Raw genomic sequence first — 56,281 nt, forward strand, 5'->3', positions numbered from 1 at the left:
GACCGCGAGCTTTCTCGCCAAGACCCTCTATGTCGACTGGCGCGTCGGCGCCCGTCACTTCCTGGCACATCTGGTGGACGGCGACATCGCCAACAATCAGCTGAACTGGCAGTGGGTGGCCGGCACCGGCACCGACACCCGTCCCAACCGGGTGCTCAACCCGGTGGCCCAGGGCAGGCGCTTCGACCCGGACGGTGCGTATGTGCGCCGCTGGGTGCCCGAGCTCGCCGGCGCGGAGGGCCGCGCGGTCCATGAGCCATGGCTCATGGCGGGGCCGGACCGGGCCCGCTGCGACTATCCGGAACCGCTGGTCGAACTCTCCGAGGGCCTGGCCCGCTTCCGGCACGCCCGCGAGCGGGGCTGAGCCACCTCACTTCGCCAGCGCGCCGCGGACGACACTCCGCCCCGAGTGCGCCGGATCGCCGTTGTACGCCTGTACCGACACATCGATCACCGGATGAGCCGACAGATCGACACCTTCCGGTACGGGCAGGGTCGCCGAACCCGACCGGCCGAGTACTCCCAGCGCGATCATCCGCCGGGCCGGCCGGTCCATCAGCCAGACCGCGAAGTACCCCCGGGTGGCGGGAAGCGCGCTGACCCTGATCCGTACGCCCCGCTCACCACCCGGACGGCGCTGCAACTGCGCCGTACCCGCGGCCCGCGCGCCGCCGAGCGGGGCGAGCGCGGCGACCGGGGGCGCCGCGGCGGCGGGCGCGGGGCGCGGATCCGGGGCCGGCCACCACCGGCCGGCGGCGGCCCCGGACACCGCGCCGAGGAGGAGACAGCCGGCCGCGAGCACCGCCGCCGGGCGGGTCAGCCGGGTGCGCCGCCGGCCGGGCGCGCGGGCGGGCGGCGGGCAGGAGCCGGGCGGGGGAGCGGGGGCCGGTCCGCCGAAACCGAGCTGTGCGGCGATGGCGGGCCAGAGATGGTCCGGGGGCGCGGAGGGCAGATCGGCGGTGCCGGTCTCCCGCGCCATACGGGTGACCCGGCGCAGCTCGTCCAGTTCCCGGCGGCAGACGGCGCACTCGGCGAGATGCCCGAGCAGGGGTACGGGATCACGGAGCGGGGTGTGTCGGAGGGCCAGCTCGGCGATGGTCCGGGGGTCCAGATGCTCGGCCACGGCGCTCCTCTCCCGCTCGGGGCGGTTCGGGTCGGGCATGCGCCTGCCCGGACCGCCCGTCGCCCGGCGGCGAGACGCATGTCCCGGTGCGTTCGGGGGTACGCGCACGGCACGTGCCCGGGCGGGTACACCGCTCGTGCCCGCCCGGGCGCGCCGCGTCGCTAACTCTGCTGCCGGCCCTCGGAGATCCGCCGCCGCAGCCGGTGCAGACCCCGGCGGGCATGGCTCTTCACCGTGCCCAGCGGGATTCCGGTCCGCTCCGCGATCTGTGTCTGTGTCAGATCGCCGTAGAAGGCCAGACAGAGCACCTCCCGCTGCGGGCGCGGCAGCCTGCTGAGCTCATCGGCGATCAGCACCCGGTCCAGCGAGTCCTCCGGCGACGGTGCGGTGTCCCGGCCGGGGCCGCCCGCCGGGGACCGTCCCGCGGCAGCCGCCGCCAGCTCGCCGCGCCGGGTGCGGGCGGCGAGCGCGTCCACCGTCTTGCGCCGGGTGATGCCCACCAGCCACGCGCCGAGCGGTCCGCGCTCCGGCCGGAACCCGGCGCGGCCCCGCCAGGCGGCGAGAAAGACCTGCTGGGTCACGTCCTCGGCCTCCCGGGCGTCGCCCAGTGTGCGGGCGGCGAGGGTGTGCACGAGCGGGCTCCAGCGCTGGTAGATCGCCGCGAAGCTCCGCTCGTCGCCGCGCAGCAGCCCGGCTGCCAGCCGCTCCGACTCCAGCGACTCCTCCACCGGCGGATGGAGCAGCCCGGCCGGTCCGGACAGTGCTGCGGTGCTCATGCTGTCGCTCCTTCCGCCGGATGCGGCCGGCTGGTGCGTCTGACGAGGTCCGGCGCCGCGCGGCGCCGCCCGCCCCGGTGCCGTGCGGTGGGCCCCGGCCGGGGGCGGCCAGTCTCGGACCGGCGGAACCGCGCGTTCAACATGCGTCGTTTGTGCGTCGTATGCTGCGCGGATGAACAGCGCAGCCGAATCCGGGCGGGACGGCGGAGCCGCGTCCGTCCGCGGAGCCGATGCGGCCGGCCGGGACGGCGGGGCCGGTCTGACCACCGGGGCGGTCGCCCGCCGGCTGGGTGTCGCGCCCACCACCCTGCGCTCCTGGGACCGGCGGTACGGCATCGGGCCGGCCGCCCGGGAGGGCGGCAGGCACCGCCGCTGGACCGGTGCGGACATCGCCGTACTGGAACGGATGTGCGCGCTGACCAGTACCGGTCTGCCGCCGTCCGAGGCGGCCCGGCTCGCCCGCGGCGGCCCGGCGGCCCCGGAGCGGCCGGCCCGCCGCGCCGGTGCGCGGACCGGTCTCCGGCTCGGCAGTGTGCGCACCGAGTGCCGGGGACTGGCGCGCGCCGCGCTCAGGCTGGACGCCCGAGCGGTGGACGCCCTGCTCGCGGCGGCCATCGCGGACCACGGACTGGTCACCGCGTGGAACGAGATCATCGTGCCCACCCTGCTGGCCGTCGGCCGCAAGTGGGAGAGCTCGGGTGAACGCTACGTCGAGGTGGAGCATCTGCTCTCCTGGCATGTCTCCTGCGCGTTGCGCCGTTGCGCCGTCGCTCCGCCCGGGGGCGGGGAGAAGGACCGCCCGCCCGCGCTCCTCGCCTGTGTCCCCGGTGAGGGTCACACCCTTCCGCTGGAAGCGCTCGCCGCCGCGCTGACCGAGCGGAATCTTCCGGTCCGGATGTTTGGGGCGGCCCTTCCCGCCGAGGCCCTGGACGGGGCGGTGCGCCGCACCGGTCCGGCCGCGGTGGTGCTCTGGGCACAGTCCCGCGCCACCGCCGGCCATGCGCTGGCGCGGCATGTCGCGGGCATCACCTGGGGAGTGCGCGGTGCGCGCGGCCGTCCCCTGGTGCTGACGGCCGGCCCCGGCTGGGCGGGCCCCCGCGTGCCCGGCACCATCCGGCCGGTGGGTCTGGCCGATGCCCTGGACGCCCTGGAGGCCGTACTGACCGGTGCCGGCGTCCCGGCGGCGCGGAACGGCACGGACTGACCGCACGGGCCCGGCGCCGGCCCCCCGGGGACACGGTGCCGGCCCCCTGAGGGCATTCGCACGCACCCATAGGGGCGAAGCGGCGACCGACCCCCGGCCGAACGGGCAGGCATCAGTCGCATCCGGGCGGCGCGCTGCGGCGGAAGAGTCACTGTCCAGCGCATTCGCCACAGCCCACGAAGGAGGCGTGCCCGTGCTCGGTACGCAGGTGACGCAGCAAGCGGCGGACGCCCGCTCCCGGTGTTCGCCGACCGCCGCGCCGGGACCCGGCACGGACGGGGATGTCACCGCCGCCGTCGAGCGCGTACTCGAACGGGTGCTCCGGGAACGCGTGGCCGAGGCCGCCCGGGTGGATCCGGACTTCGCCCGCGATGTCGCCCAGCGGCTCATGGACTTCGTCCTGCGCGACGGAAAACGGCTGCGGGCCGGATTCCTCTGGTGGGGCCGGCGCGCGGCCGGCGGCCCCGAGGACGGCCCCGGGGCCGAGGCGGCACTGCGCCTCGGCGCCGCGCTCGAACTCATCCAGGGCTGCGCCCTCGTCCACGACGACGTCATGGACGAATCCCCGCTGCGCCGGGGCGCCCCGGCCGTCCACGCCGACTTCGCCCGCCGCCACGAGTCGGCCGGGATGCGCGGATCGAGCCGCGCCTTCGGCACCGCCGCCGCCGTGCTCACCGGCGATCTCGCCCTCTCCTGGGCCGACGACCTCATGACCGCCGGCGCGCTCGCCGCCGAGGAGGGCCCCCGGGTCCACCGCGAGTGGCAGGCCATGCGCACGGAACTCGTCGCGGGCCAGTACCTCGACCTCCACGCGCAGGCGGCGCGCACCACCGCCGTCGCCGGCGCCGTCCGCATCGCCCGGCTCAAGAGCGCCCTCTACACGGTCGAACGCCCGCTCGCCCTCGGCGCCGCGCTCGCCGGCGCCGACGAGGCCACCACCTCGGCCCTGCGCGCGGCCGGCCGCTGTGCCGGGATCGCGTTCCAGCTCCGGGACGACATCCTCGGGGCCTTCGGGGACCCCGCCCGTACCGGCAAACCCTCCGGGGACGACCTGACCGAGGGCAAACTCACCTGTCTGCGCGCCCTCGCCCTCCAGCTCGCCCGGTCCTCCGGGGACGGGGACGCCGTCGACGCCCTGGAGGGGAGCGGGCCGCCCGACCCCGACCGGCTGCGCGCCGCCATCGAGCGCACCGGAGCCCGTGCCGTCGTCGAGGACCGGATCGGCCGCCTGGTGGAGACCGGCATCGGCCATCTCGCCCCCATACGCTGCGAACCCCGCGTCCTCCGCGATCTGGGACTGCTGATCCGCCGGGCGGCGGACGTCCCGGCCCCGGACGGAGGCGCGGCATGAGGACCGTCCCCGGGAACACCGACCATGTGATCGTCGTCGGGGCCGGACTCTCCGGCCTCGCCGCCGCACTCCACCTCCTCGGCTCCGGCCGCCGGGTCACCGTCGTCGAACGCGCGGCGGAGCCCGGCGGCCGGGCCGGCCGGAGCACACTCGGCGGCTTCGCCGTCGACACCGGCCCGACCGTGCTCACCATGCCCCACCTCGCCGACGAGGCATTCGCCGCCGTGGGCGACTCACTGGCCCGCCGGGTCGAACTCATCGAACTGCACCCCGCCTACCGCGCCCACTTCGCCGACGGCTCCCAACTGGACGTGCACACCGGTGCGGAGGCCATGGAGGAGGAGATCCGCCGCTTCGCCGGACCGGCCGAGGCCGCCGGCTACCGGCGGCTGCGCGACTGGCTGGAAGCGCTCTACCGGGCCCAGATGGGGCGCTTCATCGACGCCAACTTCGACTCGCCGCTCCAGCTCCTCCACCCCGATCTGGCCCGCCTCGCCGCGCTGGGCGGCCTCGGCCGGATGGACCGCCGGATCGGCCGGTTCCTCCGCGACCCCCGGCTGCGCCGGGTCTTCACCTTCCAGGCCCTGTACGCCGGGGTCCCGCCGGCCCGCGCGCTGGCCGCGTACGCCGTCATCGCCTATATGGACACCGTCGCCGGCGTGTACTTCCCGCGCGGCGGCATGCACGCCCTGCCGCGTGCCATGGCCGACGCCGCGGCGGACGCCGGTGCCGTGCTCCACTACGACAGCGAGGTCACCGGGCTGCGCCGCGCCGGGGACCGGATCACGGCCGTCCGGCTGGCCAACGGCGAGGAACTGCCCTGCGACGCGGTGGTGCTGACCCCGGATCTGCCCATCGTCCACCGGCTGCTGGGCCGCGCACCCCGCCGGCCGGTACGGCTGCGGCACGCGCCATCGGCGGTGATCCTGCATGCCGGCACCGACCGCACCTGGCCCCATCTCGCCCACCACAACCTCTCCTTCGGCACGGCCTGGGAGGACACCTTCACCGAACTCACCCGGACCGGGCGGCTCATGAGCGACCCCTCACTGCTGATCACCCGGCCCACCGCGCACGATCCCTCCCTCGCCCCCGACGGCCGCCATCTGCACTATGTCCTCGCGCCCTGCCCCAACACCGACACCGGGCCACCGGTACGCGAGTGGCACGATCTCGCCCCGCGCTACCGCGACAGCCTCGTCGCCGAGCTGGAGCGCCGGGGACTCGACGGATTCGGGGCCTCCATCGAGGAGGAACACCTGGTCACCCCCATCGACTGGGCCAGGCAGGGCCATGCGGCGGGCACTCCCTTCTCCGCCGCCCACACCTTCGCCCAGACCGGCCCCTTCCGCCCCCGCAATCTGGTGCGCGGCGTCGACAACGCCGTACTCGCCGGCTGTGGCACCACACCGGGCGTGGGCGTCCCCACCGTGCTCATCTCCGGAAAGCTGGCCGCCGCCCGGATCACCGGGCGGCTGCTGCCCAGCCCCCTCACCTCGGCCCTCCCCGGCGCCGCCGCCGGGCCGGCCGCGGAAGCGCGGCGCCGATGACCCGCCGGGAACTCGACGCCGCGGGCATCACCGACCCCGCGCTGCGCGCCGCGTACACCCACTGCCGGCGCCTCAACGCCCGCCACGGGAAGACCTACTTCCTGGCCGCCCGGCTCCTCCCGGTCGAGCGCAGGCCCGCCGTCCACGCCCTCTACGGCTTCGCCCGCTGGGCCGACGACATCGTGGACGACCTCGGCAGCGGACTCGGCCCCGCCGAGCGGGACCGGGCCCTCGCGAGCCTGGAGCGCAAACTCACCGCCGGGCTGCGGGACGGCGGCGGCGAGGAGCCGGTGGTAATGGCGCTCGCCGACACCGCCCGCACCCATGCCATTCCGCACGGGCTCTTCACCGACTTCATGGCGGCGATGCGCGACGATCTGCACATCACCCGCTATCCGCGGTACGCGGACCTGCGGCGCTACATGCACGGTTCGGCGGCCGTCATCGGCCTCCAGATGCTGCCCGTGCTCGGCACCGTCGTCCCCCGGGAGGAGGCGGCCCCGCACGCCGCCGCCCTCGGGGTGGCCTTCCAGCTCACCAACTTCCTGCGCGACGTGGGCGAGGACCTCGACCGGGGCCGGGTCTACCTCCCCGAGGATCTGCTCGCCGCCCACGGCGTCGACCGCGAACTCCTCCACTGGAGCCGGGACTCCGGCCGGCGCGACCCGCGGATCCGGTCGGCCCTGGTCGCCGCCGCCGAGTTCACCCGGGGCGTCTACCGGGAGGCGGAACCCGGCATCGCCATGCTCCGGGCCCGCGTCCGGCCCTGCATCCGGACGGCGTTCACGCTGTACGGGGAGATCCTCGACGCCATCGCGGCGGACGGCTACCGGGTGCTGCACCGGCGCGCGGCCGTACCGCGCCGGCGCAGGGCGGCCGTCGCGGCGGCCGGCGCCGCCGCCATCGCCGCGGCCCGCTTCCGGCGCACCCCGGACCGGGAACCGCCCGCCGGCGCCGTCCCCACCTGCGCCGCGGTCGCCCTCACCGCGTCCGAACAGGCCGTCATGGGCGGGGGAGCGGGGTGGCGACGGTGAGAAATCCGCCCCGGCGCCCCCGCCGTCCGCTGCCTTTGCGGCTGACCGGCCGCACCCCCTGGGAAAGGCAGGCACCGACCTGGCGCGAGGCCCGGCCGGCCCTCATCGACGCCGCCCTCAAGCGGGCCGGTGCCCGGCCGTCCGGGAACTGGTACGTCATCGGTTCATCCCGTTCCGTCCGGGCCGGCGCGGACCGTCCCGCCGGCCGTTCCGTCGGCGGGGTGGAGGTCATCGTCTGGCGCGCCCCGTCCGGGGAGCTGAGGGCCGGCCCCGGGGCCTGTCCGCATCTCGGCGCACCCCTGAGGGACAGCCCGGTCCGCTGCGGAACCGTGGTCTGCCACTGGCACGGACTCGCCCTGAACGGCGCCCCGTTCGCCGGCTGGGAGCCCTTCCCGGTGCACGACGACGGTGTCCTCGTCTGGGTCCGCCTCGACTCCCTCGGCCGGGAGGAGCCGCTGGACCGGCCGGTGGTGCCCGCCCGCCCGGCGGGCACGTCGGTGGAGGCCGTCTTCAGCGCGGTCGGCCGCTGCGAGCCGGAGGACATCGTGGCCAACCGGCTGGATCCCTGGCACGGGGCCTGGTTCCACCCCTACTCGTTCGTCGATCTGACGGTCACCGGCGCGCCCGCCGACGGGACCGCCGGCGGTCCGGACGGCGGCGACTCCTTCGCCGTCGATGTCTCCTTCAGGGTCGCGGGCCGGCTGGTGGTGCCGGTGCGCGCCGTGTTCACCGCACCCGAACCGCGCACCGTGGTCATGCACATCACCGAGGGCGAGGGCGTGACCTCCGTCGTCGAGACCCATGCCACCCCGCTCGCCCCGGACCGGACCGGCGTACCCCGCACCATGGTCACCGAGGCGGTGGTGGCCACCTCCGACCGCCCGGGATTCGCCCTCGCCGGACTCGCCGCTCCCGCACTCCGCCCGATGATGCGATGGGCCGCCGGGCGGCTGTGGCGCGACGACCTCGCCTACGCGGAACGCCGTTGGCGGCTGCGGGACACCGGCCGCTTCCCCGGCTGAGACGCGCGCTCCCTCCGGCGCGGGCCCGGGGCGCCACGGGGCCCGCGCCGGAGGTCTGTCGCGGCTGCCCCTGCCCGGCTCCGGTGACCGCGTGGAGGTCCCGGGAGCTGCCGGGAGCATGCGCGTGCCCGCGATCCGGTGGTGTCACGGTCCCGCGCGCGGGTGCACGGCGGCGAGCGGCCGGAGCGGGAACATCCGCCCGGCCGCGGAGCGGACCGACCTCCCGCGGCGGATCCGTTCCGCCCCGGGCGCGGGGTGCGGGGTGCTGGGTCGGGGAGGGCACCGTGATCCGCTCTCCCGCGCGGGGGACGGCTGTGCCGGAGGTCCGGGTGTACGGGGGCGTCGGTGGCGGGCAGCGCGGCGGGGGGCGCGCCGCCCGGGCAGTCGGGCGGGCAGTCGGGCGGGAGTGGCGCCGGTTTGTCCGTGCGCGGGGCGGCTGTGCCGGGCGGTCCGGGTGTACGGGGCCCCGGCGCTGGGCAGCCCGCCGGCGACGATCCCGGGCCGGGCCCGGCGCGGCGGCGAACAGCCCGGGTGTTCGACGGTGCCCGCGCCGGCGAACCGTTCCGCACGACCCCGCTCCCCCTCGCCGGGAACCGCCCGCCCGGCGAGGGGGAGCGGTCATGAGCCCGCGACCGCCGGGCGGACCCGGCGGCGTCAGCGCCCCGCGGCCAGCGCCGCCAGCCCGCGCAGCGCCCGCGACCTGCCCGCCCGGGGCACCGTCCACAGCGGATGGCCCCGTACCCCCCACCGCCGCAGCAGCGCGTTCGCCGCAAGGAAGCCGGTGGTCGCCGCGCGCTCCATGAGTGCCACCGGAAGGCCGGTCCGCACCAGATCCCCGGCCATCATCAGCGCCGGATGAGGGGTGCGCACGGCCGGCCGGGCCGCGTACCCGCCGACGGGGAAGAGCGGGCAGTCCGCCCGCCACTCGTGCCGGGCGTCGACGATCCGGGCGCCCCGGGTCTCCGGGTACACCTCGTACAGCCGCTCCAGCAGCCGGGCCTGCACCGCCGCCCGCCCGGCGAGCCCCGCCCCGGACCCGTCCACGTTCTCCCGCACCGCGTAGCCGTGCAGCTCGACCACGGATCCGCCGGTCCGCGCCGCCCAGCGGGCCGCCTCGCCCTCCCAGCGGTCCAGCACGCTCACATTGTCCAGACCGTCGAAACCGCTGGTGCCCAGAAAGCCCGCCCGGTCGCCCCGGACCGGGCGGTCCAGCCAGAGCCGGGAGACCACGAACGGCGGTGCGGTGCGCAGCCCGGCGATGCCCGCCCGCCACGCCTCGTCCCCCACCTCCGGCGACGCCGCGCCGATCCGCCGCAGCCCGCCCGTGTCCAGCGCCAGCACCACCGCGTCGTACCGCTCCACCGCCCCGTCCGAGAGCACCAGCAGGCTCTCCCCGGGACCGGGCCGCAGCCCGTCCACGGCGGTACCGGTGCGCACCTCGGTGCCCAGCCCGCGCAGATACTTCTCCAGCGGATCCCACAGCGCCTGCGGAAACGGCTCACCCGGCACGTCGAAGAGCAGCCCCTCCGACGAACCGAGGAAGTAGATGTGGAACATCAGCAGCAGCTCGGCCGCCGAGAGTTCCCGCGGATCGGCGAAGAAACTCCGGGAGAAGACCTCGAACGCCAGATGGAGAGCGGTCTCCGGAAACCGGATCGAGCGCAGGAAGTCCCAGGCGCTGACGTCGTCGAAGCGTTCGTACACCTCGGGTACGCGCACATCGAGCAGCGGCAGCGCCGCGCGCGGGTCCATCCCGGCCAGATCGCGCCAGCCGAAGGAGGGGCTCAGGGCGACGAATCCCAGCGCGCTCCACGGCGGGGTGCGCGGCACCGGGGCGAAGCTGTCGGTGAGTCCGTCGCGGTGACGCAGCGGATAGTCCGGCAGCGGGGTGAGCCGGGTCAGGCCCGGATCGGTGCGCCGCAGCAGTCCGCGCAGGTTGTAGTACTGGCGGAAGAAGGCGTGGAACCCCCGGCTCATGGTGACCGGGGACCCGTCGGCCAGCAGGGTCGGCCCGCCCGACAGCCGCCCGCCGAGCGCGGATTCGCGTTCGTACAGCGTCACACGCACCCCGCGCTCGGCGAGAGCGGTGGCGGCGGCCAGTCCGGCGATCCCGCCGCCGACGACGGCCGCCGACGGCCCGGGAGCGGCGCAGCGGTCGCGGCCGGGCGAGGGCAGCAGCACCTCGGCCCTGCGGTCCCGGCCCCGGCGCGGGGCGGAGCCGTTCCGCCGGGCGGGGCTCACCTCGCCTCCGGGCCGTCGCCCGCGGGACCGCGCAGGGCCAGGAAGGTCTGTACGATGCCGGTCCGCCAGCCCGGCATCGGCAGCGTGCGGACATCGCGGAAGCCCGCCCGGCCGATCCGCGCGGCGAACTCCGGCGCGGTGTCGAAGGACCGCACACTGCGCCAGAGATAGCGGTGCAGATCGCGGTCCCCGGTGACCGTGCCCGCCGGAATGATCACACCCCGGCAGACCGCGTCCCACAGTGCGCGGGCCGGTGCCGAGCCGCCGAGGCTGTACTCGTGGACGGCGAGCCTGCCGCCGGGCACCAGCAGCCCCCGCACCGTGCCGAGCACCGCGTCCGGGTCGGTCACATTGCGGAACAGATAGGCGGCGAGGACCGCGTCGTATCCGTCCTCGCCGGTCACACCGGCATCGGCCAGCTTCTCGACGGGGGAGTGGACGAACCGCACCCATGGCGGCCACGGCTTGGCCGCCGCCCGCTCCAGCATCCCGGCGGAGGCGTCGACGGCGGTGATGTCGGCGTACGGCGCGGCCCGCAGCAGCTCCCTGGTCGAGGCGCCGGTGCCGCAGCCCAGATCGAGCAGGCGCAGCCCGGCCCCGCTGCCCGGCAGCCGCAGCCGGCGCACCGAACGCCGCAGATCGGCACGGTAGCCGGGGTGGAGCGCGGTCAGCCGGTCATAGCCGCGGGCGGCCCGGTCGAAGGCATCGGCGAGATCCTGGTCCCGCAGCAGTGTCATTCGGCACTCCTCGGTCGCCGGCCGGCGCGCCGGTCCGGTCGTGGTCCGGTGTTGAGTCCAACCCTCGGCCCGGTCATCCGGGCCCCCCGCGCGCCCCGGCCGTCCGCCGGAGGAAGGGGAGTTCCAGCGCGGTGCGGAGCATGGGCCGTACGGGGGTGGCGAAGCCGATCCGGATGTCCTCCAGCGCTCCGGTGCCGCCGTCGAGAAAGCGCAGCACCCGCTCCGGCGGCAGCCGCCGGAAGAGCCCGGTGAAGAACTCCGGGGCGTCGACCCGGCCGGTGTCCAGGGCACGGAGCAGTACGGCGTCCATGGCCAGCGCACGCCGGGAGTGCGCCGCCGGTACGGCTCCGGCCTCTCCCCGGCGCAGTGACCGGGCCACCGCTCCCGCCTGCCGCTGCGCGGCGGCGAAGGTGTAGCCGGTGGCGGGCCGGGTGGCCCCGCCCGCCGTGCCGATCCGGAAGGCCGCGCGGCCGGTCCGCCGGCTGAACCGCCCGTCGGTCATCGGGATGACGCCCTGCTCACTCGCCCGGACGGTGAAGTCCCCGAGCCCCAGCACCTCCGCCGTGTACTGCCGCAGGGCCGCCTCGTACGCCTCGCGCGACAGCGGCTCACGGGAGAACTCGGTGTACTCCACCAGGGCGTCGTGCGGGCTCAGCGGCAGCACATAGCCGAACGCCGCCCCGTGCGCGGGCTGCGGCACCCGGAAGTCCATGAACTCGACCGTGTCCGGGTCGAAGACGGGTGCCCCGGTGCGGACGAACCAGCCCCGGAAGTGCTGGAGCAGCCGGGTGCGGGCGGCCGGCGGCGCGGCCGGCGGGCGGGAGTCGTAGACCCGGCGCCCGCGCACGGTCAGCGCCCGTCCGCCACCGGTGACGCAGCGGACCTCCGCGCCGTCCGGGGTGTCCCGCACCTCGTGCGCGACCGCCCTGATCCGGCGGAATCCGGGGTGCCCGGCCAGCCGCTCGGCGACCAGCCGTTCGAAATCGCCGGAGGGCAGCATCTTGTACCGCAGGGGCCCGAGGCCGCACTCCACCGGCTCCCCGCCGGGCCCGCGCACCCGCAGCCGCCGCCAGGACGCCACCACCGCGCTGTCGTACGGGCCCTCGCCGTCCTCCCAGAAGCACCAGGTGCGGGCGGAGGGCCGGAGCGGGCCGTCGGGGGCGTCGATCAGCAGAACACCGAGGGGGTCGCGGCCGGGGGCCGCCAGCGCGTGAGCCAGCGAGAGCCCGGCCGCGCCACCGCCGATGATCACCACATCGGCGGTCAGGGCTGCGCTGCTCCTCACGGCTCTCCTCCACTGCTGCGCCGTCCGGCGCCTCCGCGCCGGCCGGTGCCGAGTCTGCCCCGCCGCGCCCGGCCGGGCGCTCAATCCCCGGCCCCCCGCGTGGCGTGCGCCCTCCCGGCCACCGATCCGCCGGTACCGCTTCCGTGCCCGGCCTGTCGGGGGGATTCCCCCCGGGGGACGGTTTCGGATGCACCCGTGCCGCCCGGGTACGGGCGGCCACCGGCGCCGGCGCTCCCGGGTACGGGTGGCGGTGGCCCCTGGTCGGGAGGGCGGGCGGCGGTGGCCGGGACCCCGGCCGGACCAGGGGGAAGCACGCCGGTGCTCCTGCCCGCCGCGGCGCGCGGCCCCCGCGCATGGCGCGTTCGGCCGCCCGGGGAGTGTGTCCCCGGGACCCGGCCGGCGGGCGCTGTCGGTGACTGCGGCCTCGGACGGCCCCGGGGGAGCCCACCGGCGCCCCGCCCGCCGCGCACGGCCCGGCGCGTCCGGCGCCCCAGGGACGGGCAGGCGTCCTCCGCTGTGGTGCGACGACTCCGCGTCCCGCGCGTTCGGCGGGCCTCAGGAGGGGCCGGGCCCGCTGTCGGCACCCGGCGGCCGGGCGAGGTGTCTTCGCCGGGCGCCGCCGCCCGGCCCCGGGCGGGCGCTCCTTCCGCTGGTGGCCCGGTCGGGGGAGAGCACACCCACGCTCCCGCCCGCCGCGCGCGGGCCCGCGTGGTCCATTGGCACTGCCGGTGTCCAACGGAAATCCTCCGGACAGCACCAATGGACCAGTCATCCGGGCGCCGCTTGAGCCAGTGGGTGATCGGATGCTCTGATGGAGGCATCAATGGCGCTGCGGACGGACTCCGCGGCGCCTTCTCTGTGTCCATGTGCCGTCTCTCCGCGCGCCGGACCGGAGCCACGGGGAACCCATGCGAAGCGAAGGCGGGCAGGCAGTGCTGAAGACGGTGTTCGTCGCCCCCGACCCGGGACGGCTGCGGCTGCGGAACGCCGCGCGGGCCGTCCTCGGCGTCGGGCTCGCCGTCGTGCTCTGCGGACTCACCGGCCACCCGCTGACCGCCGTCATCTCCGGCGGTCTCGCCGCCCTCCTCGCCCTCTTCACGGTCACCGACGCCACCGTCCGCGCCCAGGCCGTCAGCACCGCGCTGCTGCCCGTCGCCGGCTTTCCGGTGCTCGCGCTCGCCGCCGTGCTCCAGGACCAGCCGCTCGCCCGCGACCTGGCGTTCCTCGCCGTCGCCGGAGTGGGCGTGCTGGCCCGCCGCTGGGGCCCGCGCGGCCACACCCTCGGTGTCTTCGCCTTCATGACCTTCTTCGCGGCCCAGTTCCTGCGCACGGTCCCCGCCGATCTGCCCGGTCTCTACTCCGCCGTCGCCCTGGCGCTCCTCGCCTCGTCCGCGGTCCGGTTCGGTCTCTGGTGCCATGAGCGGAGGGTCCCGCCGCCCGCCGTGCCCGTGCTCCCCGGCGGCCGGGGTCTCGCGCGCACCACCACCCGGCAGGCGATCCAGGTCACCGCGGCGGGGGCGTTCGCCCTCGTCATCGGGCAGTCCCTCTCCGGCGAGCGCTGGTACTGGGCGGTCGGCGCGGCGTGGTGGATCTTCGTCAACACCACCTCGCGCGGCGAGACCCTGGTCCGCGGCTTCCGCCGGGTCCTCGGCACCCTCGCCGGGATCGGCCTCAGCCTGCTGATCGCGGTGCCCCTGCACGGCGCGGGCGCGCCCACCGCCGTCCTGGTCGCCGTCTGCGTCTTCGCCGTCTTCTACACTGCCGCGGTCTCCTACACCTGGATGATGCTCGCCGTCACGCTGATGGTCGGCCTGCTCTACGGGCTGCTCGGGGAGCTGACCCCCGCGCTGCTGGCGCTGCGGCTCGCGGAGACCGGGGTGGGGGCGCTCGGCGCGGTGCTCGCCGTACTGCTCCTGGTCCCCGTCACCACGCACGCCACCACCCATGCCTGGATCCAGCAGGCGCTGCGCTGTGTGCACCGCTGCACCTCCGAGGCCGCCGCCCGGCTCGCCGGGTCCGCCGACGCGGATCCCGGCCCGAGCGTCGCCGAACTGGAGAGGCTGCTCGGCCGGGTCAGGCTCTCGCTCGCGCCGCTGGTCCACCCCCTCAGTCCGCTGCGCGCCCGCAAGGCCCGCGCCCGGCGGGTGCTGGCCCTGCTCGACGACTGCGCCCGTGAGGTCCGCGGGCTCACCGCGGTCGCCGCCGACCCGGACGCCTCGCACGATGCCCGGCTGGCCGCCGCCTGCCGGCGGGTCGAGGCCGCCGTGCACGCCCTCGTACCGCCGCCGGAGACGGGGGAGGGGGCGGACACCCTCTCCGCGCCCGCCGCGCGGCAGCACCCCGGGGCGGAGGCCGCCATCGCCCATCTCCACGCGCTGGAGCGGGCCCTGGCCGACCTCGCGGCACCGCTGCGCACGCCTCCGCACGCCCCGCTCCAGCCCGCCTGAGCCCCGGTCCGGGAAGGTCCGGATTTCCCGCGTTCGGCATTGCCGAACTCTCAGCGCTGGGTAATTCCCCATGCTCCAGGATGAAAAGGAATGGGTGGAGACACTTGGTCTAGACCGCTGCTACCGTCGGCTCCGGGCATCGAAACGATCAGTGAGGGGAAACACCGTGGCCGACAAGAGCACCGGACGGGCATTCATCGGATCCTTCACCTCCGCGGGCGGGCGCGGCATCGTCGCCGTCACCGTCGACCCGGAGACCGGTGCGCTGACCGAGACGGGCTTCTGCGACGCGGTCGCGGACCCGTCGTATCTCGCGCTCGCCGCGACCGAGACCCGAGGCACCGTTCTGTACGCCGTCTCCGAGACCTCCGAGGGCGCGGTGGCGGCCTTCGACATCCGGGGCGCGGCTCCCCGTCCCATCGGCGGCCGGGTGCCGGTGTGCGGCGCGGGCCCGACCCATCTCGCGGTCTCCGCGGGCCACCTCCTCACCGCGAACTACGGCTCCGGCAGCGTCAGCGTCCTCCCCCTGGAGAGCGGCGGTGAACCCGCCTCGGCCAGCGGGATCCTCCAGCACGAGGGGACCGGCCCGGACCCGGACCGCCAGCAGAGCCCCCATGCGCACCAGGTGCTGCCGGACCCCGGCGGGCGCTGGGTTCTCGGGGTCGATCTCGGCACCGACTCGGTGCTCGTCTACGCGCTCGACACCGGGGCGGGCGAGCTGACCCGGCACGGCGAGACGGCGCTGCGCCCCGGGACCGGACCGCGTCACCTGGCCTTCCACCCGGCCGGGAGACACGCGTACGTCCTGAACGAACTGGAGCCGACCCTCACCGTCTGCCGCTGGGACGCGGAGAAGGGCCTCCTGGAGCCGCTGAGCGAGATCCCGGTCCTGCCCGAGGGCACGGAGGGGCCGTCGTACCCCTCGGAGGTCGTGGTCTCCCGGGACGGACGCCATCTGTGGGCGGCCAACCGCGGACACGACAGCATCTCGGTGCTCGCGCTCGACGCGAGCGGTGAGCGCGCGGAGCTGGTCACCACGGTGCCGTGCGGCGGTCACTGGCCGCGTGATCTGACCCTGGATCCGGCGGGCCGCAGGCTGTACGCGGCCAATGAGCGCTCCGGTGACGTCACCTGGTTCGACATCGACCCCGGGACAGGGGTGCCGCGGCGGGCGGGCTCCCTGGCCGCCCCCGCGGCATCCTGTGTCATCTTCGCCTGAGCCCTGAGCCCTGAGCCCCGGCTCCCGTCCGCGGGCCCGGACCGGTCCCGCGCGGGCCGCACGGGCCTTGCGGCGGCCTGACGACTGCCGTACGGCCGCCGCACGGCCCCGGGTCCGCGCCGTGCCGGTGACCGGCACGGCGCGAGCCGCCGGCGCGGACCCGGCGTCAGTGCGCGGGCGAACCCTGCGGCTGCGGGGTGATGCCCAGCGTGGTCGTGTACTGCGACAGCACCAGCTTGCCGATCGCCGGGTACGCGCCGAGCGGCTCGGCGGCCGAACACCCCGCCTCCTTCACGGCGGCGTCCAGCAGACCCTCCGGCAGCTCCGGACCGACCAGATACGGCGCCAGCGCCAGCTGCACCGAACCCGAGCCGCGCAGCTGCTCGGCGATCGCGCCCACCGAACCCTCCGTGTCGAGCGCGGCGGCCATCACCGGCACCGCCAGCCGCGCGGCCAGCAGCATTCCGGTGATCCCGGCGGCCCGGACGGCCTCCTCGCCGCCGACCGTCGCCAGAATGATCCCGTCGGCGGCGGTGGCCACGGTGAACAGCCTGGCCCGGTCCGCCCGGGCGAGACCGGCCTCCGAGAGCCGCACATGCAGGGCCTCGGCGAGCAGCGGGTGCGGGCCGAGGACATCGCTCAGCTCGACGGCGCACTGGCTGTCCATGACGCCCTGGCGGATCCGCCGCATCAGCACATTGTCCGGACCGGCCAGCAGCGGCACCACGACCGCCGCGGGGCCCTCCGGAGCGGCGACCTCACGGCCGGCCGCCACGGCGATCTCGTACCGCTCGGTGCGCCGGGCGGCGGTACGGGCGAGAACGCCCGCCAGCGTCGGGTACTCGGACGCGTCGTCGCCGTCCAGGTAGCCGATGCCGACATCGAGGCCGGGGAGTTCGGAGCGCGCGATGCTTATGGTTTCCTCGGCCAGGCCGCGCGTGGCCGGTGCGGGGGCGCCGGGTACGGCGAGCACCAGCGCGGGCGCGCCTTCGGGAGCGGCCACCGGCTCCGGGCGGCGGTGGCGCCCGGACTGTCGGGGTCGCGGCATTCGTACAGGCAGGCCGGATGCGGGCCCAGTGGGGGAGCTCATGGCGCCGCATGTTACTGGCTTTGGGAGTGTGCCTGTTCGGAGAGGGGTCGGTCAGGCGTCATCTGTCCCTATTTATCCGATAGATATCGTGCATCTGGGTACTGTGCGTCTCATCTGCCCTGCTCTGCCGGTACATGGAGCAGTGTCGGGTGAGATGGCAGCACCAGTGAGCCGCCGGCCAGCGCGGAGGCGATCAGCACCGCTCCGGCCAGCGGGTCCCCGGCGGCCGGGGTCAGCCGGGCGGAGGGCAGTTGTGCGGCCAGCTCCGCCCGCAGGGGCACGAGGAGCGGCTCCCCGGTGTGGAACAGGCCGCCGGTGAGTGCCACTTCCGGAGCGGCTCCGTCCGCGCCGGCCGGCGGGCAGACCGCCGCCGCCGCTTCCGCGATGTGACCGGCCGCCAGCCGCAGAATGCCGGCCGACACTCCGTCACCCGCGGCGGCGCAGCGCGCCACCTCGGGCGCGAACGAGGCGAGCACGGCGGGCCGGTCCGTCCGCGGATACACCCGCCCCGGCAGCCCTTCCGCGGGCCCCAGGAGCGCCTCCGCGGCCGTCAGCAGCGCCGCCGAGCCGCCCCGGCGCCCGTCATGGGCGCGCAGGGCCGCTTCCAGGCCCGCCCGGCCGATCCAGGCCCCGCCGCCGCAGTCGCCCAGCAGATGGCCCCAGCCGTCCGCCCGGCGCCAGCCGCGCAGATCCGTCCCCGTCGCGACCATGCCGGTGCCGGCCGCCACCACGGCACCCGGCCGCTGGCCGAGCGCACCGGCGTAGGCCGTCACCGCGTCGGCGGCGAGCGCCAGCCGGCGCACCCCCAGCGCATCGCGGAGCGCGCCGGGGAGTTCGGCGCGCAGCCCGTCGCCGAGCGTGGCCATGCCGGCCGCGCCGATCGCCACCGACGCCAGGGCGCCGCCCCCGGCGTCTGCCAGCAGCGAGCGGGCCATCGGCAGCAACTGCTCCAGCAGATGACCGGCGTCGATCCCCGCCGGGCCGGTGCGCACCGGCTCACGCGAGCGGCGCAGCCCGGCGGCGGGCACCGGCCGGGCCGGGTCCGCGAGGGCCACCCGGAGGCCTGAGCCGCCGGAGTCGACCCCCAGAACCCAGCGCTCCCGGCCGGTGTTCACGGCAGCAGCCACTCGACGGGCTCGGCGCCCTGGCGGGCGAGGAGATCATTGGCCCGGCTGAAGGGGCGCGATCCGAAGAAGCCGCGATCCGCGGACATGGGGGAGGGGTGCGCGGACTCGATCGCCGGGAGATCCCCGAGCAGCGGCCGGAGATTGCGCGCGTCCCGCCCCCACAGAATGGAGACCAGGGGCTTGCCGCGGGCCGCGAGCGCCCGGATGGCCTGCTCGGTCACTTCCTCCCAGCCCTTGCCCCGGTGGGCGGCCGGCTTGCGGGGCGCGGTGGTGAGCGCTCTGTTGAGCAGCAGCACTCCCTGCCGGGTCCACGGTGTCAGATCGCCGTTGGAGGGCCGCGGATGGCCCAGATCGGTGTGCATTTCGCGGAAGATGTTGTCCAGGCTGCCCGGTACGGGCCGCACCTCGGGTGCGACCGAGAAGCTCAGCCCGACCGCGTGACCGGGAGTGGGGTAGGGATCCTGACCGACGATCAGGACCCGGACGTCTTCGAACGGCTGCTGGAACGCGCGCAGGACATGCGCGCCGGACGGCAGATAGGTCCGGCCCGCGGCGACCTCCGCTCGCAGGAAGTCGCCCATTTCGGCGATCCGTCCGGCCACCGGCTCCAGGGCATCCGCCCAGCCCGGCTCGATGATTTCCTTCAAGGGGCGTCGTGCTGTCACGGGGCGTCACTCTACTGGTGGAACGATCTCGGCCGGCACGCTTCCCCCGTGCCCTCCGCCCTCACGACACCACCGCCGCCCGTACACAGAGCACATCGGGCAGATGGGAGGCGAGCAGCCGCCAGCTGTCGCCGTCGTCCGCGCTGCCGTACAGCTCGCCATTGCGATTGCCGAAGTACACCCCGGCCGGATCGGCGTCGTCGGTGCGGAGCGCGTCCCGCAGCACCGTGCCGAAGTGGTCGCCCCGGGGGAGCCCGGCCGACAGCGCCTCCCAGCTCCCGCCCGCGTCGGATGTGCGGTAGACCCGGCAGCGGCGGCCCGCCGGGACCCGGTCGCTGTCGGCGGTGATGGGGAAGACATAGGCGGTGCCCGGCCGGTGCGGATGGGCGGCGACGGCGAAGCCGAAGTCCGAGGGCAGCCCGGCGCCTATGTCGGTCCAGCGGGCGCCGCCGTCGTCGCTCCGGTAGACACCCCAGTGGTTCTGGAGATAGAGCCGGTCCGGATCCCCCGCGTCCTGGGCGATCTTGTGCACGCACTGGCCGAACTCCGGGTGCGGGTCGGGCAGGAAGACCGCGGAGACCCCGGCGTTGGACGGCGCCCAGCCGGCGCCGCCGTCACGGGAGCGGAAGACCCCGGCGGTGGAGACGGCCACGGTCACCGCGTCCGGGTCGCGCCGGTCGGTCACCACGGTGTGCACGGCCTCGCCGCCGCCGCCCGGGACCCATTGTGAGCGGGTCGGATGCTCCCAGAGCGGGCGGACCAGCTCGAAGCTCTCCCCCCGGTCCGCGGAGCGGAAGAGCGCGGCGGGCTCGGTCCCCGCGTACACCACATCCGGATCGCCGGGGCCGGCCGGATGGAGCTGCCACACCCGCTCCAGGGAGGCGCCGGTGTCCCGGGGGAACCTCACGGCCGGGCGGGGCGGCTCCGCCCAGGTGCGGCCCAGGTCGTCGGAGTGGAAGACGGACGGGCCCCAGTGGGCGCTGTCACCGCCGGCGAGCACCCGGGGGACGGCTCCCCGGGTGTCGATGCCCACCGCGTAGACCGCCTGGGAGGGGAAATGCGGTCCGTCGAACTCCCATGACGCACCGTGCCCGCGGCCGGTGAAGAGGCCCTTGCGGGTGCCCACGGTCAGTAGTACTTCGGTCATGGCCCTACCTCCAGGACGTCTTCGTCACGGATATGGGCCAGTCTGCACCCGACCACTGACAGTGGCCCGTGGGCGGGCGGAACCCCAGCTCAGAGGGGTGCCCCGGGGACAGCGCGGTCAGGACATGCGCTGGGTCGCCTTCGCCCGCCGTGCCGCCACGACGGTGCCCGACTCGCGCCGGGTCATCCGGCGCAGCAGCACCGGAGCCACCAGGAATCCGGCCGCGGCCCATCCGCCCAGCACCGCGGCGGTCTCCAGGTGCCGCCAGGAGTCCCCGATCTCCGCCGCCGCCAGCGCGTCCGGGAGCAGCGCCGAACGCAGTCCCAGCCCCAGCCAGTACAGCGGGAAGAGCTGTCCGGCGAACTGCACCCAGCCGGGCATCGCGGTGATCGGATGGAACACCCCGGAGATCACCACCAGCAGGGTGATGAACAGGGTGACCAGACCGAGGCTCTGGGCGTTCTCGAACAGGGAGCCGAGAATCGCGCCGATGGGCAGGACGGCCGGCAGCCCGAGTGCCAGGATCCCGACGAGCGTCACCCAGGACGACACCTCGGCCAGTTCCAGCCCGTCGAAGAGGAAGGGCGCGGGTATCAGCAGGATGAGCACCATGGACACCGTCACCGCGGCCTTGGACACCACCTTGCCGATGAGATAGCCGGTCATGCCCCGGGGGGTCGCCCTCGCCCGCAGCAGCGTGCCGTCCTCGCGGTCCATGGTCAGCGACGCCGCGAGCCCCATGAGACCGGTGAACACCAGCTGCATCGCCAGGATGCCGGGCAGCGCCCGGGAGCCGGGGGAGATGTCCGTACCGGGAACCGTGCCGTCGCCGAAGGCGTACATCACCACCAGCGCGACGACCGGGATCCAGAGCCAGGCCATCAGCTCGGCCGCGCTGGTCATGGTCTGGCGGAATTCGATCCGTCCGCGCCGCAGTCCGGCGCGGACGGCCGCCCGGGTACCCGCCGTCATGCCGTCACCTCCGCGAGCGCCGCCCGTCCGCCGGACTCGGCGGACCGCACCATGGCCAGGTAGACGTCCTCCAGATCGGCCCTGCGCACCTCCAGATCGCCGATGGCGTCCCCGTACCGGGTGAACAGCGCCCGCACATACCCGGTGGCGTCCGTCACCGAGGTGACCCGGGACTCGCCGTCGCGGGTGTAGCGGACCTCCGCCCTGCCCGCCGCCCGTTCGGCCAGCTCCGCCGGCGTTCCCCGGGCGGCGATCCCGCCGTCCACCAGGATGAGGATCCGGTCGGCGAGCCGCTCCGCCTCCGCGAGGTCGTGTGTGGTCAGCAGAAATGTCGTCCCCTCCCGTTCCGCCAGCCGGCGGACCAGCTCGTGGAATTCCTGCCGGGCCTGTGGGTCGAGGCCGGTCGTGGGCTCGTCCAGGAAGAGCAGTTCGGGCCGGCCCACGATGCCCATCGCCAGATCCAGCCTGCGCCGCTGCCCTCCGGAGAGAGTGGCCACCACACTGTCCGCCGAGCTCTCCAGCCCGACGAGCGCCAGCAGTTCGTCCGCGGGGTACGGGCGGCTCCGCCCGGGGGTGCTGTACGGGGTGTAGTGGCTGCCCGTCAGGTCCAGCAGCTCCCGTACCCGCCATCTGCCGTGGTCGCGCCAGGACTGGAGGACGACGCCCACCCCGGCCCGCCATGTCTCGTCGCCCCGGCCGGGGTCGGTGCCCAGCACCCGCACCTCGCCGGCGGACCGCTCGCGGAATCCCTCCAGGATCTCGAGGGTGGTCGACTTCCCCGCGCCATTGGGCCCGAGCAGGGTGACCACCTCACCCCGGTACACCGTGAGGTCGATTCCGCGCAGTACCTCCTTCGTGCCGTAACGCATCCTCAGACCGTGTGCCTCGATCACCGGTTCGCCCCCGCCCGGAGGCGCGGCCGTGCCCCTGTCCCCGCCGCTGTCGCTGAGATTCATGCCTTCAACGCTATCGTTGAACCTCCTGTTGAACTCTGGGCCGGAAGACCCGCTGGAAACAGGGGAAACAGTTCCGCGAAACCTCAAATCAGTGTTGAATCCACGGCACGAACGGAGGACCGGTGAGCGGTACGGAGGAGCGGCTGCGGCCCGTCGATCTGGCACGGCTGGCGGGCATCTCGGCCCAGCAGGTCCGGAATTACGCGGACGACGGGATACTCCCCCCGGCGGGGCGCACCCCGTCCGGTCACCGGACCTTCGGTGATCTTCACCGCCGGGCACTGCTGACCTACCGGGCCCTGGGGAAGGGGTACGGCTGGGAGGCGGCCCGCTCGATCATGGACGCGGTCCAAGGCGGCGACGTCCCCCGGGCGCTGAACGTGGTCAACGCCCGGCACGCGGATCTGCACGAGCAGCGGCTCGCACTGCTGGAGGCGACCGGGGCGCTGGAGTCGATCAGCCGGCTCTCGCTCGGCACGGCCGGGCTGCCCCGCTCGGGCATGCGGATCGGCGAGGTCGCGGCCCGGGTGGGGGTGCGGACCTCCGCGCTCCGGGTCTGGGAGGCCGCCGGGCTGCTGCGGCCCCGCCGCGACACCGACGGCCACCGGCGCTTTCTGCCGGCCGATGTCCGGGACGCGCGGATGATCGCCGCGCTGCGGCAGGGCAGCTACTCGCTCCCGCAGATCGCGGCGGTCCTGGACGAGCTGCACCGGACCGGCAGCGGCGAGGCGCTGCGGGCGATGGCGGCACAGCGCCGGAGCGAGCTGACGGACCGTACGGCGGCGATGCTGGCGGGCTCCGGTCTGCTCCATCAGTACCTCGCGGACGCCCCGGGGCGAGCCGCGCCGGCAGCCGGATGAGCCGTGCGGCCGGGACGGGAGCGGGTGCGCGGACGCCGCACCGCTCCGTCCGCCACCGGCGCCCGGCTCAGGAGTCGGGCGGTGACGCGGTACTGAGCTCCCGCTCGGCGGCGCGGTCGAGGGCTTCCAGCATCCAGTCGCCGAACTCCGCCCCCGACCGGTCCGCCGCCATGCGCCAGCGGACCATCCGGGACCCGGTGACCCTGATCCTCGGGATGGCCACGGCATCGGACGCCGCGGCGGCACCGCCCGAGCGCTCCTGCTGGACATGGGTGCGCAGCTGTCTGGTCGTCCACGCGTACCGCTCGGCGCGGTCGAGCCAGCTGTCCTGGATCTCCGGGGGCATGGCGGCGACCTCCGCGTGGTGCTGGAAGCTGAGCCGGGCACGCCGCCGTTCCAGCGGGAATTGCCGGGAGACCCAGGCGTAATTGCGGAGTGTCTGGTATCGGAGACCGGCCGTGCGGACGGCATGCCGATAGCGATCCGCGTAATTCCGCATCCCGAAAACGAGCCAGTCGCCGAGGCACCAGGAGGACGAGTCGAGCATGGCGGAGAGCCGCCGCCCGGTGTGCGCCCAGTCGTCGAAGTCCAATTCGGCCGGGATCCGGAGACCCACTCGGGTCATGAGCACCTGATGGCGTTCCGGGCGGTGATCGCGCCCCGGTCGCGGTCGCGGTACGGGAACTGCTCGATCGGCCATCCGCGGAGCGGGCGCGGATCCTCTGGTTCTGGTCATGCACCCTCCCGGATTCATGCGGCAATGCTTATCTGAAAATCCGGAAACCCCCTTAATCATCAGTGATTTGATGTCGCTCAACCATAACCCGGCAAGGATTGCCGGCGTGAGAGTACCGGGGATGTCCTGGCGTACGGATCGGTGGAATCCGGCCAGCCGGGATTCCCTCTCCCGGCGGTGCGGACCGGCCGCCCGGCCGGGCCCGTCCGCCGTCAGCCGCCCGTCCCCCTTACCCCCCGGACCCCGGCCCCCGTACGCTCTCAGCGTTCGCGGCCGGGCGGGAGCAGTCCTCGCCGCGGAGCCGTGAGACCCGACGACACAGAGGAGCCGGACATGACGGTCAACCCCTTCGACGACGAGAACGGCAGCTTCCTCGTCCTGGTGAACGAGGAGGAGCAGTACTCCCTCTGGCCCGACTTCGCCGAGGTGCCCGAGGGCTGGAAAGCCGTTCACGGTCCCGCCGGCCGCGCCGAGTGCCTGGAGTACGTGGAGGAGCACTGGACCGACATGCGCCCGGCCGGACTGCGCGCGGCCATGGCCGCCGACCAGGCATAGGGCCTCTCCGGGAGCCCGCACGCCGCGCGGCGCCTCCCGCCGCGCGAGGCCGGCGGGGGCGGACCGCCCCCGCCGGCCTCGCCCTGCCCGTGCGCGCCGGCCCAGGTCGTTTCTTTCGGATCAGGCTGGATCAGGGACCCAGCAAGATCCGAAAGAGACGGCCTAAGCTGCCCGCTCCCCGGCCGCGGGCTCCAGCACATAGCCGCGGCCCCAGGCCGTCCTGATGGACAGCCCCATGCCGGCCAGCCGCCGCCGCAGCCGCATGATGTGCAGATCGAGGGAGTTCCGGGTCGGGTGCGGGGCCCGCCCCGCGAGCCGCTGCTCCAGCTCGTTCCGGTAGACGACCTCACCGAAGCGGGCCACGAACAATTCCATCAACTCGGTCTGGGCGGTGGAGACCGTCACCGAGCGCGCGTCGAAATGGAGTGTCCCCGTGGAATCCAGTACGGGTGTTCTCCGGCCGTACACTCGATTGCGCAGCGCCGACACCCGCGCCTGGAGATCGGTGCGGGAAACCGGAGTGCGCACCCAGTCCTCCCGCGGATCGGTGCACACAGGTGCCTGCGCCGATCCCTCGACGATCAGCAGACAGGCGACTCCCTCCTTTTCGCAGTGGCTGCGCAATGCGGCCTGAGCCGGCCATCGTACAAACTTGACGTCACTTTTCGAGTTCGAGAACATCGCGAGTCCCCCCAACGCCGTCACAGGCTTGTTCCGGGCTTGCTTCCGATACCCGAAGAATTCCCGGATCCGCTGATCCGAAAAGGCTATCCGCTCATCCGGAGCCGGACAAGAACGTAAGGTCCGATGAGCCCACCGGAGCGGACTCCCGGGAGAATGGGCGGACTTCCCGTCGAATGCGCCCGGTGTCCTGTCGACAGGACACCGGCGGTGCGCGCGGAGCGGTCCGCCGGGGTCGGGGCATTCGCGCCGTACGGGCCGGTCACGGCGGAATCGTGCGGTGTGAGCCGGGCCCGCCGGTACGGCTCCGGCTCCCGCGGCTCCCCGGTGGTGAACTCGGCCCGTTCCGGCCGCCGGCGGTCGTTCCGCGCGGCACCGGCGCGGTGCCCCGTCGCGCGACGGCGCACGGGATTCCGGTGTCCCGGGGCCGGGCCGAGGCGGGCGGACCTGCGGCGGACGAGCCGGGGAGATGCGTCCGGCAGGGTGCCTCGGCGGGGTGGGGCGTGCGTGCCGCCGCACATATTCATGACTTGACTGGTTACGTGTTAAATGTGGAAGAAAAGACGTTTCCCGATGACCGTGGTCAGGCCAATGGCCCCGCCAAGGACCAGGGATGCGACCCTGCCGGGGCGCGGTCCGGTCCTGCCGGGCCGCTGCCGTACCCCCTGGCCTGGGAGCTCCAGGGGCAGGGTTCCGTCACCACCGGCCGCCAGGGTGAGAAGGCGCCCGGACAGCCGACTTCCGCGCCCTGGTTCGATGTCCGGCTGACCTTCGCCGACGGTGCGCGCGTCGATGTCCTCGCCGTGCTCGACGGGGGACGGCCGGCGATCGAGGATCTGCGCGCCGATCCGCCGCTGCCGCTCGCCGCCCTCGGGCTCCTCGCCGGACGGATCGGGAATCCACTGGCGGAAGTCTGCCGCGGCGCCGGCGGAGCCCCGGGGGAACACCCCGCGCCGGATCCGCGCGCGCCGGACGCACCCGCGCCGCACACCGCCGGTCCCGCCCCCGCCGTACGCGACGCCTCCGCGGACGCCGGTCCCGTACCCCTCGCGGCCGTCGCCGGCCAGTCACCCTCGGCCGGACAGAGCGCGCCGGCACGGAGTGAACCCGCGGTCGCCGGCCCCGTACCCGGTGCGCTGCCGGCCGGTCCGCCCGCGGGCGTACGGGACGGAGACGGGCGGGACGGGGGCGTACAGGACGCGGACGTACGGGACGTGGACGGATCGGCCGGGGGCGGCGAGACCGTTTCCCGGACCCCGCCGGGCCACACCGCCGGCCCGGACACGACGGCCGGCCCGGACGCCCCGGACACGACGGACGCCCCGGACGCGACGGCCGCGGTGGGCCACCGCCGTACGCGCGGAACCCCGCCGCGCGGCCGAACCGGCCGGCGGATCGCCGCGGATGCCTATCGCGCCGCCCAGCGGGAGGGCGCCGATCCGGTGCTGGCCGTGATGAGTGTGACCGGGCGCAGCCGCCGCAGGGCGCTGCGGCTGATCGCCGGTGCGCGGGACGACGGCTATCTCGCCCCGCGTCATCACCGCCGCCGGCGGCTCATCGCACCGCCGGGCGGCGGCTGAACCGCCCCGTGGGGACGTCCGTTCCCGGGCGCCCCCGACGGGTGAACATCACATGTCGCGCATCCGGTTGATCTCGGATGTCTGTGTCGCCGCCACGTCGTTGGCCATCTCCTCGACCCTGACGTTGTTGCCGTTGGTCAGCACCTCGGCGGCCATGGTGACCGCCCCCTGGTGGTGGGTGATCATCAGCTCCAGGAAGAGCTTGTCGAACGCCGCTCCCTTCGCCGCGCTCAACTTCTTGAGCTGGGCGGGGGTCGCCATCCCCGGCATCGATCCGCCGGCGTGGTCGCCGTGGTCCCCGTGGCCGCCGTCGCCCTGGGTCTTCTTGAGCTTGTCCTCGACGGCCTTGTTGATTTTCAGCCAGCCTTCCATGGCCTCGATCTCCGGCTGCTGGGACGCCGTGATCCGCTCGGCCATCCTCTTGACCTTGTCCGACTTGGACCGCTTCGGCACCAGTTCGGTCATCACCAGTGCCTGCGCGTGGTGCTCGATCATCATATGAGCGTAGGAAAAATCAGCCGCGTTGGGCGAATCGTCCGGCAGTGCCTTCTTCGCCTCCTCGGCGGTGAGCATCTTCGCCGGCTCTCCCGGCTTGCCCGGCGCCACCACCGAAGCGGCTCCGGCCTCCTTGGCCTTGGCATCCGAGCCCGAATCCGACTCGCAGGCGCCCAGGGTGAGCATGGCGACGGTGACCGCGACGGCGAGGGCCGACGTGGGGACACGGCTGGTCCGGCGGCGGTTCAACACGGTGACCTCCTGTGACGCTTGGTGTGTGCAATGACTGTTTGGTGACCGTCCTAGCATGTTTCAGACAGTTGTTGATCAGAAAGTTTCATTACGTCTTTGTAGCCATCTATTGAAATGACCATGCTACGGACCATACTGCCCTCGTCCGTGACCGTTCGAATGAACGGCTACTAGGGAGGACGCAGTGACCCTCTTGCACACCACCGGCGTGCGGCGCAGACGTATGGGCGTGGCCGCGGCCGCGGCCGGCCTTCTCGCCACTCTGCTGACCGCAGCCCCCGCGGCCGCCACCCCCGACCCCGGGGACAAGACCTCCAAGAAGGAGGCCAGTTCCAGCCAGGAGAGGACTGCCCGCTCCGCGATCCAGAGCGGTGAAATACCCGGCATTGACGAGATCGTCAAGTCCGACAACATCGAACACCTCGTCAATGTGCCCAAGGGTGCCCTGAAGAACTACAACACGGACATCTCCTTCCAGGGGAAGTACGCGTTCGCGGGCAACTACGACGGCTTCACGATCTTCGACATCAGCAACCCGGCGAGCCCGAAGACGGTCTCCGAAGTCCTCTGTCCCGGTGGGCAGAACGACATCTCGGTCTCCGGTGACCTGCTCTTCCTCTCGACCGACTCCTCCCGCAGCGACAACTCGTGCAACAGCCGGTCGCAGTCCGCCACGATCAAGAGTTCGTGGGAGGGCATCAAGGTCTTCGACATCAGCGACAAGCGGGCGCCGAAGTACGTCGCGGCGATCGAGACCGCCTGTGGCTCGCACACCAACACGATCATTCCCGAGCGTCTCAACATCTACGTGTACGTCTCGTCGTACTTCCCGAGCGCGTCGTTCCCGGACTGCAAGCCTCCGCACGACGGCATCTCGGTCATCAAGGTGCCGCGGAAGCACCCCGAGAAGGCCAGGGTCGTGGACTTCCCGATCCTCTTCCCGGACGGCGGCAACCCGGGTGCGCCCACCAACCCGGGCGTGACGGCGACCTCCGGCTGCCACGACATCACGGTGCTTCCCACGAAGGACCTGGCCGCCGGTGCCTGCATGGGTGACGGTGTCCTGTTCGACATCAGCCAGCCCGCACGGCCGAAGGTCATCGACCGCGTCCAGGACAACGAGAACTTCGCGTTCTGGCACTCGGCCACCTTCAACCAGGCCGCCAACAAGATCGTCTTCACCGACGAGCTCGGCGGCGGCGGCGCGGCCACCTGCAACGAGCAGATCGGCCCGAAGCGCGGTGCCAACGGCATCTTCGACATCACCGGCAAGCGGGACAACCGCAAGATGGTGTTCCGCAGCTACTTCAAGATCGACCGTCACCAGGCCCCGCAGGAGGTCTGCGTGGCGCACAACGGCTCGATCATCCCGGTGAAGGGCAAGGACCTCATGGTCCAGGCGTGGTACCAGGGCGGCATCTCGGTCTGGGACTTCACCAACTCGGCGCAGCCGAAGGAGATCGGCTACTTCGAGCGCGGCCCGCTCACCCTCGGTCAGGTCACCACGGGTGGTCCGTGGTCGTCCTACTACTACAACGGCCACGTCTACTCGAATGACATCGAGAAGGGCCTCGACGTTCTGAAGATCAACGACGAGCGCACCGACCCCGCGGCCGATGTGGTGCTGGACGAGCTCAACGCGCAGACCCAGCCGGATTACTTCGGCGAGCACTGATCCATCGTCCGACAACTGATCTGACGCGTTCCGCCGGGTGGTTCACCGCCCGGCGGAACGCCCAGTTCCCAGCCGAGTCCGTACCGCTGGAACAACTCCGCACGGAGCCGGGCCGGCTGCATCGGCGCCCCCGGCAGCACGATCGCGAAGACCGCGCCCATCAACAGGGCCCGCAGCAGGGGATAGTCCGTGTCCACCTGCTCCGATCCACAGCGCTCCACGGCACCGCGCAGCAGGGACGCCAGCCGCTGCTGCTCCGGACACTGCACGAACCCCTCCGCCTGGAGCACCACGGACATGTGCGTCCGCATCAGTACGGGCTGGTCCACGGCGAGTCCGAGTACGGCGTCGATCGCCCGCGCCAGCAGCTCCCGCCCGTCCTCCGTACACGGCTCCCGGTTCAGCGCCGCCTCCAGGGTGAGGTGCATCAGCCGGTGCACGGCCGACTGGAGCAACTGCCGCTTCCCCGGGAAGTAGTACGAGACCAGTCCGCGTGCGGAACCCGCCCGGTCGGCGATGTCGGCCAGGGTGGTCGCCTCGTAACCGCGCTCGCCGACCAGCTCCACGGCGGCCTGGAGAAGCCGCTCCCGTGATCGCCGGCGCAGTTCTTCATTGACCGATTGGCTCCGCGGGGACATGCTTGACTCCTGCGTTGACTGGCTCTCGGCCAATATACTCAGCGCGTCCCGTCGCACAGCCTTCAGGTGCTGCTCGGCGGGGGTACGTCCCGGACCGGGCGACGCGGGGGATCGCCCGGCCCGGACCGTACCGCCGGCACCGCCCGGCCGGACCGGCTGTGTCTCACGCCGGGGCGGCGCCATCGGACCGGCGCCGGCGCCGGGCCCTCAGCACGCGGTGATAAACGGCGATCGAGGCCATCACCCAGCAGCTCCCCATCAGCCAGCCCGCGAGAACATCCGTGGGCCAGTGCACCCCGAGGTAGAGCCGGGTCACTCCCACCCCGGCGACGGAGATCACCGCTGCGGCCACACTCCACCGCCACCACCGCCCGGTGACACCGTGGAGGCGGAGCAGCCAGAGCAGCAGCGCACAGGTGACGGTGGCCTGAAGCGCATGCCCGGACGGGAAGGCCGCGAAGTGCGCCGAGTCGACCGGATCGGTCCACTGCGGGCGCTCCCGGCCGACCGACCACTTCACGAGCTGCTGGAGCGCGCTGCTCGTCGCGCTCACCGCCGCGACCCACACCGCGAGCAGCCGCTCCCCTCGCCACCACAGCACCACACACGCCGCGGCGATCAGGGCACGCATGGTCCAGGGGTCCCACAGCCAGTCGGTCAGGATCCGGTTGACCCGCACCGCGCCGGGCGAGTCCACCGCCGACCGGTGCAGCCAGTCGGCCACCTCCCGGTCGAAGGAGATCAGCGGTGACCAGGAGACGGCGACCAGGAGCAGCAGCACGGCCGAGGGCACGGCGAGGATCAGGCTCGTACGGGCCGCCCGGCCGGGCTCGGCCGGGTGTGCGGGCGGTGCGGGGGAGGTCGCGCGGGGGGAAGACATGCAGCAGATCTTCCCCGTAAGCGCCGGAGCAGTGCTCCCCGCCCCGAGGGAAAGTCCGGCTCGCCCCGGAGTGTGCCCGCCGGGACGCCCGCCCGGGAGGAGGGCAGGGGCGCCGGCACGCGGCCGGAAGGCTTCCGTACCGGGGAAAGCCCGCTTCCGCCGCGGGGACAGTCCGGCTTCCGCTTCCGCTTCGGCGGACGGCCCGGCTTCCGGATCAGCGCCCCCGGCGCCCCCGTGCCCCTGCTCTCCGGCCCCTGCCCCCCCAGGACCCTCAGGTCAGCGCCCGCAGCGCCGGTACGAAGGCCACCAGCAGCGGGACCACCGGCACCAGCGCGGCGGCGGCCGTCAGCCGGAGCCGGCGGGCCGGGGTGAGCCGGGGCGCCGCCGCCAGCAGCCGGTTGACCCGCTGCGGGAGCTGCGCGTCCGGAGTGGTTCCCGGGCCGAACACCCCCCGGTCCTCGTTCAGTTCCACCAGCGCGAGCGCGGTCGTCATCCGCCCGAACCGCTTCGAGGCGACATCGTCGGCGGCCAGCTCGACCAGCCGGTGCATCTCGTCCCGGAACGCGGCGAAGACCGGAATCTGCGGAAAGCCGTTGGCCAGCGCGGACGAGCAGTGCAGCAGCCAGTCGTGCCGGGCCCGGGCGTGGCCCTGTTCATGCGCCAGCACGGCATCGAGCCGGCCGCCCTTCAGCCGCCGCAGCGCCCCGGTGGTGATCACGAGCTGCGGGGTCGAGCCCGCCAGCCACCAGGCGTCGGGACGCTCGCCCTCCAGTACCACCAGCCGCTCCCCGCTGCCGGGCTCCTCGCCCGGCAGCAGCGGCGCGCGCTCCAGCAGCTCCGCCCGCCGGCTCCGCCGCCGGGCCCGGGCGCCCCGCACCTCCCGGGTCAGCATGGCGGCGGTCCACAGCCCGCCGAAGGCGAGCACCGTGGCGAGCACAGCGGGCCACGGGCTCTCCGTGCCGAGGGAGTACGCGTCGACCACCGCGCGCGGCGCGGGGGCGAACACCCGGCCCCGCACCAGCTGCCAGGCCGCCGCCGCGCTGAAGACCATGGAGAGCGCGAAGGAGAGCAGGACCGCCGCCACCACGCACTGCCACACCCAGAGCGCCACGATGGGCTCGCGCTCCGGCCATTTCGCCCGGGACACCAGTCGCGGGGCCAGGACGGCGGCCAGGGCGCCGAGCGCCAGCAGCACGAGGGAGACCAACATGTGATCAGCCTATGAGGGCGGGGCCCGCCGGGGGTATGTCCGAGGGTGCCAAGTGACGCACGCCACGGTTTCCCCGCCTCCGCCGCGGTTCACAGGGCCACCAGCATCGCCATCATCCCCGTCCCCATGGCGAGTCGGCAGGCCGGGACCAGTCCGGTGTCCGCCGCCCCGCCGGGTGCGGTCCGGGCCGCCGGTCCGGCCGGAGCCGCCACCAGCCCGACACCCCCGCGCAGCAGATACACCGCGTAGTAGGCGATCAGCGCCCCGGTGACCAGCGGCACCCCGCCGGCGGTCCGCGCGCCGTGACCGCCCCCCGACGCCATCGCCAGCGCCATGTAGACCATGGCGAGCGAGCCGATGAGATGGTGCAGATGGTGGCCGGCTCCGTGCCGGGCGGAGCGCAGGGCCCGGAGCGCCAGACCGCCGAAGACCGCCGCGTACACCGGCCAGGCTTGGTCCGCGAGCCCCGGGAGACCGGCGGGCACCGCCATCACGGCCATCCCGAGCCCCATCACGGCCTCGCCGCCGGCGGCCCGGCGCGCCCCGCCCGAACAGCCGCGCATCCGCGCCAGACAGTAGACGCCGGCCGTCCCGGCCAGTGCGACGAGCAGCCAGCCGGACACCGCGGGTCCATGCACGGCACTCTCCCCCCGGACGGAGCCGTCTCCGTCCTCTGCCCCCGGCCGGTGCCGCCGATCGGGACGGCGCCCTCTGGTGCGATGCCCGCCCGGAGCCGCCCGCACGCGGGCGCACAGGGCGCAGAGGGGGTACGGGAGCGTGCGCGACGCACTCCCGCACGCCGTACGCGGCCCCGTACGCGCCCCCTCGGCCGATGGCTGCCCCGTACACCCACTGCCGTCCGCCCGCGTACTCTCGTGCCTCTGGCATATCTGTCAGCCGTTGAGGACTCTGTGATGGGAGAGCCGCACATGGACACCGTCCTGCCCGCGGACCGGGCCGAACTCACCTTCCGCGACGCCGTCGAGGAGGACGTTCCCGTACTGCTCGATCTGATCCACTCCGCCTACCGGGGCGACCCCGCCCTCGGCGGCTGGACCACCGAGGCGGCGCTCATCGGCGGCGGACGCATCGACGCGGAGGGTGTGCGCGAGGCGATGAACACCCCCGGCAGCCGTCTGCTGGCCGTGGTGCGCGACGGTGCCGTCATCGCCTGCTGCCGGCTCGAACACCGCGGTGACACGGCCTTCTTCGGTACGTTCGCGGTCCGTCCGGCGCTTCAGGCCGCCGGGGTGGGCCGCCGGGTGCTCGCCGAGGCGGAGCGCGTCGCGGCCGGTGAGTGGGGGGCGAGGGCCGTGCACATGACGGTGATCTCGGTGCGCGCGGAGCTGATCGCCTGGTACGAACGCCGCGGCTACCGCCGTACCGGGGAGCTGAGCCCCTTTCCGTACGGAGCGGCGAGCGTGGGCATTCCGCACCGCGACGACCTGACCTTCGAACTGCTGGTGAAGGACCTTCCCGCGGCCTGAACCGGCGCCGAAACCGTCTTGTGTGCCCGCGCCCGTCCTGACGCCCGAACCCGCCCCGCGGCCCGCGCCCGCCCCGGCGCGGGCCCGCCGGCGGAGGCCCGGGCTCCCGGGGCCAGGGCTCCCGGGATCAGGCGGTGAACCGGCCGGTCCGCCTGATCTCCGGGAAGTCGGTCGTCGCGCCGTCCAGTTCGAGCGCGCGCACCAGCCGCAGCTGTTCCTGGGTGTTCACCACCCAGCCGATGACCCCGATCCCCTCGCCGTGCGCGCGCTCCACGGTCTCCAGGGTGAGCCTGCGGATGTTCAGCGCCAGCGTCCCCGCCCGCACCGCCTTCGCCCGGTCCACGATGTCCGCGCTCCACCGGCTCGCGATGAGCACCGTCCGCACCCCCGGCACCAGGGAACGGATCTCCGCCACCGCCTCGTCGTGGAACGACGACACCGTGACCCGGCCGACCAGATCGCGGTCGAGCATCACCCGGGCGAGCGCCCGGGCCGCCGCCACATCCTTGATCTCCGCCTGGAGCGGGCTCCGGACCGCTTCCAGCACCTCCTCGAACACCGGCACCCGCTCGCCGCCGCCCGCGTCCAGCTCGCGCAGCTCGGAGAGGGTCTTCTCGGCGATGGGACCCCTGCCGTCCGTGGTGCGGTCCACCTCGGCGTCGTGCATGACGACGAGCGCGCCGTCCTTGCTCAGATGCAGATCGAGTTCGATCGCGTCCATGCCGGAGCGCTCGGCCCGGACGAAGGAGCGCAGGGTGTTCTCCGGCTCGACGCCCATGACCCCGCGATGACCGATGGTGAGGAAAGTCAAGATTCTCTCGCTTCCGTCGACTGCGGCTCCCGCACGGTTGCGGGCCGGTGAGCCCCGTACGGCAAGGACGGAGCCTAGTGGCCCGGCCCGGGCCGGTAACCGGTCGCGCATGCGCCATCCACCGTGTCATTCCGGCCTCCCGGGCGTCCGGTCCGCCGCTCGCCTCACCCTTCCGTGGGCGCGTTCCGCGCACGTTGACAAGGCGGACCCGGGGCGGTGACACGAGCCGCCCGGTGCGGGAACAGAGTGTGCGCCCAGCCGTTCAGACCGTAAACCTTCCTGCGATCACGGGGGTGGCGCAGGATAATTTCCTTGGACCCCTCTTGTCCGAAAGAAGACTGTATGGATACGGTGTCTTGACGCGAGGTTCTCCCGTGAAGGAAGTGACATGACGGAAATTCTTGTGCAGGACGCAGAAGTGGCGCCCATATCCGACGCCGACCGGGTGGTGGATCACCCCGCCTGGGCGCGGCTCAAGAATGCCGTCGGCGAGATCCGTCCCTGGCAGTCCAAGGACGGCTCCATCGACTTCGACGCCCCCGGGGCGCCCGCCCGCGCCGCCGCCGAGGCGGCCGTCGGCAAGGTGATCGAGGCGGTGGAGGAGCTGGCCCCGCTGCTGCCGCACGACGCCGCGTACCACCGCGCCCTCGTCGCGGATCTCCGCAAGTGGGCCGACAGCGCCTTCGCCGTCCCCGACTTCCTGGACTCGCTGCTCGCCTTCCAGCCCGCCGCCGCCCGCACCGATGGCCGCCGGCACCTCGTCGTCTTCCCCATGTACACGCAGAACGGCAACCCGGACCGCAATCTGGAAGCCGTCGTCCTGCGCATGGTCTGGCCCGACTGGCTGGCGGAGCTGGAGCGCACCCGCTACGACAACCCGCTCTTCCTCGGGATCACCTTCGAGGACTTCACCGAGGGCTACGACACCAACTCGGCCGTCCTCTTCCCCGAGACCATCGCCGTCCGCGAGGCCCCCGAGCGCTTCACCTGGGGCGGGATCTTCTGTGACCGCGAGGCCGCCCGCTTCCGCGCCGTCACCACCGCCGCCGTCGGTGTCCTCGGTCTCGACCTCCCCCAGGACATCCAGGAGATGGTCGACGACCAGCAGCGGTGCGAGGAGGCGTTCGTGCTGTGGGACATGGTCCACGACCGCACCCACAGCCACGGCGATCTGCCCTTCGACCCCTTCATGATCAAGCAGCGCCAGCCGTTCTGGATGTACGGCCTGGAGGAGCTGCGCTGCGACCTCACCGCCTTCAAGGAGGCGGTCCGGCTCGACGCCGACGGGGTCGCCCAGGGCCGCGACGTGCAGTACGCGATCCTCTTCGACCGGATGTTCCGCTTCCCGGTCACCGGTGAGCGGGTGCGCAACTACGACGGCCTCGGCGGCCAGCTGCTCTTCGCCTACCTCCACAAGCACGATGTGCTGCGCTGGACCGACAACACCCTCAAGATCGACTGGGAGCGGGCGCCGCAGGTCACCAACCAGCTCTGCGCCGAGATCGAGAAGCTCTACCGCGACGGCATCGACCGCCCCAAGCTGGTCCACTGGTTCGCCGCGTACGAGCTGGTCTCCGCCTACCTCGCCCCGCACCCCGGCTCCCGCTGGGCCAAGGGTCCCGACGCCCTGGACCTGAGCCTGCCGCCCCGTAAACTGGTTGACGACGTGCTTCCGGACGAGTTTCCGCTCAGCATGTTCTATGAGGCGCTCTCCAAGAAGCTGAAGAATGTGATCGCCTCCACCAAGGGGATCACCGCGGAGGGCTCCCGCCCGGCCGCCGGCGCCGTGTCCGGAGCGGCCGCGTGAGCGTATCCACCGAGGAGGCGACGACCATGAACACATCGGGCGGTCAGCTGGAGGGCGCCGTCATCGCCGTCGCCGGCGCCGCGGGCCCGGCCGGGCGGGCGACGCTGCTGCGTCTCGCCGAGGCCGGCGCGACCGTGGTCGGAGCCGACGCCGATCCGGCCCGCCTCGCCGAGGCGGTCGACGCGGCGCGGTACGCCCACGGCGGCGCCACCGTCACCGGTGACACCGTCGACCTGCTGGATCTCGCCGCCACCCGGGAGTGGGCGGACAAGACCGAGAAGGAATTCGGCCGTATCGACGGCCTGGTCCATCTCGTGGGCGGCTGGCGCGGCAGCTCCTCCTTCGCCGAGACCGACCTCGCCGACTGGGACATCCTGGAGCGGCTGCTGATCCGCACTGTCCAGCACACCTCCCTCGCCTTCCACGACGGACTGCTGCGCAGCGACCGCGGACGGTATCTGCTGATCAGCGCGGCGGGCGCGAGCAAGCCCACCGCGGGCAACGCCGCCTACGCGGCCTCCAAGGCCGCCGCCGAGGCATGGACCCTCGCCCTGGCCGACGCCTTCCGCAAGGCCGGGGGAGAGGCGGGCCCGAAGGCCGCCGCCGCCGTCCTGGTCGTCAAGGCCCTGGTGCACGACGCCATGCGCGCCGAGCGCCCGAACGCCAAATTCGCGGGCTTCACGGACGTCAAGGAGCTGGCCGAGGCCATCGCCGGGGTCTGGGACCGTACCGCGGCGGATACGAATGGACAGCGCCTGTGGCTGACGCCCCAACCGTGAAATCCCTCCGTACCGACGCACGGCGCCATCACGACCCCGGGGTGCGCGGCTTCGCCAGCGACAATTACGCGGGCGCGCACCCCGAGGTGATGGCCGCGCTCGCCCTGGCCAACGGCGGCCACCAGGTCGCCTATGGCGAGGACGACTACACCGACCATCTCCAGCGGGTCATGCACAGCCACTTCGGCCCCACCGCCGAGGCGTTCCCCGTCTTCAACGGCACCGGCGCCAATGTCACCGCCCTCCAGGCCCTCACCGACCGCTGGGGCGCGGTGATCTGCGCCGAGTCCGCGCACATCAACGTGGACGAGGGAGGCGCGCCCGAGCGGATGGGCGGGCTGAAGCTGCTGACCGTGCCCACCCCGGACGGCAAGCTCACCCCCGAGCTCATCGACCGGCAGGCGTGGGGCTTCGACGACGAGCACCGGGCGATGCCGCAGGTCGTGTCGATCACCCAGAACACCGAGCTGGGCACGGTCTACACGCCCGCCGAGGTCCGGGCGATCGTCGAGCATGCCCACGGACACGGCATGAAGGTCCATCTCGACGGGGCGCGCATATCGAACGCCGCCGCGTCGCTGGACGTCCCGATGCGGACCTTCACCAACGCCGCCGGCGTCGATGTGATCACCTTCGGCGGCACCAAGAACGGCATGCTCTTCGGCGAGGCCGTCGTCGTCCTCAATCCGGACGCCGTCAGCCATATGAAGCATCTGCGGAAGCTGTCGATGCAGCTCGCCTCCAAGATGCGGTTCGTCTCGGTACAGCTCGAGGCCCTGCTGGCGCGCGATCTCTGGCTCCGCAACGCCCGGCACGCCAATTCCATGGCGCGGCGGCTGGCCGACGGGGTGCGCCAGGTCGACGGCGTGGAGATCCTTTACCCGGTCCAGGCCAACGCGGTCTTCGCCCGGCTCCCCCGGGAGGTGAGCCTGCGGCTGCAGCAGCGCTTCCGCTTCTACTTCTGGGACGAGACGGCCGGCGATGTCCGCTGGATGTGCTCTTTCGACACCACCGAGGACGACGTCGACTCCTTCGTCCAGGCCCTGAAGGAAGAGATGGCGGCCTGACGCCGGAAGAACGACGCAATGCATAAACATACGGCCGACCGGAAAAAGATGGACTCCGGTCGGCCGTCTGCCTACACTCGTCGAGCATGATCACCATGCAGCAGGAAGCCGATGATTCGGCCTATCTGGCGGACTGTGACGTCATCGACCATCACCATCCGCTGGTCCGCGAGACCGCGGCCGAGCTCCGCGCCTCCTCCGGGGGCGACGCATACGCATACGCGGAGGCGGCCTTCGGGTACGTCCGCGACACCATTCCGCACTCCCATGACTCCGGCGACCCGCGTGTCACCTGGCGCGCCTCCGACGTCCTGCGGCTGCGCACCGGCATCTGCTTCGCCAAGGCGCACGCCCTGACGGCGCTGCTCCGCGCCGAGGCCGTCCCGGCGGCCCTCTGCTATCAGAAGCTGGAGGTCGTCCACGGTCTGGTCGCGGTACGGCTGCCCGGGCGCGCGGAGTGGGCGCGGCAGGACCCGCGCGGCAACAAGCCCGGTGTGGACGCCCGGTTCTCCCTCGACGGGGAGCGGCTGGCCTTCCCCGTGGACCGGGAGGCGGGCGAAATGGACTACCCCGTACTGTACGCGGCGCCGCACCCCCGGATCCTGGCGGTGCTGCGGTCCTCCGCCGACCGCGAGGCCCTGTGGGCCCGGCTCCCCACCGAACTGTGAGGTATCCCGGAATGGCACCGGAAACGACCGTGTCCGGAGAGGTCCTGGCCATCGCGCCGGGCTTCCGTCATCTCGTCGTCGAGGCGCGGGAGGTGACCAACGGGCCCGCCGGCGAGGCCGGTTCGGCGCTGCTGGACGACGCGGTCCGCCGGCTCCGGCGGCGGCTGGACGGCCGGGCGCCGCACGAGGATCCGCACATGACCGCCTGGCGGGCGGTGTACACCGCCTTCGGCGCGAAGCCCTCCCGTACCCGCAACTCGGCGGAGGCGCTGGCCAGAAGGGCGCTGACCGGCGGCGGGCTGCCCCGGGTCAACGCCCTGGTGGACGCCTACAACGCACTGAGCGTGGCCCGTCTGATCCCGGTGGGAGGCGAGGACGGCGACCGGATCACCGGCGGCATGCGGCTGATCCGCGCCGGCGGCGCGGAGCCGTTCGCCACGGTCGCGGCGGGGGAGGCGGTGGTGGAGCACCCGGAGCCGGGCGAGGTCGTCTGGTGCGACGGGGAGGGGGTCACCTGCCGCCGCTGGAACTGGCGCCAGGGTTCGCGCACCGGCCTCACCGGGGAGACGGCGAACGCGGTCTTCCTGCTGGAGGCGCTGCCGCCGATGGACGACGGCGAGCTGATGGCGGCCGGCGCCGAACTCGCCGAGTCGCTGGAGAAGCTGAGCCCCGGGGCGCGGATCACCGTCCACCCGCCGCGCTGACGGGCGCGCCGCCGGGCCCGTCGCTCCGGCGGCCGGTGCCGCGGGCGGTTCAGCGGATCTCGCGGACCTCCGCCGCGGTCGGGGCCGTACCGCCGAGATGCGCGGGCACCCACCAGGTGTCCGACGCGTCCTTCGGGCGTACGGGGTAGGACCGCTGGGCGTCCTCCAGCAGCTCCTGCACCCGCTCGCGCAGCCGCCGGGTGATGGCTCCCGCGTACTGGTCGGCCGGTGCCTCGATCGGCTCGCCCACCCGGATGGTGACCGGAATGTGACTGCGCTTGAAATTGCGCGGACGCCCCTTGGTCCACAGCCGCTGGGTGCCCCACAGCGCCACCGGGATCAGCGGCACCCCGGCCTCCTGCGCCAGCCGGGCGGCGCCGGACTTGAACGACTTGAGGGTGAACGACTGCGAGATGGTGGCCTCGGGGAAGACCCCGATGATCTCGCCCGCGCGCAGTGCGGTGAGCGCGTGGCGGTAGGCGGCCTCGCCCTGCTCGCGGTCGACGGGAATGTGCTTCATTCCGCGCATCAGCGGCCCGGAGACCTTGTGCCGGAAGACCGAGTCCTTCGCCATGAAGCGGACCAGACGCTTCTGGGGGAGGGCCGCGAGGCCGGTGAAGATGAAGTCCAGATAGCCGATGTGGTTGCTCACCAGCACGGCCCCACCCGAGCGCGGAATGTTCTCCGACCCCTGAGTGTCGATCTTCAGGTCCAGCGCCTTGAAAAGCGTGAGAGCGGCGCCGACGACCGGCCGATAGACGAACTCTGCCATCTGGGGAGGACCCTTCTGTCGTGCCCGGGGAGGGTTCGCCCGGTGTAAGTTACGCAGCCGTAGGTTTTCGGCACTGGGGCAGATCGTGCCCCATGTGCGGCGCGCTGACCAGTCCTGGCGGCTGCGGCGGGCGAGATTCTCGTCACGTCATGTGTTTCCGGCCATTCCCGACCCTTGCGGCGACATGAGTGTATGTGCCACGCATTTCATCGGCGGGGTGTCGCCGGCGGCTTCCGGGGTATGCGCGCGACCCCGTCCGCGCCCGCCATCCACTGATTACACAGCGTTGGCAACGTCACAGTTCCAAGCGCTTGTTCAGGGGGTAGGTTATGAGACGTACTCGTGAGTAATATTTCGTTCGGAGCGCGGGTCGCCCCGACCGGAAAGCCCGCCTTCAGGCGCCTATGCTGCCTGGAGAGGCAGCTCGGAAATGACGATGCAGTAGGAGAGCCGGCGTGAGCTTGAGGATCGTTGTCTGTGTGAAGTACGTGCCCGACGCCACCGGCGACCGGGACTTCGCCGAGGACCTGACCGTCGACCGCGATGTCGACGGCCTGCTGTCGGAACTCGACGACTACGCGGTCGAGCAGGCGCTGCAGATCGCGGAGGCGGCCGACGACGCCGAGGTCACCGTGGTGACCATCGGCCCCGAGGACGCCCGGGAGGCCGTGGCCAAGGGCCTGCGGATGGGCGCCGACAAGGGCGTTCACATCGAGGACGACGATCTGCACGGCACCGACGTCATGGGCACCTCGCTGGTGCTCGCCAAGGCCATCGAGAAGATCGGCTACGACCTGGTCGTCTGCGGTATGGCCTCCACCGACGGCGCGATGGGCGTACTGCCCGCGATCCTCGCCGAGCGGCTGGGCGTCCCGCAGGTCACCCTGCTCTCCGAGGTGTCCGTCGAGGACGGTGCCGTCACCGGCCGCCGCGACGGCGACACCGCGTCCGAGCAGCTCCGGGCCGAACTGCCCGCGCTGGTCTCCGTCACCGACCAGTCCGGCGAGGCCCGTTACCCCTCCTTCAAGGGCATCATGGCGGCGAAGAAGAAGCCGGTCGCCTCCTGGGACCTGGAGGAGCTGGACATCGACGGCGACGACGTCGGTCTCGAAGGGGCCTGGACCGCGGTCGACTCCGCGACCGCCCGTCCGCCGCGCACCGCGGGCACCGTCGTCAAGGACGAGGGCGAGGGGGGCAAGCAGCTCGCCGCCTTCCTCGCGGAGCGCAAGTTCGTGTGACCTGCCGTCACCCGCACCGCTCCGCGATCCGGAAGCCCGGCTGAGCCCGGACGCCACCCCACCCCAGACACCTCGCATTCGCAGGAGAGCAATCCCATGGCTGAAGTTCTCGTCTATGTCGACCACGTGGACGGCGCGGTCCGCAAGCCCACCCTGGAACTGCTGACCCTCGCCCGCCGCCTCGGCGACCCCGTCGCCGTCGCCCTGGGCCCCGGCGCCGAGGCCACCGCCCCCGCGCTCGCCGAGCACGGCGCGGTCAGGGTCCTCACCGCCGACGCCCCCGAGTTCACCGACTACCTCGTCGTGCCCCGGGTGGACGCGCTCCAGGCGGCGTACGACGCGGTCTCCCCGGCCGCCGTGCTCGTACCCTCCTCCGCCGACGGCAAGGAGATCGCCGCCCGTCTCGCGGTCCGCATCGGCTCCGGCATCATCACCGACGCCATCGACCTGGAGGCCGACGGCAAGGGCCCGGTCGCCACCCAGTCGGTGTTCGCCGCCGCGTACACCACCAAGTCCCGGATCACCCGGGGCACCCCGGTCATCACCGTCAAGCCCAACGCCGCCCCGGTCGAGCCCGCCCCGGCCGCCGGCACCGTCGAGGCCCTGGCCGTGACCTTCTCCGCCGCCGCCACCGGCACCAAGGTCGTCTCCCGCACCCCGCGGGCGTCCACCGGCCGTCCCGAGCTCACCGAGGCCGCGATCGTCGTCTCCGGCGGCCGGGGCGTCAACGGCGCGGAGAACTTCGCCGTCATCGAGGCCCTCGCCGACTCCCTCGGCGCGGCCGTCGGCGCCTCCCGCGCCGCCGTGGACGCCGGCTGGTACCCGCACGCCAACCAGGTCGGCCAGACCGGCAAGTCGGTCTCGCCGCAGCTCTACATCGCCTCCGGCATCTCCGGCGCGATCCAGCACCGCGCGGGCATGCAGACCTCGAAGACCATCGTGGCCGTCAACAAGGACGCCGAGGCCCCGATCTTCGACCTGGTCGACTACGGAGTCGTCGGCGACCTCTTCACGGTCGTCCCGCAGCTCACCGAGGAGATCAACGCCCGCAAGGGCTGACATCCGCCGCCGTCCCCGCCGAGGGACACCGGACCGGGGCCGTACGGTGACCACCACCGTACGGCCCCGGTCCGTTCCCGCGGCCCGCCGCGTCCCCGCCGGGCGGAGAGCGCCGGCGCGGGCGTCCGCGGGAAGCCTTGACGGAAGGCCCGGACAGAAGGTCGTCTGTCCCCGGGAGAATTCGGCGGCGAGCGGAGGAGCACCGCGTGACGGAACAGCGCAGAGAACCGGCCGCACCCGGATACGGAGAGCCCGGCGCCCGGCCGGGGACCGTGACCACCAGCATCCCCGCCCCGGTCCGCGAACGGATCGCCGCCGATCTCGCACCGGTCGACGCCGAACTCGCCCGCCGCTACCCCGGCCCTCCCCCCGGCCGCCGCCCCGTCCACACCGTCTACGTCCCCGGCGACACCCTCACCGCCGGCACCGTCCGCTCCTGGGGCGACCTGGCGCTCGCCGCCCTCGACGAACACGCCCCCGACGCGCGCTCCCTCGCCGCCGTCCTCGGACTCCCCGGGGCACTCGCCGAACCCGTCCACACCCGGGTACGGGCCAAACTCCGCGAGGAACCGGTGGAGGACCTCCGGATCGACTTCGAGGACGGCTACGGCATCCGCGCCGACGCCGAGGAGGACGCCCACGCGGCCCGCGCCGCCCGGCTCCTCCTCGCCGCACGGCGCGACGGCACCGCCGCACCCTGGACGGGGATCCGGATGAAATGCATGGAGGCCGCGGTGCGCGACCGGGGCATCCGCACCCTCGACATCTTCCTCACCGCACTGACCGCGGGCGGCCGGCTGCCCGGCGGCCTCCGCCTCACCCTCCCCAAGGTCAGCCACACCGGGCAGGTCGCCGCCTTCGCCCGGCTCCTCGAAGCCTTCGAGCGCACCCACGGCCTGACACCCGGCGGGATCGGCTTCGAGATCCAGATAGAGACCAGCCAGGCCGTCCTCGGCGCCGACGGCACCGCCACGGTCGCCCGGATGATCGACGCGGCCGGGGGCCGCGCCACCGGACTCCACTACGGCACCTTCGACTACAGCGCCTCCCTCGGCATCTCCGCCGCCCACCAGGCGAGCGACCACCCCGCCGCCGATCACGCCAAGGCCGTGATGCAGGTCGCCGCGGCGGGCACCGGCGCCGTCGTCTCGGACGGCTCCACCAATGTGCTGCCCATCGGCCCCGCCGAACAGGTCCACGAAGCCTGGCGGCTGCACTACCGCCTCACCCGCCGCGCACTCGCCCGCGGCTACTACCAGGGCTGGGACATGCACCCGGGACACCTGCCCACCCGGTACGCCGCCGTCTTCGCCTTCCACCGGGAGAACCTCGGCCCGGCCGCCGCCCGCCTCGCCGCGTACGCCGGTCGCCGGGGCGGCGCGGTGCTGGACGAACCGGCCACGGCGAAGGCGCTCGGCGGCCAGCTGCTGCGCGGAATCGACTGCGGGGCCCTGGACACCGCCGAGGTCACCGCGCTGACCGGCCTGGACCGCGCCGGCCTCGAAGCCTTCGCCCTCTCCGGAGCCGCGGCCCGCTGACCGGTCCGGGCCTCAGCCGCCGGTGCCGTCCTCCGCCCGGGCCAGTGTGGCCACCAGCGAGCGGAAGGCCGCCCGGTAGACGCTCGGCGTGGTCCCGGTGAACCGCTGGAACTGATGGCGGAGATTGGCGGGAGTCCCGAACCCCGCCAGGGTCACGATCCGCTCCACCGGCTCGTCACCCCGCTCCAGCAGCCGCTGGGCCAGCCGCACCCGGGCGCGGAGCACGTACTGGAGCGGGGTGAGCCCGGTCTCGGCGCGGAAACGGCGGGTGAGGCTGCGGACCCCGGTCCCCGCGTGGTCGGCGATCTCCTGAAGCGTCAGCGGATGGTCCAAGTGCGCCTCCACCCAGCGGATCGTCGGTTCCAGTCCGCCGGCGGACCGGCCGGCGGACCGGCCGGCGGACCGGCCGGCGGACCGGCCGGCGGCGCGGGCCGGACCGGCGTCCGGCGGCGCGGCGGGGTCGTGGAGCTGGAGGAAGACCTGCCGCTCCGTCTCGATGGCGACCTGATCACCGTGATCCGCGGTGATCAGGCGCAGACAGAGGTCGACTCCGCCGAGGACACCGGCCGCGCTGTGAAACAGCCCGTCGGACACCACCGCGCCATCGGGATCGACCTCGACGCGGGGGTACCGGGCGGCCAGTTCCTCCGTGTGCCGGCGGCTGGTGGCCGCGCGCCGGCCGTCGAGGAGTCCGGTGGCGGCGAGGGTGAAGGTGCCGGTGCCGATCGCGCCGATCCGGCAGCCCCGGGCGGCCGCCGCCCGGAGTGCGGCCGTGACCTCGGCCGGCGGCTCCGCGCGGAAGCCGTCATGGCCCGGAACCAGCACGGTGCCGGCGTCCGCCAGCCCCTCCGGGCCCCGGGAAGCATCGATCCGGAACGGCCCGGGGGAGCCGGTCATCCGGAAGCCGGGGCCGGCGCAGATCCGCACCTCGTAGCCGACCCGCGGATGGTGGCGCGCCGCCGCGCCGAAGACCAGCCCGGGGGTGGTGAGCTGATGCCCCGGCACCCCGTCGAGAACGAGAACCGCGATCACTGACATAACGGAAATCTAGCCGAGGGTGGCGACCGGCCCCGGCGCACGGCATCCGTGCCCGTCCCCGCCCGCCCCCGCCCGCTTCCGTCCTGTTTCCGTCCCCCGGTACGCGCCCGGGCGGCGCGGCGGTGCCGGGGTCCGGCTCGGTTACCTTCGGTATATGTCAGTGATCGCCGTCCTCGCGCTCGACGGGGTCCCGGCCCATCAGCTCACCACCCCCGGGCTGGTCTTCGGCCGGGCCGCCCGCGACCACCCGCACATCGACTACGAGGTGCGGATCTGCGCCGGCCCCGGACTCACCGCCACCGCCGGGCCGGCCCCGCTCCGGATCGGCGCCCCCTGGGGCCCGGAGGGCACCCGCGACGCGGACACCGTTCTCGTGACCGGCCATGACGGCTTCCGCGCGGAGCCGCCGGCCGAGGTCACCGCCGCACTCCGGGCGGCGGCCGCCCGGGGCTGCCGGATCGGCGCGATCGGCACCGGCACCTTCACCCTCGCCGCCACCGGACTCCTCGACGGCCGCCGGGCCACCACCGGCTGGCGGCACATCGAGGAACTGGCCGCGCTGCACCCGCGCGTCACGGTCGACCCGCTCGGCACGGTCGTGGCCGACGGGCCGTACCTCACCTCGGCCGGGATCTTCGGCGGTATGGACGTCTGCCTCCGGCTGCTCGCCCTGGACCACGGCGAGCAGCGGGCCGGCGAGACCTCCAGGGAGCTCATCACCCCGCTGGAGGCCGACGCGGACCGGGTCCGGCGGACCATCGACCGCGAGCTCGCGCGCAGTTCGGGACTCGAACCGGTGCTGCGCTGGATGGAGGACAGGCTCCATCTCCCGCTGACCCGGGCGGACATCGCCGACCGCGCCGGCATCAGCGTCAGCAGCCTCGACCGGCGCTTCCGGGACCGGACCGGGGTCAGCCCGAGCCGCTATCTCCTCAACGCGCGCCTGGAGCGGGCGCGGCGGCTCCTGACGGAGACCGACGAGCCGGTGGAACTGATCGCGGGGCGGACGGGCTTCCCCTCGGCGGCGAGCCTGCGGCACCACTTCACCGGGCTGACCGGGATGACGCCCCGGGCCTACCGCACGGCACACCGCACCGGCTGAGGCCCCGCCGCCCGCCCGCCCGGACGGTCCCGGATCCGCGCGGACGGTCCCGGATCCGCGCGCTCGGCGGCGTCACCTCCGCGCGCACGGCCGGCGCGGACCTCCGCGCGTACGGCGGCCTCAGCGTTCCGCGTACGGCGGGATCTCGCCCGAGCCCCGGGGGATCAGCCGGGTCCCCAGGGTGACCCGCGAGGGCTCCCCGGGTACGCCGTCCAGGCGCCGGAAGAGCTGCTCCGCCGCCGTCCGGCCGAGCGCCGCGGCGTCCTGGGCGATCACCGTGACACCGAGGAGATCGGCGAGCTCGATGTCGTCGAAGCCGACCAGCGCGACCGGGCGGGGCTGCTCCGCGATGACCCGCACCGCCGTCACCGTCACCCGGTTGTTCCCCGCGAAGAGCGCCGTGACCGGTTCCGGGCCGGCCAGCATGCCGAGTGCCGCCGAGCGGACCCGAGCCGGTGCCGTCGAGCCGGGCGACACCCACTTCTCGGCCACGGCCAGCCCGGCCTCGTCCATCGCCGCCCGGTAGCCGCGCAGCCGCTCCACGGCCGTGTGGATGCGCGGCTGGTCGCCGATGAAACCGATTCTGCGGTGTCCGTGCGCGATGAGGTGGGCCACCCCGGCCCGCGCCCCGCCGAAGCTGTCGGAGAGCACGGTGTCCGCCTCGATCAGCCCGGCCGGGCGGTCCACGAAGACCGTCGCCACCCCGGCCTTGATCTCCGGTTCCAGATAGCGGTGGTCGTGCCCGGCCGGGATGACTATCAGCCCGTCCACCCGGCGGGCGCAGAGCGCCAGCGCCAACTCCTGCTCCCGGTCCGGGTCCTCGGCGCTCGAACCGTTGATGAGCAGAGCGCCATGGGCGCGCGCCACCTCCTCCACCGCACGGCTCAGCGGGCCGTAGAAGGGGTCCGCGAGATCCTCCAGCACCAGGCCGACGGAGGCCGTCCGGCCCTTGCGCAGCACCCGCGCGCTGTCATTGCGGCGGAACCCCAGGGACTCGATGGCCTCCTGCACCCGGCGCTCGGTGTCGGGGGTGACCCCGGGCTCGCTGTTGACCACCCGGGAGACGGTCTTGAGACCGACCCCGGCACGCGCCGCCACATCCTTCATCGTCGGCCGGTTGCCGTAGCGCGGCTCGGGGCCTCGCGGCCGGCCGGGCAGGCGGTGGGAGCGGTCGGATTCGGCCACGGTGTGCAGTCCCGTCGTCGTACGGTGTGTGCGAATGCTCATCGATGAGCATAGGGCCTGGACAACGTTGTCAGGTGCCTGGAGACTGGTCCCGAAATCCGCAGGTCCGACCAGTTTCCGGGGGATTGAAGACCGATGCAGAACGACCTTGTCGCCGCCCTGGACGTCGGTGGGACCAAGATCGCCGCGGGGCTGGTGGACACCGATGGCCGAATACATCTGCGGGTGCGGCGGCCCACCCCCGCGCGGGAGGACGCCGAGACCGTGATGGACGCGGTCACGGCGGTCCTCGGCGAGCTCCGGGGCTCACCGCTCTGGACGCGGGTCTCGGCCGTCGGGATCGGCAGCGCGGGTCCGGTGGACGCGTCGGCGGGCACCGTGAGCCCGGTCAATGTTCCCGGCTGGCGGGCCTTTCCCCTGGTCGAGCGGGTGCGCCTGACCACCGGCGAACTCCCCGTCGAACTGATCGGCGACGGTGCGGCGATGGCCGCGGCCGAGCACTGGCAGGGCGCGGCGCGCGGCTGCCGCGACGCCCTGTGCATGGTCGTCTCCACCGGTGTCGGCGGCGGGCTGATCATCGGGGGACGGCTCCATCCCGGGCCGACCGGCAACGCCGGTCACATCGGGCACATCAGTGTCGATCTGGACGGGGATCTCTGTCCCTGCGGCGGGCGCGGCTGTGTGGAGCGGATCGCCAGTGGTCCGAACATCGCCCGCAGGGCCCTGGCGAACGGCTGGCGCCCCGGTCCCGGCGGTGACACATCGGCCGCCGCCGTGGCCGCCGCGGCCCGCGCGGGAGATCCGGCTGCCGTCGCCTCCTTCGAACGCGCCGCGCGGGCGCTCGCGGCCGGGATCGCGGCCACCGCGGGCCTGGTGGAGATCGAGACGGCGGTGGTCGGCGGGGGAGTGGCGGGCGCGGGCGACGTCCTCTTCGTACCGCTGCGCCGCGCCCTGCGGGAGTACGCCACGCTCTCCTTCGTCCGCGGGCTGACCGTCGTACCCGCCCTGATGGGGACGGACGCGGGTCTGGTGGGCGCCGCCGCCGCCGCGCTGCCGGCCCGCCCGGAGGAGCCGGCCGCCATCGCCGCCGGGCGCCCGTGACCTTCCCGCCCGGGTGAACCGTTGTCCGCCGCCGCCCGGGTGAGCCGCCGGGCCGCCCCCGCCGGCCCACTCGACTGCCGCTCCGGGTTTCCGTGGCAGGGTGTTCCGGGCAATCCACTGTGGGCTACGGAAGAGGGGGGAACCGTGATCATTTGGCTGAACGGCGCGTTCGGATCGGGCAAGACGAGCACCGCGCAGGAACTGATCGATCTGATTCCGAACAGCACTCTGTACGACCCCGAGTTCACCGGCGCCGGACTGGGTGCACTGCTCCCGCCCAAGCGGCTGGCCGAGGTGAGCGACTATCAGGATCTCGCCATCTGGCGGAGGCTCGTGGTGGACACCGCGGCGGCCCTGCTGGCGGAGCTGGGCGGTGTGCTGGTGGTGCCGATGACCCTGCTCAGGCAGGAGTACCGGGACGAGATCTTCGGCGGGCTCGCGGCCCGCAGAATCCCGGTGCGCCATGTGCTGCTGCGCCCCGACGAAACGATCCTGCGCAGTCGGATCGCGGAGCGGGGGGAGACACCCGTCGCGCCCTCGGGAGCCGGAGCCGGAGCCGGAGCCGGTACGGGCCGGTACAGCGTGCGGTGGGCGAACGAGCGGTTGGAGCCCTACCGGGCCGCACTGGAGTGGATCACCGGGGACGCCCTGGTGATCGACAACGGCCGGCTCGACCCGCGCGGCACGGCCCACCGGATCGCCGAGGCGATCCGCACCGGGGAGCCGGCCGGCGGCGCGATCGTGCAGACACCCGAGCCGGCCGCCGAGACCCTCGCCGCCGGAGTGCTGCTCTTCGACGCGGAGGACAGGGTGCTGCTGGTCGATCCCACCTACAAGCCGGGCTGGGAATTCCCCGGCGGGGTGGTCGAGCGGGGGGAGGCGCCCGTCGGCGCGGCCCTGCGCGAGGTCGCCGAGGAACTGGGGCTCGAACTCGACGGTGTCCCCCGGCTCCTGGTCGTCGACTGGGAGCCGCCGCGGCCTCCCCGCTACGGCGGTCTGCGTCTGATCTATGACGGCGGCCGGCTCGACGCGGAGGCGGCCGGCCGGGTGCTGCTGCCGCCGGCGGAGCTGCGCGACTGGCGGTTCGTCGGCGAGGAGGAGGCCCAGCGCCTGCTGTCGCCCAACCGCTGGGAACGCCTGCGCTGGGCTCTGAGAGCCCGGGAGCGGGGCACCGTCCTCCATCTGGAGGCAGGCGTTCCCCGGTAGCGGACCGGCATGAACGGCCCGACGCGGGGGCGTCGTCGGGGGTCGGCGGCCACACCGTCCGGCCCCCGGCGGTCATGGAGCGGCCGGATCGGATCCGGTACGGGCGCGGATGCCGATGCGCACGGACGGGCCCCGGGGGGCGTACCGGCGGGTGCCCTCGACCGGTCCGACCGGTCCGACGGGTCCGGCCTGACGGCCGGCGCGGCGGGCTCCGGACGGGTCGCGGGTGCCCCGCGAGGAACCGGGAGCGAGGGCGCCGACGGCCCTCCGGCGGCGGGGCGCGCCCGGCGCACCGCCGCGCCCGCCCCGTGCTCAACCGCCCGGTGCGGCGCGGACGGCGCGCTCGCCGGCTCAGCCCGCCGCGTACTCCCGGAGGAACACCGCCTCGGCCACGGAGAGCCGCTCCAGCTCGCTCGGCGAGACCGACTCATTGACCGCGTGAATCTGCGCCTTGGGCTCGCTCAGCCCGATCAGCAGAATCTCCGACTCCGGGTAGAGCGCCGCCAGGGTGCCGCAGAGCGGGATCGAGCCGCCCATCCCCGCCGCCTGCATCTCCCGGCCCGGATAGGCCACCCGCATCGCGCTCGCCATCGCCGTGTACGCGGGGCTCTTCACATCGGCCCGGAAGGGCTGGCCCTGGCCCGACTGCTCGACCGAGATCCTCGCCCCCCACGGGATGTGCTTCTCCAGATGCGCCGTCAGCAGCGCGGTCGCCTCGGCGGCGTCGCGGCCCGGCGGCACCCGCAGGCTGATCAGGGCGCCCGCACTCGCCTGGACCGAGGGCGTCGCGCCCACCACCGGCGGGCAGTCGATGCCGAGCACCGTCACCGCGGGCCGCGCCCAGATGCGGTCCGCCACCGTGCCCGAGCCGATCAGATCGACCCCGTCGAGCACCTTGGCGTCCGTCCGGAAGGCGGATTCGGGGTACTGGATGCCGTCCCAGCTCTGCTCGGCCGGCAGCCCGTCCACGGTGGTCGAGCCGTCCTCGGCCCGCAGCGAGTCGAGCACCCGGATCAGCGCCGCCAGCGCGTCGGGTGCCGCGCCGCCGAACTGGCCCGAGTGCAGATTGCCCTCCAGGGTGTCCACCCGGACCCGCACCATCGTCATTCCGCGCAGGGTGGCGGTGACCGTGGGCACTCCCTCCTGGAAGTTCCCCGAGTCGCCGATGACGATGGCGTCCGCGGTCAGCAGCTCCGGGTGGGCCTCCGCGTACCGCTCCAGGCCGCCCGTGCCCTGCTCCTCCGAGCCCTCGACGATCACCTTCACGCTCACCGGCACCCCGCCGTTCGCCTTGAGGGCGCGCAGCGCGAGCAGATGCATGATGAAGCCGCCCTTGCAGTCGGCCGCACCCCGGCCGTACCAGCGGCCGTCGCGCTCGGTCAGCTCGAACGGCGGCGACACCCAGGCGTCCTCGTCCAGCGGCGGCTGAACGTCGTAGTGCGCGTAGAGCAGTACGGTCGGCGCGCCCGCCGGGCCCGGCAGGAGGCCGTACACGGACTGTGTGCCGTCCGGCGTGTCGAGTACGGCGACATCCTGGAAACCCTCGGCGCGCAGCGCGTCCGCGCACCACTCGGCCGCGGCCTCGCACTCGCTTCTCGGGAACTGCGCGGGGTCCGCGACCGACCGGAAGGCCACCAGCTCCGCGAGCTCCGCCCGGGCCCTGGGCAGCAGCGAGACAATGGTCCCGGCGATCGGATCGGCGGTCATGGGCACGCTCCTCGTGGGTGCGACGTTGTGCCGTATGTGTACGGCGAATGCGTGGCCGATCCTCCCACAGCAGTGCGGGACAACCGGCCCGTAGGATGCCGTCGAGAGTACGGGGCACGCGTCGGATCGGGAGCAGAAGCACATCGTGAGCAGCGAGAACGGCGGCATCGGGGCAGAGTCGGAAGCATTCGAGCACGACGACCCGGTGTGGGACGTCGTTGTTGTCGGTGCCGGACCCGCAGGGGCTTCGGCGGCCTATGCGGCGGCGGTGGCGGGCCGTCAGGTGCTGCTGCTGGAGAAGGCCGAACTGCCGCGCTACAAGACCTGTGGCGGCGGGATCATCGGTCCGTCCCGGGACAGTCTGCCGCCCGGCTTCGAGCTCCCCTTCCGGGACCGGATCCATGCCGTCACCTTCACCCTCAACGGCAGACTCACCCGCACCCGCCGATCCAAGAAGATGCTCTTCGGGCTGATCAACCGTCCGGAGTTCGACGCCCAGCTGGTGGAGCACGCGCAGAAGGCGGGTGCCACCCTCCGTACCGGTGTCGCCGTCTCCCGGGTCGAGCAGCACGGTCCGGCGGTGCCCGACCGGCGCACGGTCGCCGTGGTGACCTCGGACGGCGAGACCGTGCTCGCTCGCGCGGTCGTCGGCGCGGACGGCAGTGCCAGCCGGATAGGGGCTCATGTGGGGGTCAAGCTCGATCAGGTCGATCTCGGCCTGGAGGCGGAGATCCCGGTCCCCGATCCGGTCGCCGAGGACTGGGCGGGCCGGGTGCTGATCGACTGGGGCCCGATGCCCGGCAGCTACGGCTGGGTCTTCCCCAAGGGGAACACCCTGACCGTCGGGGTCATCTCGGCCCGCGGCGAGGGCGCCGCCACCAAGCGCTATCTGGAGGACTTCATCGCCCGGCTGGGGCTCGCCGGTTTCGAGCCGGCGATCTCCTCCGGGCATCTCACCCGCTGCCGCAGCGACGACTCCCCGCTCTCCCGGGGCCGGGTGCTGGTCTGCGGTGACGCGGCGGGACTGCTGGAGCCGTGGACGCGTGAGGGCATCTCCTTCGCCCTGCGCTCCGGCCGCCTCGCGGGGGAGTGGGCGGTACGCATCTCGGAGGCCCACGACGCCGTGGACGCCCGCCGCCAGGCGCTGAACTACGCCTTCGCCATCAAGGCGGGGCTGGGTGTCGAGATGGGTGTCGGACGGCGGCTGCTCGGGGTCTTCGAGCGCAGGCCGGGGCTGTTCCACGCGGCGGTCACCGGCCTCCGGCCGGCGTGGCGGGCCTTCGCCGACATCACCCGGGGGTCGACCACCCTCGCCGGCCTCGTCCGTACGAGCGGAGTCGCGCGCCGTGCGCTGGAGACCCTGGACCGCCGCGCCGCCAGGGGCTGATGCCGGGGCCGGGGCCCTGAGCGGCCCCGGGCCGGCGTGGACCGGTGAGCCCCCGGCGCCCTGTGGCGCCGGGGGCTCACCCGCGTCCCCCGCCGCGGGGGCTCACTTCTCCGCCGGCCGGACGATGGTGATCCGGAAGACCGGGTGCTTGTGCGCGGCGGCCAGCAGCTCCTCGTCCGTGGAGTCGGCGTTCACCTCGCCGAAGAACCGGCCGACCTCCCAGCCCCAGCGCTTGAGATAGGTGCGCAGCAGGGCGGGCTTCTCCGCGTCGGGGAGTTCCACGGCGGTGAACCGCTGTGTCCGGCGGCCGACCCGGAGCTGTCCGCCACCGGCGGCGCGCAGATTGCGCACCCACTGGGAGTGGCCCCGGGCCGAGATCAGATAGGGGCCGCCCTCGTAGGGGAGCGGATTGACCGGGATGCTCCGCCACTCCCCGCTGGTGCGTCCGCGCACGGAGAGTTCGGCCGTGCCCAGCAGGCTCACTCCGCGCCGGGCGAGCCAGGCGACCGCGCCATTGAAGACGGAGTCGGCGCGGGTCGGCTTGATGTAGTGGCTCCGGGACTGGGTCTGCGGCATGACGGGCTCCGTTGTGATCGGTGTTCTTTTCGGAGAGCAGTGCTCTCTCTCCTGGAATCAGTGTGCATCCGCCGGCGATCCAAAGCAAGAGCACTGCTCTCGCAATTGTTCACCGCTCTTGTTGTTGGTCACTGCTCCGGAACGTGGCAGACTCCGTGCCATGACCCCGATCCAAGGGGCCCGCGCCAGGGCCCGAGCCGAAGTCGCCGCGGCCATCAAGGACGAGGCGCGCAAACAGCTCGCCGCCGAGGGCGCCGCGAAACTCTCCCTGCGGGCGGTCGCCCGTGAACTGGGCCTGGTCTCCTCCGCCCTCTACCGGTACTTCCCCAGCCGGGACGATCTCCTCACCGCCCTGATCGTCGACGCCTATGACGCCATCGGCGCCGCCGCGGAGGAGGCGTTCGCCGCCGGTCCCGGGGGTACGACCCCGGGCGCCCACCCGCTCCGCTGGATCGCCGTCTGTGAGGCCGTCCGCGCCTGGGCCGTCGCCCATCCGCACGAGTACGCCCTGATCTACGGCTCGCCGGTGCCCGGCTACTCCGCTCCCGCCGACACGGTCGTCCCGGCCGGCCGGGTCGGTGCCGTCCTCCTCTCCCTGGCGCGCGACGCCCGGAGCGACGGGGCCCTCGACCCACCGGACCTCCCCGGGGAGCTGTGGCCCGAGGCGGACCGCCTCACCGCCTCCCTCGCCCCCGACCTCCCGCCGCCGGCCGTGGCGGCGCTGGTCGCCGCCTGGTCACAGGTCTTCGGGCTGATCTCCTTCGAGATCTTCGGCCAGTTCAACCGCCTGGTGACGGACCGGGATCCCTTCTTCCGGCAGGCGGTGGCCGGTATCGCGCGCGAGATCGGTCTCGCCGGGACCGAAGCCGGCCGCGGCGCAGGAAAGGGGCCGGTCCCCGGCTGACCGCATCGCGCCGCTGTGCCCCCGCCCGGTTCACGCCGTCCCGCCCTGCCGTCCCCACCCCGGCTTGATACGTTGCGCTCACTGCCGAGCAGTACAAAACGCGCAAACCTCTGCGGATCGGTGAATTCCATGTCTCACGGTGTGATCACGGTCGCCACAGTCGCGGAACTTCTCGACGCCCTCGCGGAGCCGGATGCCCCGGTGCTGGTCCGGGGCCGGCTGGAGCAGGTCCCCTCGGTGGTGCTGCCACCCGGCCGCCGGCTCGCCGGCGCCGACCCCGCCGCCGCGCTGGTCTTCACCGACGGCGCCGACGGAATCTGTCTGACCCGCGACAACCGGCTGGAGGGCCTGCGCCTGGAGACCTCCGCCGCGACCGCCCGCGCGGTGTACAACGACACCACCCGCGAATCCCTCGGCACCGTCGAGCTCAGCGATCTCTCCACCCTCGGCAGGGTGGAGATCCTCGCCCGCGACGCGGTGCGCTCCGGCCGGGTCGTCGTCGACAGCCTGGACATCGAGGCCGCGGACGCCCGCGACTGCCGGCCCCGCCCGCAGGGCTACAACGTCGAGGTCCGGCAGGGCGCCTTCACCCTCTACAACCAGCAGGCCGACCCGGAGACACTGATCACCTGTGATCTCGTCGGCCTGACCGCGGGCCGCGAGGGCGCCCCGGTGCGCGGCAGCGGCATCTTCGTCTCCGGCACCGAAGGCGGCGGCCGGGTCACGGGCGGACGGCTGCACACCGGGGCCGTCCACTCCGACGGAGGCATCCCCGCCGGCGTCCCCGGGGAGATCACCGGCGGTGTCTTCGTCGTCCGCGCCCGCTTCACCGAGGTCGTCAACCACGGGCCGGTGACCACCCACGGACCCAATGACATGGTCCTCGACCTGTGGGGCGAGGTCGGCACCTGGACGGCGAACGCCCCGATCACCTCCCACGGCCCCAGCGGAATCGGCTTCGTCAACTTCGGCACGGTGAAACGGCTGACGGTCACCGCGCCGATCGAGACCTTCGGGGTGGGCGCCCGGGGATTCAACATCTACGACGGCACCGTCGAGGCCGCCGAGTTCGACCGGATCGTCACCCACGCGGACGCCGCCGTGGGGATCCAGATCAGCAAGCCCTTCGGCACCCTCACCGTCCGCCGCGGCATCGAGACCCACGGCGGCAGCGGCGAGAGCCTGGTCAAAGGAGAGATCAAGGTACTGGCCGCCGTCGCCCTGAGCCTCAAGCCGGGCGCGCGCGGCACCGGGATCCGCGTCGGCGGCGGCATCACCGCCCACGGCCGCGGCGTCCCCGCCGTCGAGCTCCTCGGCGAGGTCGGCACCCTCACCGTCAGCGGCGGCGTCACCTCCCTCGGCATCACGGCGGAATGACCCCCTCCGTGCGCCGTACTCCACCGGGAGTACACACGGTCACCCCGCCCGGCTGACGCCCGGCCGCCCGCCCCGGTCTAGCGTGATCACATGGACGAGCTGTACGGGCGCCGCTGCGACGGGCCCCCCGGGACGGCGGACGACCCGTCGGTCCGTCCGCCCGGCGGCCGGCGCCGGGGCGCCCGGGTGCGATGGCTGTCGACCGCCGTCGTGACCGTGTGCGTCCTGGCCGGCAGCGGTTTCGCCGCCGCGGACCAGCCGGAGCGCCGGCCCCTCGGCATCGCCGGCTGGGCCCTGCTGCTGGCCGTCTGCGCGCTGCTGCTGCCGCGCCGCCGATGGCCGGTCGCCGTACTCGCCGGCACCTCGGCCGTCACCCTCGTCTACTTCGCCGCCGGCTATCCGCACGGCCCGGTCTTCATCCCGGTGGCCGTCGCCGCCTTCACCGCCGTCGTCGCCGGACACCGCCGGGCCGCCTGGTGGATCGTCGGCGGCTTCTGGGTCTGCCATGTCCTGCTCGCCCACTGGCTCTACCGCCATCTCCCGCCGGCCGGGGACCGCGACGCCTCCTGGGGACAGGAACTGGTCATCGCCGCCTGGGTCTCCGCGGTCCTCGCCGGCTCGGAACTGGTCCGGGTGAAACGGGAGATATGGGTCCGCCAGCGCCGGGAACGAGCCGCCGCCGCCCGGCGCCGCGCGGACGAGGAACGCCTCCGGATCGCCCGCGAACTCCACGATGTGCTCGCCCACTCGATCTCGGTCATCAATGTGCAGGCCGGCGTCGGCCTCGCCCTGCTGGACAGCGACCCCGAGCAGGCCCGCACCGCCCTGACCACCATCAAGGCGGCCAGCAAGGAGGCCCTGGGGGAAGTGCGCCAGGTGCTCGACAGCCTGCGCACCCCCGGCGACGCCCCTCGCGCGCCCGCCCCCGGCCTGGACCGCCTCCCCGAACTGGCCGACCAGGCCGCGAGCGCCGGACTGACCGTCACCGTACGCACCGATGGCACCCCCTTCCCCCTCTCCCCGGGCACCGACCTGGCGGCCTTCCGCGTCGTCCAGGAAGCCCTCACCAATGTGGTCCGCCACTCGGGCTCGCGCACCGCCCGGGTACGGATCGCCTACGGGACCGGCAGCCTCGGCCTGCGCGTCGACGACGACGGCCCCGCCACCCGCACCGAGGCGGGCGGCAGCGGCAACGGCCTCGCCGGCATGCGGGAACGCGCCGCCGCGCTCGGTGGCACGATCGAGGCCGGCCCGGCGCCC

Annotated in this window: 51 protein-coding genes and 2 pseudogenes (2 of these 53 only partly in view); 29 read left to right on the top strand and 24 right to left on the bottom strand. The window is 73.7% G+C overall.

Features of this window, described 5'->3' with window-relative positions; translation table 11 throughout:
* Positions 1 to 364 carry the 3' portion of a deoxyribodipyrimidine photo-lyase gene (locus AAFN69_RS31045; RefSeq protein ID WP_347732216.1) on the top strand. 998 nt of this gene lie to the left of the window's left edge, so only the last 364 of its 1,362 coding nucleotides appear in the window; the start codon falls outside the window, past its left edge; it ends in the stop codon at positions 362 to 364.
* A gap of 6 nt (positions 365 to 370) precedes the next feature.
* Here the strand turns inward: AAFN69_RS31045 and AAFN69_RS31050 are convergent, their stop codons facing one another.
* Both AAFN69_RS31050 and AAFN69_RS31055 read right to left on the bottom strand, forming a co-directional pair.
* Positions 371 to 1,123: an anti-sigma factor gene (locus AAFN69_RS31050; RefSeq protein WP_347732217.1), complete on the bottom strand. Its 753-nt coding sequence runs from the start codon at positions 1,121 to 1,123 to the stop codon at positions 371 to 373.
* Positions 1,124 to 1,284: 161 nt separating this feature from the next.
* A complete protein-coding gene (locus AAFN69_RS31055; protein ID WP_347732218.1) occupies positions 1,285 to 1,899 on the bottom strand; it encodes a sigma-70 family RNA polymerase sigma factor in 615 nt (204 codons plus the stop codon).
* A gap of 172 nt (positions 1,900 to 2,071) precedes the next feature.
* On the opposite strand from AAFN69_RS31055, the gene AAFN69_RS31060 reads away from it, so the two are divergent.
* The 5 genes from AAFN69_RS31060 (at position 2,072) to AAFN69_RS31080 (ending at position 8,060) form a co-directional block, all read left to right on the top strand.
* Entirely contained in the window at positions 2,072 to 3,103 is a 1,032-nt protein-coding gene (locus AAFN69_RS31060) for a MerR family transcriptional regulator (RefSeq protein ID WP_347732219.1), read from the top strand.
* Between the two features lie 193 nt (positions 3,104 to 3,296).
* Complete coding sequence (locus tag AAFN69_RS31065; RefSeq protein ID WP_347732220.1) at positions 3,297 to 4,454, top strand: polyprenyl synthetase family protein; 1,158 nt, start codon at positions 3,297 to 3,299, stop codon at positions 4,452 to 4,454.
* Positions 4,451 to 6,004 carry a phytoene desaturase family protein gene (crtI, locus tag AAFN69_RS31070; protein ID WP_347732221.1) on the top strand — a complete coding sequence of 518 codons (1,554 nt, stop codon included), beginning with the start codon at positions 4,451 to 4,453 and terminating at the stop codon, positions 6,002 to 6,004. Before AAFN69_RS31065 ends, crtI begins: the two co-directional genes overlap by 4 nt.
* Positions 6,001 to 7,038 carry a phytoene/squalene synthase family protein gene (locus AAFN69_RS31075; RefSeq protein ID WP_347732222.1) on the top strand — a complete coding sequence of 346 codons (1,038 nt, stop codon included), beginning with the start codon at positions 6,001 to 6,003 and terminating at the stop codon, positions 7,036 to 7,038. The genes crtI and AAFN69_RS31075 overlap by 4 nt, the downstream gene beginning before the upstream one ends.
* The gene (locus tag AAFN69_RS31080) at positions 7,035 to 8,060 is read left to right on the top strand and encodes a DUF5914 domain-containing protein (protein WP_347732282.1); all 1,026 of its coding nucleotides are present in this window, start codon (positions 7,035 to 7,037) and stop codon (positions 8,058 to 8,060) included. The genes AAFN69_RS31075 and AAFN69_RS31080 overlap by 4 nt, the downstream gene beginning before the upstream one ends.
* 654 nt (positions 8,061 to 8,714) lie before the next feature.
* Here the strand turns inward: AAFN69_RS31080 and AAFN69_RS31085 are convergent.
* From AAFN69_RS31085 to AAFN69_RS31095, 3 genes are all read right to left on the bottom strand, one after another.
* Positions 8,715 to 10,301: an FAD-dependent oxidoreductase gene (locus AAFN69_RS31085; RefSeq protein ID WP_347732223.1), complete on the bottom strand. Its 1,587-nt coding sequence runs from the start codon at positions 10,299 to 10,301 to the stop codon at positions 8,715 to 8,717.
* On the bottom strand, positions 10,298 to 11,038 hold the full coding sequence (locus AAFN69_RS31090) for a class I SAM-dependent methyltransferase (RefSeq protein ID WP_347732224.1): 741 nt from the start codon (positions 11,036 to 11,038) through the stop codon (positions 10,298 to 10,300). Before AAFN69_RS31090 ends, AAFN69_RS31085 begins: the two co-directional genes overlap by 4 nt.
* Positions 11,039 to 11,111: 73 nt before the next feature.
* Positions 11,112 to 12,323, bottom strand: a complete 1,212-nt coding sequence (locus tag AAFN69_RS31095; protein WP_347732225.1) for a lycopene cyclase family protein — start codon at positions 12,321 to 12,323, stop codon at positions 11,112 to 11,114.
* A 932-nt stretch (positions 12,324 to 13,255) separates the two neighbouring features.
* Here AAFN69_RS31095 and AAFN69_RS31100 point away from each other — a divergent pair.
* A complete protein-coding gene (locus tag AAFN69_RS31100; RefSeq protein WP_347732283.1) occupies positions 13,256 to 14,770 on the top strand; it encodes an FUSC family protein in 1,515 nt (504 codons plus the stop codon).
* Between the two features lie 166 nt (positions 14,771 to 14,936).
* Complete coding sequence (locus tag AAFN69_RS31105; RefSeq protein ID WP_347732226.1) at positions 14,937 to 15,989, top strand: lactonase family protein; 1,053 nt, start codon at positions 14,937 to 14,939, stop codon at positions 15,987 to 15,989.
* A 166-nt stretch (positions 15,990 to 16,155) separates the two neighbouring features.
* Here the strand turns inward: AAFN69_RS31105 and AAFN69_RS31110 are convergent, their stop codons facing one another.
* From AAFN69_RS31110 to AAFN69_RS31135, 6 genes are all read right to left on the bottom strand, one after another.
* Entirely contained in the window at positions 16,156 to 17,079 is a 924-nt protein-coding gene (locus tag AAFN69_RS31110) for a hypothetical protein (RefSeq protein WP_347732227.1), read from the bottom strand.
* Positions 17,080 to 17,189: 110 nt separating this feature from the next.
* Entirely contained in the window at positions 17,190 to 18,206 is a 1,017-nt protein-coding gene (locus AAFN69_RS31115; RefSeq protein WP_347732228.1) for a BadF/BadG/BcrA/BcrD ATPase family protein, read from the bottom strand.
* Positions 18,191 to 18,871 carry a uracil-DNA glycosylase gene (locus tag AAFN69_RS31120; RefSeq protein ID WP_347732229.1) on the bottom strand — a complete coding sequence of 227 codons (681 nt, stop codon included), beginning with the start codon at positions 18,869 to 18,871 and terminating at the stop codon, positions 18,191 to 18,193. The genes AAFN69_RS31115 and AAFN69_RS31120 overlap by 16 nt, the downstream gene beginning before the upstream one ends.
* Before the next feature lie 61 nt (positions 18,872 to 18,932).
* Entirely contained in the window at positions 18,933 to 20,018 is a 1,086-nt protein-coding gene (locus AAFN69_RS31125; protein WP_347732230.1) for an exo-alpha-sialidase, read from the bottom strand.
* Positions 20,019 to 20,135: 117 nt separating this feature from the next.
* Positions 20,136 to 20,990, bottom strand: coding sequence for an ABC transporter permease (locus tag AAFN69_RS31130; RefSeq protein WP_347732231.1), 855 nt, complete (start codon positions 20,988 to 20,990; stop codon positions 20,136 to 20,138).
* Positions 20,987 to 21,946 carry an ABC transporter ATP-binding protein gene (locus AAFN69_RS31135; RefSeq protein WP_347732232.1) on the bottom strand — a complete coding sequence of 320 codons (960 nt, stop codon included), beginning with the start codon at positions 21,944 to 21,946 and terminating at the stop codon, positions 20,987 to 20,989. The genes AAFN69_RS31130 and AAFN69_RS31135 overlap by 4 nt, the downstream gene beginning before the upstream one ends.
* A 122-nt stretch (positions 21,947 to 22,068) precedes the next feature.
* Between AAFN69_RS31135 and AAFN69_RS31140 the strand changes: the two genes are divergently transcribed.
* The gene (locus AAFN69_RS31140; RefSeq protein ID WP_347732233.1) at positions 22,069 to 22,806 is read left to right on the top strand and encodes a MerR family transcriptional regulator; all 738 of its coding nucleotides are present in this window, start codon (positions 22,069 to 22,071) and stop codon (positions 22,804 to 22,806) included.
* 67 nt (positions 22,807 to 22,873) lie between these two features.
* Here the strand turns inward: AAFN69_RS31140 and AAFN69_RS31145 are convergent, their stop codons facing one another.
* The gene (locus tag AAFN69_RS31145) at positions 22,874 to 23,431 is read right to left on the bottom strand and encodes an LmbU family transcriptional regulator (protein WP_347732234.1); all 558 of its coding nucleotides are present in this window, start codon (positions 23,429 to 23,431) and stop codon (positions 22,874 to 22,876) included.
* A gap of 444 nt (positions 23,432 to 23,875) precedes the next feature.
* Here AAFN69_RS31145 and AAFN69_RS31150 point away from each other — a divergent pair, with 444 nt between their 5' ends.
* Positions 23,876 to 24,097 (top strand): MbtH family protein, encoded by a 222-nt coding sequence (locus AAFN69_RS31150; protein ID WP_347732235.1) that lies wholly within the window; start codon positions 23,876 to 23,878, stop codon positions 24,095 to 24,097.
* Between the two features lie 162 nt (positions 24,098 to 24,259).
* Here AAFN69_RS31150 and AAFN69_RS31155 read toward each other — a convergent pair whose 3' ends face one another.
* Entirely contained in the window at positions 24,260 to 24,721 is a 462-nt protein-coding gene (locus AAFN69_RS31155; RefSeq protein ID WP_347732236.1) for a winged helix-turn-helix domain-containing protein, read from the bottom strand.
* Positions 24,722 to 24,954: 233 nt separating this feature from the next.
* Between AAFN69_RS31155 and AAFN69_RS31160 the strand changes: the two are divergent.
* A pseudogene (locus AAFN69_RS31160) lies at positions 24,955 to 25,722 on the top strand (DUF6214 family protein); the annotation flags it as partial.
* Positions 25,723 to 26,148: 426 nt separating this feature from the next.
* Positions 26,149 to 26,358: pseudogene (locus AAFN69_RS31165) on the top strand (DUF6214 family protein); the annotation flags it as partial.
* Positions 26,359 to 26,406: 48 nt separating this feature from the next.
* Here the strand turns inward: AAFN69_RS31165 and AAFN69_RS31170 are convergent.
* A complete protein-coding gene (locus tag AAFN69_RS31170) occupies positions 26,407 to 27,105 on the bottom strand; it encodes a DUF305 domain-containing protein (protein WP_347732237.1) in 699 nt (232 codons plus the stop codon).
* Between the two features lie 184 nt (positions 27,106 to 27,289).
* Between AAFN69_RS31170 and AAFN69_RS31175 the strand changes: the two genes are divergently transcribed.
* On the top strand, positions 27,290 to 28,780 hold the full coding sequence (locus AAFN69_RS31175; RefSeq protein ID WP_347732238.1) for a hypothetical protein: 1,491 nt from the start codon (positions 27,290 to 27,292) through the stop codon (positions 28,778 to 28,780).
* Here AAFN69_RS31175 and AAFN69_RS31180 read toward each other — a convergent pair.
* The 4 genes from AAFN69_RS31180 to AAFN69_RS31195 form a co-directional block, all read right to left on the bottom strand.
* Entirely contained in the window at positions 28,762 to 29,418 is a 657-nt protein-coding gene (locus AAFN69_RS31180) for a helix-turn-helix domain-containing protein (protein WP_347732239.1), read from the bottom strand. The genes AAFN69_RS31175 and AAFN69_RS31180 overlap by 19 nt on opposite strands.
* A 163-nt stretch (positions 29,419 to 29,581) precedes the next feature.
* Entirely contained in the window at positions 29,582 to 30,298 is a 717-nt protein-coding gene (locus AAFN69_RS31185) for a phosphatase PAP2 family protein (protein WP_347732240.1), read from the bottom strand.
* A 271-nt stretch (positions 30,299 to 30,569) separates the two neighbouring features.
* The gene (locus tag AAFN69_RS31190) at positions 30,570 to 31,508 is read right to left on the bottom strand and encodes a M56 family metallopeptidase (RefSeq protein ID WP_347732241.1); all 939 of its coding nucleotides are present in this window, start codon (positions 31,506 to 31,508) and stop codon (positions 30,570 to 30,572) included.
* A gap of 89 nt (positions 31,509 to 31,597) precedes the next feature.
* Positions 31,598 to 32,146 (bottom strand): DUF5134 domain-containing protein, encoded by a 549-nt coding sequence (locus tag AAFN69_RS31195; protein ID WP_347732242.1) that lies wholly within the window; start codon positions 32,144 to 32,146, stop codon positions 31,598 to 31,600.
* A 291-nt stretch (positions 32,147 to 32,437) separates the two neighbouring features.
* Between AAFN69_RS31195 and AAFN69_RS31200 the strand changes: the two genes are divergently transcribed.
* Entirely contained in the window at positions 32,438 to 32,995 is a 558-nt protein-coding gene (locus tag AAFN69_RS31200) for a GNAT family N-acetyltransferase (protein WP_347732284.1), read from the top strand.
* A 127-nt stretch (positions 32,996 to 33,122) separates the two neighbouring features.
* Here the strand turns inward: AAFN69_RS31200 and AAFN69_RS31205 are convergent, their stop codons facing one another.
* Positions 33,123 to 33,773 carry a glycerophosphodiester phosphodiesterase family protein gene (locus tag AAFN69_RS31205; protein WP_347732285.1) on the bottom strand — a complete coding sequence of 217 codons (651 nt, stop codon included), beginning with the start codon at positions 33,771 to 33,773 and terminating at the stop codon, positions 33,123 to 33,125.
* Positions 33,774 to 34,194: 421 nt separating this feature from the next.
* Here AAFN69_RS31205 and AAFN69_RS31210 point away from each other — a divergent pair, with 421 nt between their 5' ends.
* From AAFN69_RS31210 to AAFN69_RS31230, 5 genes are all read left to right on the top strand, one after another.
* The gene (locus AAFN69_RS31210) at positions 34,195 to 35,613 is read left to right on the top strand and encodes a DUF6421 family protein (protein WP_347732243.1); all 1,419 of its coding nucleotides are present in this window, start codon (positions 34,195 to 34,197) and stop codon (positions 35,611 to 35,613) included.
* A gap of 26 nt (positions 35,614 to 35,639) precedes the next feature.
* Positions 35,640 to 36,392 carry an SDR family oxidoreductase gene (locus AAFN69_RS31215; protein WP_347732286.1) on the top strand — a complete coding sequence of 251 codons (753 nt, stop codon included), beginning with the start codon at positions 35,640 to 35,642 and terminating at the stop codon, positions 36,390 to 36,392.
* Positions 36,371 to 37,459 (top strand): low specificity L-threonine aldolase, encoded by a 1,089-nt coding sequence (locus AAFN69_RS31220; RefSeq protein ID WP_347732244.1) that lies wholly within the window; start codon positions 36,371 to 36,373, stop codon positions 37,457 to 37,459. The genes AAFN69_RS31215 and AAFN69_RS31220 overlap by 22 nt, the downstream gene beginning before the upstream one ends.
* A gap of 86 nt (positions 37,460 to 37,545) precedes the next feature.
* Positions 37,546 to 38,127, top strand: a complete 582-nt coding sequence (locus AAFN69_RS31225) for a transglutaminase family protein (protein WP_347732245.1) — start codon at positions 37,546 to 37,548, stop codon at positions 38,125 to 38,127.
* Between the two features lie 11 nt (positions 38,128 to 38,138).
* The gene (locus AAFN69_RS31230) at positions 38,139 to 38,831 is read left to right on the top strand and encodes a phenylalanine--tRNA ligase beta subunit-related protein (protein WP_347732246.1); all 693 of its coding nucleotides are present in this window, start codon (positions 38,139 to 38,141) and stop codon (positions 38,829 to 38,831) included.
* 49 nt (positions 38,832 to 38,880) lie between these two features.
* Here AAFN69_RS31230 and AAFN69_RS31235 read toward each other — a convergent pair whose 3' ends face one another.
* On the bottom strand, positions 38,881 to 39,603 hold the full coding sequence (locus AAFN69_RS31235; protein WP_347732247.1) for a lysophospholipid acyltransferase family protein: 723 nt from the start codon (positions 39,601 to 39,603) through the stop codon (positions 38,881 to 38,883).
* Between the two features lie 455 nt (positions 39,604 to 40,058).
* On the opposite strand from AAFN69_RS31235, the gene AAFN69_RS31240 reads away from it, so the two are divergent.
* The 3 genes from AAFN69_RS31240 to AAFN69_RS31250 all read left to right on the top strand — a co-directional run bounded on the left by AAFN69_RS31240 (position 40,059) and on the right by AAFN69_RS31250 (position 43,438).
* A complete protein-coding gene (locus AAFN69_RS31240; protein WP_347732248.1) occupies positions 40,059 to 40,841 on the top strand; it encodes an electron transfer flavoprotein subunit beta/FixA family protein in 783 nt (260 codons plus the stop codon).
* A gap of 96 nt (positions 40,842 to 40,937) precedes the next feature.
* Positions 40,938 to 41,900, top strand: a complete 963-nt coding sequence (locus AAFN69_RS31245) for an electron transfer flavoprotein subunit alpha/FixB family protein (RefSeq protein ID WP_347732249.1) — start codon at positions 40,938 to 40,940, stop codon at positions 41,898 to 41,900.
* 272 nt (positions 41,901 to 42,172) lie between these two features.
* Positions 42,173 to 43,438: an aldolase gene (locus AAFN69_RS31250; protein ID WP_347732287.1), complete on the top strand. Its 1,266-nt coding sequence runs from the start codon at positions 42,173 to 42,175 to the stop codon at positions 43,436 to 43,438.
* A gap of 12 nt (positions 43,439 to 43,450) precedes the next feature.
* Here the strand turns inward: AAFN69_RS31250 and AAFN69_RS31255 are convergent, their stop codons facing one another.
* Positions 43,451 to 44,476, bottom strand: coding sequence for a helix-turn-helix domain-containing protein (locus AAFN69_RS31255; protein WP_347732250.1), 1,026 nt, complete (start codon positions 44,474 to 44,476; stop codon positions 43,451 to 43,453).
* 154 nt (positions 44,477 to 44,630) lie between these two features.
* On the opposite strand from AAFN69_RS31255, the gene AAFN69_RS31260 reads away from it, so the two are divergent.
* On the top strand, positions 44,631 to 45,578 hold the full coding sequence (locus tag AAFN69_RS31260) for a helix-turn-helix domain-containing protein (RefSeq protein ID WP_347732251.1): 948 nt from the start codon (positions 44,631 to 44,633) through the stop codon (positions 45,576 to 45,578).
* Between the two features lie 120 nt (positions 45,579 to 45,698).
* Here the strand turns inward: AAFN69_RS31260 and AAFN69_RS31265 are convergent, their stop codons facing one another.
* On the bottom strand, positions 45,699 to 46,685 hold the full coding sequence (locus AAFN69_RS31265; protein WP_347732288.1) for a LacI family DNA-binding transcriptional regulator: 987 nt from the start codon (positions 46,683 to 46,685) through the stop codon (positions 45,699 to 45,701).
* A 213-nt stretch (positions 46,686 to 46,898) separates the two neighbouring features.
* Between AAFN69_RS31265 and AAFN69_RS31270 the strand changes: the two genes are divergently transcribed.
* Together AAFN69_RS31270 and AAFN69_RS31275 are read left to right on the top strand one after the other, a co-directional pair.
* Entirely contained in the window at positions 46,899 to 47,864 is a 966-nt protein-coding gene (locus tag AAFN69_RS31270; protein WP_347732252.1) for an ROK family protein, read from the top strand.
* Positions 47,865 to 48,008: 144 nt separating this feature from the next.
* Entirely contained in the window at positions 48,009 to 49,070 is a 1,062-nt protein-coding gene (locus AAFN69_RS31275) for an NUDIX domain-containing protein (protein WP_347732253.1), read from the top strand.
* A 351-nt stretch (positions 49,071 to 49,421) separates the two neighbouring features.
* On the opposite strand, the gene AAFN69_RS31280 is transcribed toward AAFN69_RS31275, so the two are convergent.
* Positions 49,422 to 50,777 carry a dipeptidase gene (locus AAFN69_RS31280; RefSeq protein WP_347732254.1) on the bottom strand — a complete coding sequence of 452 codons (1,356 nt, stop codon included), beginning with the start codon at positions 50,775 to 50,777 and terminating at the stop codon, positions 49,422 to 49,424.
* A 145-nt stretch (positions 50,778 to 50,922) separates the two neighbouring features.
* Between AAFN69_RS31280 and AAFN69_RS31285 the strand changes: the two genes are divergently transcribed.
* Positions 50,923 to 52,164, top strand: coding sequence for a geranylgeranyl reductase family protein (locus tag AAFN69_RS31285; RefSeq protein WP_347732255.1), 1,242 nt, complete (start codon positions 50,923 to 50,925; stop codon positions 52,162 to 52,164).
* A gap of 102 nt (positions 52,165 to 52,266) precedes the next feature.
* On the opposite strand, the gene AAFN69_RS31290 is transcribed toward AAFN69_RS31285, so the two are convergent.
* Complete coding sequence (locus tag AAFN69_RS31290; RefSeq protein WP_347732256.1) at positions 52,267 to 52,740, bottom strand: nitroreductase family deazaflavin-dependent oxidoreductase; 474 nt, start codon at positions 52,738 to 52,740, stop codon at positions 52,267 to 52,269.
* A 160-nt stretch (positions 52,741 to 52,900) separates the two neighbouring features.
* Between AAFN69_RS31290 and AAFN69_RS31295 the strand changes: the two genes are divergently transcribed.
* The 3 genes from AAFN69_RS31295 to AAFN69_RS31305 form a co-directional block, all read left to right on the top strand.
* Positions 52,901 to 53,644: a TetR/AcrR family transcriptional regulator gene (locus tag AAFN69_RS31295; protein ID WP_347732257.1), complete on the top strand. Its 744-nt coding sequence runs from the start codon at positions 52,901 to 52,903 to the stop codon at positions 53,642 to 53,644.
* Between the two features lie 129 nt (positions 53,645 to 53,773).
* Positions 53,774 to 55,021 carry a hypothetical protein gene (locus AAFN69_RS31300; RefSeq protein ID WP_347732258.1) on the top strand — a complete coding sequence of 416 codons (1,248 nt, stop codon included), beginning with the start codon at positions 53,774 to 53,776 and terminating at the stop codon, positions 55,019 to 55,021.
* Between the two features lie 90 nt (positions 55,022 to 55,111).
* Positions 55,112 to 56,281, top strand: the 5' portion of a protein-coding gene (locus AAFN69_RS31305; protein WP_347732259.1) for a sensor histidine kinase. Its footprint extends 57 nt past the window's final position; only the first 1,170 of its 1,227 coding nucleotides appear in the window; the start codon lies at positions 55,112 to 55,114; its stop codon lies beyond the right edge, outside the window.

Source organism: Streptomyces sp. CAU 1734, assembly GCF_039888735.1.
Classification (GTDB): domain Bacteria; phylum Actinomycetota; class Actinomycetes; order Streptomycetales; family Streptomycetaceae; genus Streptomyces.

Coding starts and splice junctions, on each gene's coding strand:
- AAFN69_RS31055 (WP_347732218.1), bottom strand. CDS start 1,899: ATGAGCACCGCAGCACTGTCCGGACCGGCCGGGCTGCTCCATCCGCCG.
- AAFN69_RS31060 (WP_347732219.1), top strand. CDS start 2,072: ATGAACAGCGCAGCCGAATCCGGGCGGGACGGCGGAGCCGCGTCCGTC.
- crtI (WP_347732221.1), top strand. CDS start 4,451: ATGAGGACCGTCCCCGGGAACACCGACCATGTGATCGTCGTCGGGGCC.
- AAFN69_RS31075 (WP_347732222.1), top strand. CDS start 6,001: ATGACCCGCCGGGAACTCGACGCCGCGGGCATCACCGACCCCGCGCTG.
- AAFN69_RS31090 (WP_347732224.1), bottom strand. CDS start 11,038: ATGACACTGCTGCGGGACCAGGATCTCGCCGATGCCTTCGACCGGGCC.
- AAFN69_RS31110 (WP_347732227.1), bottom strand. CDS start 17,079: ATGAGCTCCCCCACTGGGCCCGCATCCGGCCTGCCTGTACGAATGCCG.
- AAFN69_RS31125 (WP_347732230.1), bottom strand. CDS start 20,018: ATGACCGAAGTACTACTGACCGTGGGCACCCGCAAGGGCCTCTTCACC.
- AAFN69_RS31130 (WP_347732231.1), bottom strand. CDS start 20,990: ATGACGGCGGGTACCCGGGCGGCCGTCCGCGCCGGACTGCGGCGCGGA.
- AAFN69_RS31135 (WP_347732232.1), bottom strand. CDS start 21,946: ATGAATCTCAGCGACAGCGGCGGGGACAGGGGCACGGCCGCGCCTCCG.
- AAFN69_RS31145 (WP_347732234.1), bottom strand. CDS start 23,431: ATGACCCGAGTGGGTCTCCGGATCCCGGCCGAATTGGACTTCGACGAC.
- AAFN69_RS31150 (WP_347732235.1), top strand. CDS start 23,876: ATGACGGTCAACCCCTTCGACGACGAGAACGGCAGCTTCCTCGTCCTG.
- AAFN69_RS31180 (WP_347732239.1), bottom strand. CDS start 29,418: ATGTCCCCGCGGAGCCAATCGGTCAATGAAGAACTGCGCCGGCGATCA.
- AAFN69_RS31185 (WP_347732240.1), bottom strand. CDS start 30,298: ATGTCTTCCCCCCGCGCGACCTCCCCCGCACCGCCCGCACACCCGGCC.
- AAFN69_RS31190 (WP_347732241.1), bottom strand. CDS start 31,508: ATGTTGGTCTCCCTCGTGCTGCTGGCGCTCGGCGCCCTGGCCGCCGTC.
- AAFN69_RS31200 (WP_347732284.1), top strand. CDS start 32,438: ATGGACACCGTCCTGCCCGCGGACCGGGCCGAACTCACCTTCCGCGAC.
- AAFN69_RS31205 (WP_347732285.1), bottom strand. CDS start 33,773: ATGGGCGTCGAGCCGGAGAACACCCTGCGCTCCTTCGTCCGGGCCGAG.
- AAFN69_RS31210 (WP_347732243.1), top strand. CDS start 34,195: ATGACGGAAATTCTTGTGCAGGACGCAGAAGTGGCGCCCATATCCGAC.
- AAFN69_RS31215 (WP_347732286.1), top strand. CDS start 35,640: ATGAACACATCGGGCGGTCAGCTGGAGGGCGCCGTCATCGCCGTCGCC.
- AAFN69_RS31225 (WP_347732245.1), top strand. CDS start 37,546: ATGATCACCATGCAGCAGGAAGCCGATGATTCGGCCTATCTGGCGGAC.
- AAFN69_RS31230 (WP_347732246.1), top strand. CDS start 38,139: ATGGCACCGGAAACGACCGTGTCCGGAGAGGTCCTGGCCATCGCGCCG.
- AAFN69_RS31235 (WP_347732247.1), bottom strand. CDS start 39,603: ATGGCAGAGTTCGTCTATCGGCCGGTCGTCGGCGCCGCTCTCACGCTT.
- AAFN69_RS31245 (WP_347732249.1), top strand. CDS start 40,938: ATGGCTGAAGTTCTCGTCTATGTCGACCACGTGGACGGCGCGGTCCGC.
- AAFN69_RS31255 (WP_347732250.1), bottom strand. CDS start 44,476: ATGTCAGTGATCGCGGTTCTCGTTCTCGACGGGGTGCCGGGGCATCAG.
- AAFN69_RS31260 (WP_347732251.1), top strand. CDS start 44,631: ATGTCAGTGATCGCCGTCCTCGCGCTCGACGGGGTCCCGGCCCATCAG.
- AAFN69_RS31265 (WP_347732288.1), bottom strand. CDS start 46,685: ATGAAGGATGTGGCGGCGCGTGCCGGGGTCGGTCTCAAGACCGTCTCC.
- AAFN69_RS31270 (WP_347732252.1), top strand. CDS start 46,899: ATGCAGAACGACCTTGTCGCCGCCCTGGACGTCGGTGGGACCAAGATC.
- AAFN69_RS31280 (WP_347732254.1), bottom strand. CDS start 50,777: ATGACCGCCGATCCGATCGCCGGGACCATTGTCTCGCTGCTGCCCAGG.
- AAFN69_RS31290 (WP_347732256.1), bottom strand. CDS start 52,740: ATGCCGCAGACCCAGTCCCGGAGCCACTACATCAAGCCGACCCGCGCC.
- AAFN69_RS31295 (WP_347732257.1), top strand. CDS start 52,901: ATGACCCCGATCCAAGGGGCCCGCGCCAGGGCCCGAGCCGAAGTCGCC.
- AAFN69_RS31300 (WP_347732258.1), top strand. CDS start 53,774: ATGTCTCACGGTGTGATCACGGTCGCCACAGTCGCGGAACTTCTCGAC.